This window comes from Haladaptatus sp. AB618 (genome assembly GCF_024136965.1).
In the GTDB taxonomy this organism is placed as follows: domain Archaea; phylum Halobacteriota; class Halobacteria; order Halobacteriales; family Haladaptataceae; genus Haladaptatus.
Genome location: NZ_JAMYJX010000016.1, coordinates 1 through 57,671 on the forward strand (window position 1 = coordinate 1; position 57,671 = coordinate 57,671).

Here is a 57,671-nt window from a genome sequence, read left to right on the forward strand (position 1 = left end):
CGGGTCGCGCTCGACCTCGGGTTCATCGAGGAGTTCGACTTCTACTGGAGTCCAGCTAGGCGCGAATCTTCCCGGAGCGTTTCGATGATGGTCTCTGGGTTTTCACCAAACGTGAACTCGAGGTAGCTGCCCGAGTGTGGGCCTTGGCTCTTCCGCTCTGTCTCGACCAACGAATACGTCGTGAGTTCCTTCATCTTATTCACGTACGTCTCCTGGTGATACTGATCCGAACCAAGAGTGCCCGTAAGATACTGATACACTCGGTACCCAATCGGGCTTTTCGCTGCACCAGTTCCAGTTTCACGTGCCACAGCTGCAGTTGCGAAGAGACAGAGCTTCTTCTGCGTGCTAATCCCACGAGTTACCTCTAATACGCGGTTCTGTTCAACCTTATCTTGGGCTTCTCGAACATGCTCTTCCAGGACTTTGTCCGCACCTGTTTTTTCTGCAATCGACCCCGCTGTTCGCATCAGATCGATCGCTTTCCGTGCGTCCCCATTGGTTTGTGCGGCGAATGCTGCTGCGAGCGGGATGGCGTCGTCACTGAGTACATCCTCATGAAAAGCATCTTCACGGGCCTGGAGGATTTCCCGGAGCTGATTGGCGTCGTAGTCGCTGAAATGGACATCCTCAGGGGTAAACGAACTGAGAGCACGACTACCGACATTCTCCATCATCTTCGTATCGTTAGTAATGGCGGTCACGGAAACCTGAGCGCTGATTTCATCGGTGCTTCCAGCACGAGAGAGCTGATAGAGAAGCCGGGAGAAGGCTGGCTCATCCTTATCGCGACGACCGACGAGCATATCGAGTTCATCGAGGATGACCACGACCGTATCGTAGTGTTCGTTGATAAGACGGTAGAGTTCGCGCCATTTTTTCTTGGTTGGAATGCCGTGTTCTGGAACGTCGACAGTCGTTCCGATGTTGTTTGCCACCTTTCGGGCAAGCTCATAAACGGCCGCACCGAGGGTCCCCACGTTCTGGCAGTTCATCTGGATGACACCGAACCGAATATCACGACTTTCGCAGAGTTCAACGATGTTCTGGCAGACGGCATTAATGATGAGTGATTTTCCGGTCCCAGACGGTCCATAGAGGAAGAGATTCGGTGGCCGCTCGTTACTAATCGCAACGCGAAGATGCTGAGTAATATCCGTGAGCTGGGTATCACGGCCGACGATCCGTTCTTCATCAACGATTTCGTTCGGTTCGAGGAGGGAACGGTTCTTGATGAGACTCGCAGCTTCCTCCTGCTCGAGGATGAGATCTTTGATAGAACCCGTAGACTTAGGGGTTTCCTCGGGACCAGGGTCTGTGGGCATACTTGACCCACTCTATCAGGATACTAAAAGTTTCTCCCGTCGATTTCTTTTCTTCCGGTATAGCGCTCAGAAACAGGATATCGGGAGGTTACATTACTGCCTTCCTTGACCTCCGACGATTTGTTAATAAGTCCTCGCCTGGATCGACTCACGATGAGTCCAGCACACCCTCTCACCCCTATCGATTTGTTCTAACCACAAAGGCGGAGAGGGTGGTCGAATCCTCAAATGTGGTCGTGGTCGCATCTACGCCACGATTAGCACAAAACTGAGAATCGTCTTTTTTCTTCTCTTCTTTTCTTTCTAGTACTAGTCTAGAGCTAGCTAGAAGAACACACCCCTATCGATTTGTTCTAATTACGTCCACTCTGCCTATTTCCCGACAAACGGCTACTTAAAAGAGAGACCAAAAGAATCGCAAGACAGAGAACAGAAGCGTGCCGCTATTTGTTGCTTCCTCTGTTTTCCAGATTCTACTCCTATCGTCTCACCCCTATCGATTTGTTCCATATGCCTGCAATCAGCCGAATACGGTACTATTTGGGTATATAAATTCCGAGATTCTCAAAGTGCGATTTCTGGTATGCTATCCTCTCGTGGATTCCCCGTAATTGACTACCTCTCTACGCTCTTTCCCGCTAGAACAAATCGATAGGGGTGTGAGTGTGGTCTTTAAATCACTGTCCAGATATATTCGTCGATCACGTCTAGAGAATCGCTATTCTCAATTTCGACATTTTCTCTTCATTGATTCTATATTATCCGTTCTGGATTTCTCTCCAATGAACAAATCGATAGAGGTGACTCTCCGTATGCGGAGGTTCGGTGAACAAGTCGATAGGGGTGCGTCTCTCCAGCTAGTGAACTACCCCGCCCTACGCGCTACGCGCGTTGAGGAGGGCTTCCTGCTTCTAAGACGTGCTTTGCAGACACCGAATCGGTGTCCGTAGGGAGCGCAGTCTCCACAGGCGTTAATTCGGAGCATCCCGCTCCTAATTTCTTCAGACCGCGAACGAGGATGTTGTACGCCGCGTTCCAGTCCCTGTCCGCCATGAATCCACACGACGGACATGAGTGCTCGCGTACCCAGAGAGGTTTATCCGACGATACGCCACAGACGGCACATTCTTTAGTTGTCCCTCGGGGATTCACCGGAACGTAGTGCGTGCCTTTTCGTTCACACTTGTATTCGAGCATCCGGAGAAAAGTCCACTGTACGGGCGACGAACGGCACAAATCGACCTTCAGCCATTCACGTTTGCCAAGGCAAATGAGATCATCGACTATCCGTTCGAAGAACGCATCCGCTCGTTCGCAGTGACTGGCGGCATGCCGATGTACCTCACGCTCTTTGACTACGACGAGTCACTCGAAGCGAATCTCCTCCAGAATCACCTCTCGAAAACGTCGATCCTCTACGATGAACCAGAGTTCTTACTTCGGACGGAACTACGCAATCCATCACGATACATGAGTATCCTCGAGGCCATTGCGAATGGATACACCACACCGAACGAGATCGCTGGACAGACGGACATCGGTTCTGGACCACTTTCGGGGTATCTCCAACGGCTCCGTCGATTGCGACTCGTGAAACGCAAGGTCCCCGTTACGGCGATCGAAAAGAAGTCAAAACGGTCGATCTACGGAATCAGCGATGAATTTCTTCGGTTCTGGTTTCGCTTTGTCGAGCCGAATCGATCGGGCATCGAACAGGCACCCGAGCTTGTGCTCGAAGACCGAATTATGCCAGAATTGGATCGGTTCGTTGCATCGACCTTCGAAGATATCTGCCAAGAGGCACTCTGGCACCTCACCAAAGCTGGCAAATTAAACGGCTCGTATGGAGCGATTGGTCGGTGGTGGTACGGTGAACATAAAATCGATCTCGTTGGGCTCGATGATCGGGCACCATTGTCAATTCGATTGACCGGCTGGATCCGTCTATCTGTTAGCATATTATACTAACCAAGAGCGGACGATTTTACACCTGCTCTCGACGAATCATCGCTATATCGGCTGCCACTCGTCCCGATTCTTCTGCTGCAATCACGAGTAGATTTGGCGCTGGTGTGCAGGGTGCTCGATCACCGACGTGAAATCCTGCATCTGCGGCACCTGGCAGTTGGACTTGATAGCCGTTCCCTGCAATCTGAAGTGAAGCGTTTGCAACTCGGTGGATCGAGACGGTGTCGAGCGCGGCTGATGTCGCGAGTTCGACGATATTCTCGTCGGTGATTCGGTCGAGGTCGACGACAAGAAGAAGGCCGTCAAATGCGAATACGCGGATGTCTGCGAGACGGGTCGGCTCGTCGTCGGCCTCTTCGACGAGCCCAGCGGCTCGGGCAGGCTTTGTGACTTGGAGAGCAAAGCCATCGCCGGACCGCTTGATCTTGTTTGGCATTGATGGTTAGTATAGCATACTAACCGAAGAAGATTCGCCTTGGCGAATGCGATCGAAGACGCATTCGACGCGATGGCGATCAATTCCGGGAGAGACGTACGCCGTTCGCTCAAGTGCGACAGCCGAAGACCTACCAGACGTGTCGTTCGCGGGACAACAGGGGAGGTTCCTCAACGTCCTGGGCGATGCAATCGTCGATCGAATGGGTATCGCGTTTGGTCGCTACCATACTTTCCATTCCGCGGAAAACAAACAGTTCTGTCGCAACATCGAACATGGGACCTCAGGCACCACGGAAAGCATGGCTTCGATGACCTCGCCTGGTCTCGAATTTATGCGGACTCGGTGGGGGGTAATCCATCGAAAAGAACAGGGAGTGGACCTGCAATACGAGAAGTCGATAGATGATGATAAGCTTGAGATTCAGATTAATTGCGGCTAAATTATGCGGACATGGTGGGAGGTGGGGGACCAAGCGACCAACCATTCGTTGGACCAAATTATGCGGACACGGTGGGGGGTGTCCCCTACCCTTCGAGACTCTTAACGAGTTCCGTTGCTTGAGTACAGTACTCTTGATGATTTGGAGAGCAAGACCACCACTAGAGCATTTGATCTTGTTGGGAATTGGCGGTTAGTATTATATACTAACCCATGGATATTCGCCTTGACAGTGTGCTCTCGGCTTGACGTTGTTGGTGCCGCGAATCTTCTCGTGTCTTCAGTTTCACTTCCACTCTGGTTGGCTGAAGTCTTTATCCGTCGGGTACCAAGCGTAGATTGCAGTCAGTGTACCCCAACAGACGACGTGGGTTCCTGTGCCCAGACCAACTCATCCTTCCACGTCGTTTGCTTATTCCCCTTGTTACAATGAGCGAGATAGTGTCACGAGGAAACTCTGTCCGAGGGTTTACCTATCGTGTCCTCTAATTTGGGAGTACGAATGGGTCCAAATGGGAAATCGCCGCTCACACCACTTGCCCAAGAAGCGCTTGATGCGCTCGCGAGTGCACTCCCGGATGAAGGAGAGCTCACGTACGAGCAAGCGTATGCGATTTTGAAGGAAGAAGAGGATCTTGGACGGCCTGCTGCCGATGATATCGTCGAACGGCTGCACAATAAGGGCCATCTTTACGAAGTCGAAGGGAAGCTCCGGCTCACTGATTACGGGGCTGAATAGCGAGGTTAGTCCGCGATTTCGAATGTGTCTCCCCACCGTGCCTGAATATCCGTGATAACCTCTCCAATTACATCAAAGAAGTCGTTGGGATACTGCCGATCTACTGCATCATCAGTGGTTGCTGCTGGAAACGGGTGGTAGTGATCGCGAGCGTTATGGGGATTTTCGTGACTATCCCAGCGACACTCTTTCCGGCCATCTTCCCACCTTTCCACATAGTGGATGTGGAAATTGCCATTGAACTGTAGCTCGATATCGACATACACACGTGAGATATGCTCCGGATACGCAGTTGCATCAAAGACGACCTCGACGGTCGCTGGTTTGTTTGGTGGAAACGTGTTGACCTGCGTAACGAGACTTATATTCCCAAGCTTCCGTGCAACTCTTCGCAGAATCTCCTTGTTCGGCGACTTCCCATCTATCTGATTAGGAGTGGTTTTCTGAACGTGTGTCTGCAGAAGAATTCAATTGGTTGGACTGCAGCTGCTGGAAGAACTGAACCATATCCGAAATTTTCACCGTCTCCGTTTGTGCGCTTGGTGTGCCATGTCCGAGTGCCTCGACGAGCCTATCGACTTCTTCACACGCTGCGTTCCACTGTCGAAGATCATCCATCGTCTCATCGAGCCTCTCGTAGCCGTGCTCCTGCGGGACGACTTCATCAGGCGTTTCGGCCTCATAGGTCTCTTGGAACGACGAGATAGTGTCACTGAGTTCCGATAGTCGATCGTTTAGCTCCTCGATGGTGTACTCTCGTTGCAGGCGATCGATATTCCGCCATTCGAGGTACGAGTCGTTCCGACCATACGTCACCGGCTCATTGCCGAGCTTCTTCGCGACTCCCATCTCTCCAAGGAACTCCAGATATTTCCGTGCGGTATCTGGCGCCACTCCTGCTCGGTCTGCGATCTCGGAGACCCGAAGTGGATCGTTCAACTGGAGGAGCACTTCGTAGACCTTCTCGACAGTCGTCCGACCCTCGAGTTCGGTTTCCCACTCCGATGCTAAGTCCCGTGGAGAGTCACTCATGATACTCACTACTCTATTAGTCTACTAGACCAAAAAGATTTGTTAACTCACTACTATAGTCGTCATACTACGAACCATATATGGTCCTCTTAGGCATCAAGTAGCAGAACGATGATTAGTATAATGTACTAACTCGGTCTCATTCGATGCCTTGTCTGTTGAGATTAATCAGCCAAGCATGAGTTTTTGCTGATCTCATGCTGCCCTCCAAGCAGGTTGCGAGTATTCATGCCGAAAACTAGACCGCAGGGATGCGCACTTAGTCAGCCGAGTTTGTCTGGGGAGTGGGAGCAACTGATGTCGATTCTGGAGAAATATCGACGGGGCCATTCACGAATAGTGCATGCCCGATGAGGAGGACGGAAACAGTTGCACCGACAGGAACTGCAGCTGTCATCGAAAGCCCAGCAGCACTGACTGCGCCGGTAACACCAATCAATGCGAGTGGGATCAAGCCGAGAATGAGATCATAATATTCTGTCACAATCTATTCTATTAAATGGGTCGTAGGTACATAAGAGTTCTGCATAGCTACTCTTGAGGTTCTCCATTATCACTATATAACCATTGAAAATAGAATCTATAACTTATAGAGTTCAGATGGTCATCTTTTGTTTCAAAATTGAGCAGTTGTCGGGACATGCAACCTGATACCAGCGACTGCGAATGTAAGTTACTACAATCTGCATTTGTGTTACCGGTACGCGTTTTATGCCTCCGTCCGATGGTCCAATTGCGCTCTCACACCTGGCCAACGCAACTTCCCGACGCCATCATGCGGCGCTGACGGTCTGGCTGGTTGTGAGAGCCCTGCCAACGGCTTTCCTTACCTTTCTCCCAATGAGCGTTGGTGGCAACTGAGGTTTCGGAAAATACAATCGGAAAGGATTCGATCGGGCTGCTGACGACCGGTCCTACTGGACTTTTTGAGGCTCATCCCGTAGAGAACGTTCTGGAGAGAGACGTACTGATTCGCTCCAAACTGACGGTAACAGAATATCAGATCTGGCTTCAGAGTGGTAGCCAGCATGAACAGTACTCACTCTGATTTCCTCTATTGGTATATTTGGAAGCGGCCCTGGCTTGCCTAAGGGACTCTCGGTAGTCGTGATTACCTGCAATGATGCAAAGCAGCCACATCGAGTCTAGATGGGATGCGTATCGCCGAGCACTTCGACCGACGGATCAGGAAGTATTCGATCGCCTCCTTGAGTATGCGTACTTGCATACTGATCCTAGCACGGTTCACAAGCCATTGTTCGTCGAGACGCCAATTCTCATCTCGATGTTGCTTGAACAGCAACTGCAAATCGACGATTTGGAGGAGCGACTCGATCACATAGAGGACGATTTGAACGATCAGGGATGAGGCGATGGTGTACAAAATCGACTACGTCGACGGCGACGTGCTCAGATGGTCGGTGACTGGGATGTGGGTGAGTTGTGAGCTTGATGAGTTGTAAAATAAATATGCTGCTGATTTGGAAGTCGGAGTGATCACCACTAATGGGCCGAGTTTTCACTCGATGCTTCCATTGCTTGAATCTTGAGAATTAGGATATTGTTGGTATCGTCCTTGTTGTCGAGTTGGCCTTCGATAACTAAATCCGAGAGTGGTGTCGGTCCAACACGTACTGTATCACCGGTATGGAAATCAGTTAGCAATCCCTGAATATGGATTTCGGCACGACAGAGTTCTGGGTGATGAACACTACTCAAGGAAATCTTTTCGACGGTCGTGTCCTCTACGGAGTCACCGTTGCGGAAGAGTGGCACTTCAGCGGCCTCGTCGAGGGTTTGTATGTCCAGGGCGTTATACGCCGTTGCAGTTGGCTTGTATCCACCTTTTGGACCCGGAACACCTTCGACGAGTTGGAGTGCTTTCAGCGATTGCATCTGGTTGCGAATCGTCCCTGCATTCCGATCAACTTCGTCTGCAATGTCTTCGCCCTTAATTGTGCCTTCACTCTCACCATGGAGGTTGACAAGTGCAGTCAGGATCGTTTTCTGACTTGAGGTTAGCTCTATTGATGACATAGTATGGTGTCCAGGTTGCTGGAGGATAAACCCGTCCTTTCTACAAATTGCTTTCAGATATCATTTTTTTTTTTGCTTCGGCTGTTTTCTACATACTTTGATCGAGTGGCATTTGTTCACTTCTTGTCTACGACAACTGGTGCCGAAATCGGCTTATCTTGGGGACGGGTGATCTATAGTATGTCTCAGGTTCAGTCTGTCCTATTTGATATGGATGGCGTCCTCGTCGATTCAGAATCGTTTTGGCAGCAGTTCTGGCGTAGCCAGATTTTTCCTCATACCAAAACTGGTAATCCTACTCTTGAAGACGTGAATGGTCGTAATTTCCGTGAGAGTCTCGAAGACCTTGCAGCCACCTATGGGCTTTCGGCTGCTCCCGGGCATTATGCACGACAGTTCGAACGAGCTGCCGAGACAGTGTATGGCGAACAAGTATCAATGACTCCTGGAATTCCAGAGTTCTTTGCGACGCTTCGTGACCGGGACGTTAACGTCGGAATCGTCTCGTCAGCACCAGCCGACTGGATCAAAACGGTTATCGAGCGCTTTGATTTGGCGCCAATCGATGTACTGGTGAGTGCTGAACATATCGATTTGCCTGGTAAGCCAGAACCCTTCATCTACGAGCATGCAGCTGCCGAGCTCGATGTCTCTCCCTCTACATGCCTTGTTATTGAAGACTCTGTCAATGGTGTTCGCGCCGCCGCCCAAGCTGGCAGCACTGTAATCCGGTTTTGCCATGGCGCTTCCGTTCAGGCGACTGACCACACTGACGTTGTTGCCAACTCACCAGCCGAGCTTCGGCGAACCATCTTCGACTTCCTTTCGTAGGACTATTTCAGCCTACGTCGTCAGTAACAACACCGTTGAATCTTATTTTATCGATGGATCTCTACATCAATCACTTGTCTTCGCAGTAGGGTGTGGAATCTAAAATACTCGGTTCGCGATGGCAAAACGTGGGTGAGTGGTGGGTGAATGGTCTCCTAATACCCACGCTTGTCGGGTCGTTTCTCTCCCAATCGCTTGTGAAATCACCACCCGACAATATTACTCACAATGTCCACTAAAATTAGTGTTTTGATCGGTGAGTTGTATGTTGTAGCGTAGCCTATTGTTCGATTTCGATAGAAAGCCAATCCCGTTTCCCATTCAAAGGGACTTCGGCTGGTTTTGGAGTCTCGTCGGTATTTTCGAGTCGTTGTGAGTACCGTATTCTTCTCGTCGTTTGCTCTGATGCTCGATTACTCATATTGGAATAAGCGTGAGTACGTCGGCCAGTGACTATCACAGACGTGACTTCAACCGTTACTCGTTCCTGGGGTTCCGTGTCGGGAACGATAATAATGTAGCCGCGTTCAACACTAGCGATTCCGTCCCCTTGTTCTCCTAGGTCGTTGATTTCAACACTCCGTCGCTCTCCTTCCTCGACGGCTGGTTCAAGCAAGCCGTCAGATTCGTCCGTGTTTGGGTCTGAGCTGTCTTCATCTGTTGACTGGGAGGTGAGTGAACCGCGAACCTTAATATCCCAACGCGGTCGGGAATCCTCGCCCTTCAGGGCGGGGGAGGATGTCAAAACGTAATTCCGGTTCCCGTGCTAGTCGTGGTTGTTGGGGGTGATGTGGTAGTTGTCGAAGATGGTGCTGTAGTGGTGGTTGTTGGGGGTGATGTGGTAGTTGTCGTGTTACTCGTAGTTGGAGGTGATGTGGTAGTTGTCGAGGACGGTGTTGAAGTCGTAGTCGTTGGTGATGATGTGGTAGTCGTCGTGCTACTCGTAGTTGTTGAGGATAGTGTTGTAGTCGTAGTTGTTGAAGATGATGTTGTAGTTGTTGTACTAGTCGTCGGTGTCGATGGTGATGTTGTAGCAGAAGCTGTTGGTGATGATGTTGAAGTCGTCGTGCTACTCGTACTCGATTTTTCCGTCAACGTCGCATTCGATTTCGTGGGTGTCGTACTCGCTGGTGGCTGCGTTGTATTCCGCGACTTTTCCGAAGGTGAACTGTCACCGAAATCGCCGAATCCCGAGTTGAGAAACGCAAACCCAATACCCGAGATGAACAGCAGTATTCCGGCGACGATCAACAATTTTTGTATCGAATCGGATCTCATTGTGTTACCTTGTATTTTCGTTTGAAACGTTTCGGCCTGTGAACCACTTCGGTTTCTGCAAAGCGCGTCTTGGAGGCAGGGATATCTCTCCCTCAACGAAGCCGTTAGACCGAGCAGGGCGGGATAGTTTATCGGGCAAGAGCGATCAGTCCACCGACTACACAGAGAATTCCGATTATCGCGATAATCGGTGAGTTTATGTCTGGCAACAGACCGAACCCGCGGGCATTCGCTCGGTCCGCTTTTTGCGATGCTTTCGTGTTTGGTTCGGACATTGTAGTGTGTGTATTCGATGAGCTAGTCACAGTGGCCCCTGAATCAGTGGAGTGGTCGGTCGGCGCGCTATTGTTACCGGTATCGTCGGGATTCGGTTGCGTAGCCGTCGTTCTATTCGGACCTGAATAACACTCGTTGGAAGTGCTCGTCTTGGTGGCGGTGCAATTGCCCGTCTTCGTACCGTTGGTTGGCGCACAGTCGGTGGCCAATCCCGTTTCAAGAGCGCTGAGTGTCCCACCATCGATCCGTTCCAGGTTCTTCGACTGGGTCCCAAGCCGTTGTTCGTCCTTCGTGGCGGCGGTTGCGACACTAGGAGCGACACACACGATCAAGAGAAGTTGCAAGACGATAACGAGGGCAGACATCCGATGTCGCTGCAAGAGGGGGTGGCGATTTCGATCGCCGTCGTTCTCGAGGCGGATGAACCGAATTATTGCTGTAATTTTCATTTGACTGCATCCCCTCGAGGAATTGTTGTTTCCTCGCTCTCAGTCAGGATAGTATCGGTCTCCGTCCATACTCGTTCACGAGCTTCCGGGATTTCGACCGATCGAGATGGATAGCTCACCTTCCCGTCCGCTACAATCTCCGATAATGTGCTCCTGGTTATGATCGCTCCGCACGTTTTGTTCGGTTTCATCAGGCATCGTTCCCCGTATGATCCACCATTCAGCTTTCTCTCATTAGTGTTGTTGCCAAACGTAGAATTGCATAAATTATTTGCTTCCTACACAAATAACACTCTAGTATATAAAATATCTACAAAACTAGATTGACAATCCGAACTCGCTTCCCGACCTACGGGATCCGCTAAACGACGGGACTGCGTGGCATTCGCCAACTCAGAGAACAGTAGCTAGGTATCTCTCATGTTCGCTTGTGAGCAGAAGCAACTGACACAGTCGTCAGAACCAATTCACGCATCACCGTCCTCTCTCCAACCGCAAACCAATCGCAAAACAAGACGCACTTCAGAGTAATCGATAGTTGCTTAGGTCAGTTTGTGTCGTAGTGTTTTGATTCGTGGTAGATTGGTACACCTCTCGGGATGGGTGTACTGACGGGGAGAGCTACGTTGTCATTGACGACGCTGTCATCTTCCGAAATGAGAAAAAACCTCGTTTGAGAATTGCCGGAGAATGTCCACCTGCTCGCGTTCGCGTTCAACGGCTGTAGAAAGACCCCACGTGATTATCCATACTGTGATCTTCTGTGGAACTGAACAACCATGGCTTCCATCCTCGTCTTACGGTACCGGTGAAGGACAAACCGTGAAGGTGGCTGACCGCATTGCCGACAGGCTCACCGGAACGGTCACGAGACGATGACGGTCGATGTGAAGGAGATCAGTCCCGATCTCGATATCGACGATGGGAGAGAAAGTCCATAGATTTTGACGTAAAAAATGGCTATGGATGTTCGGCGATGAGTATACGTATGGACCTCACGGAGACTGTCAAACATCGACTCGAAGTTCGTGAATTCGCTGATAAGCCCGTTTCAGACGACATCGAACGTGCTGTGCTAGAGGCTGCACGACTGGCTCCCTCAAGTCGAAACCGCCAGGACTGGCACTTTCTTCTGATCGATGGCGACACTCTCGACGATTTGGCTACGGTGAGCACCAGCGGGAAGTGGGTCGCGGATGCTGCCTTTGCTGTCGTTGTCCTCACTGACGATTACCCCTCCTCCGGCGTCGATGTCGGACGTGCAGTCAGCCACATGCAATTTGCAGCTTGGGATCACGGCGTCGGCTCTTGTATCTACACTGGCATTGAGGAGGTGGCCCTGAAGAGACAGTTTGGTATTCCACTTGAGCTCGTCAGCGGAGCTGTTGTCGGCTTTGGCTATCCCAAAGGGTCCGGGATGGGGACGAAACGACGGCGATCGATTGCAGAAGTCGTCTCGAAGAATCGGTTTGGAGAGTCGCTATAGGCTAGTCGATTTCGTCCCTGATCATACTGTCCTCAGGGAGTTGTTGGGTGGTGCGACAGCAGGTGTGGTGTCGCCGCTTGGGCAGAGAGAATCGGCTATCGACGAGAAGGTAGGACAGTATATCGAGTCAAGTTTGGCGTCATTCAGTTGAACCAGAGACAAATTTCTGCCATTTTTCAAGTTCTCCCCCGCGCATTTTCACGGGGTATTTCGAAATATCCCTGTTCTGGTACCCAGTACACGACCATTGGTTTCGGACCTATAATCTGAAAACTCGACGATCGGAACGTAAGATCATCGGGTTCCGCTCGCGATCGATGTTGCTGACCTGCTATGTCGATACCTCCATTGCTGCTTGAATACTATTGTCCCTTGATTGATTCTTTAACGATCTCGATGAACGTTCGGGACGATACTTATCATTGAATATTGTATGGACCGACCAACGATACTATCAGAGCATATTGACTCCGATATTGCTCAAATAGAAGACAAATACACAATCATGAACAATGAGCACGAGCGAGTTCTTCGACCATTCAAGGCACAACTTCAAACGCTTGCAGAGTCATTTGCTCCTTCTGATCGATGTGCGTACTGCGTAGAGGGAAACCCACTTGAAGGTAGCCGAGAACAAAATGATCCTCTTGTGACTCATCTCGAAAGCACTGTCGAAAATGCAAAAGACAATCTTCTAGTAGCTGACCTTAGGACGACAGAGACGAAACCGATACTCCGAGGTACGTTTCTAACTGCCTATTATGATGCCTGTGCACTACCAGAGGACTGTATTCGGTGTGAAAGGGCAGTATCAACAGATCACCAGTGTGGCCATCTCAAGGTTGGGACACCATTCCCATTCGACGAATGATTTCCCGGCAACTAACGTCGCGCCCCCATTCACGTACTTCCCGAAAACATCGATTTCCCCTGGTTCGCGGTTTCAAGTTCAAGAGTTTGTTCGAATACCTCCGCTAGAGGAACTTCTCGTGTACCAAAGAATTTTCGATTGAGTCGATTAATCATCCTCGACCACAGACGCGGTAGCTGGTACTGGCTCTCCCCCTTCCGCTGTCACGAGCTTGGTGTTCTGTTCCGAACGCTGAATCGTCTCGAAGAGTTGCCGACCTGCATTGGCTGCTTCCGCGGCGAGGTTCGGCGACTCGTCGTCAACACTCTCTTCGGTTTCGTGATCGCGCACGAGATTGATTATACGCGAGACCGACGCTCGGACCCGACCGTTCTTCTCCTCTGCGTCGGTGAGGTCGTCGATTACTCCCGCAAATTGAGTGAACTTCCCGTAGAATCACATCGCAACAGGGACAAAACCACAGTTGTATTTCCACGTGAATTCCTCAGACAATTCTAATATCGAATAATTACGTCTTATCCATAGTTAATGTCTGCATATAATTGGCCGAAACATATCTTACAGTCGGTACGCCATTGGCATATCCAGCAATGTCCAACACAAGTCGGTCCCGACGAGCGGTTCTGCTCTCCAGTGGTACCATCGCGATAACTGCCCTCGCAGGCTGTACGGGTGGATCGAAAGAGAAAAAGAACGAGGATTCGGGAAAGAATGGTGGCGATGGAAGTCAAAAAGAAATTCGACTTGGTGCGAAGAAAGTGGGCTGGATGGGTCGTGCACCAGATTCGATCAAGGATAAGAAGAACCCAACCCTCTCCCTGAAACCAGGTCAAAAGTATAAACTCACCTGGAAGAACCTTGACGGTTTTGAACACGAACTTCTACTCTTGGACAAAAACGGCGAAGAACTCGAAAAGAGTGATGAGGGCGAAGAGAAAGGCAAGACAGTCACGATGACGTTTACTGCGTCGGAAAAGATGACAAAATACAAGTGTGAATATCATCCGAAAACGATGCGCGGCCAGATCAAACTCACAAACAGCAAATAGCCGCCTGGAAATCTTTTGAATTCAGTAGATCTCTTTTCTACACGATCTAAACAGAAGCATTCGTTTCTTCCCACTAAGACCTCTCAGCGGTCATCAGAGCGGGAGATATATCGTTGCGGACTATCTACAGGGGGACGATGGAGAGCGTCCTCTGGTACCTGCTCGCAGGCACGCGAGGTGGGCCAAATCGAATCCGTATGTTACGGGCGCTCGAGAACCATCCGCAGAACGCGAACCAACTTGCAGACGATCTTGACCTTGATTACACGACTGTTCGGTATCACTTAGAGTTGTTACTAGACCATGGCCTCGTGGACAACAGCGGCGACAAATACGGATCGATATATCATCACTCGGAGAAAACCAAGCAAAACTGGGAGACGATTGAAACGGTCATCCAGCGAATCCTGGCCGAACAGGAGACAGATACAAGCGACCGTAATCCTAATCGGAGTGATAGCAAATGAGCATCTGGTTTGATGTAACACGTATTGTTACACTCCTCAACATTACCCTCCTTCTCGGTCTGCTCTATGTGTGGGTCCGAAACCATCTCTCGCTTCGGACACGACTCACGTTCGGCTTCCTAGTCTTTGGCACGTTCTTGCTCGTTGAGAATAGCTACGCGTTCTATATCTTCGTCATCGACCCGACGACAAGCGGGTGGTTTGCAGAAATCCCTGCTCGATATAATTTCGCACTGATGGTCTTAGCAATCCTCCAAGCGGGTGCGCTTGGGACGCTATCGTGGGTCACTCGAGCCTGATTGGTTTGTAGCGAGGGTTATTACCGATCTCAATCAACGTGCGATGAATACCTCATCGAACAGAGTTTGGAGAGAATTTGGAAAGAGTTCGGAAAATCGTTTTTGCTGCTATCTGAGTACGGTCGATGATGGTACATCGACGCACCTACCTCCGGACGATAGCCACAACGGGCGCCCTTGGAGCGATCGCTGGATGCACGTCAACGAATAATAATTCGGCGTCCAGTTCGACCACGTCAACGACCACTTCGGAGAGCAACACATCGACGACCAGTTCAGAAGAGAATACATCCACGACTACAACCACCACGAATGGAAGTGGTAACGCAACTGTCTCAGTTTCGAATCACGATGAGTATGGACAGTTGCTAGTGGGGCCGAACAAAATGACGTTGTACCTCTTCACGAATGACAAGAAGAGTATGAGCACGTGTTACGACTCCTGTGCACAAACGTGGCCACCGTTGACAGTGAAGGGAGACCCGTCCGCAGGCGATAGCGTGACAGCGTCGCTTGGCACGACAAAACGCAAAGACGGATCGGTGCAGGTGACCGCTGCTGGGTATCCGCTGTACTATTATGCTCCCGACAAAAAACCGGGAGACACGAAGGGACAGGAACTGGGTGGCGTCTGGTATGTCGTCGCGCCAGATGGCTCGAAAATTGAGGACGAAGGCAAGAAAAAGACTGAGAAGACAACAACGAGCACATACTAATGACATCTCGAGACCCTCAGATATCTATGAGAACAGTTGTCGGTATCGGGATTGCACTCATCCTCCTCTCGGGACTTATCCACTTGTGGTTAGTGCCGGAGCATTTCGAGGAAGCCACCTATCTGGGTGGGTTGTTTGTCGCTGAATTTGTCGGCACTGTCGTGGCTGCAGTAGGGATTTATCGCGATCAAGAATGGGGATGGCTCCTTGGTGCACTCATTGCAATCGGTGCGATTGTCGCGTACATCGTGCACGGGACAATCGGTTTGCCAATTGTTGGAACCGAAGAGCTATTCGAACCGATGGGTGTTCTAACCAAGGTCATTGAACTGCTATTCTTGGGGGTCGTTGTGTATTGGCTTGTTGCAATCAAAAGCGAAGCATCTGGAACTACACCTGAATAGTAGCAACCGATTCTACTGTAAAGGTAGAAAACGAGTGCTGGTTTCGCGCTATTGTTTGACCTTGCCCTTCATCGTCGTTGGATGGTATTTACAGCGGTATCGCTTCATTTCCGCCGTTGCGGTGAATGTGACCGATTTCGTCTCCCCTTGTTCTTCACCATCTTCTGTCTGTTCGAGGATCTTCCCATTGGTATCGAGAATCTGGAGCCGATGTTCGACTCCATCGAGATCGGTCCACGAAATCTTGTACGTTGTTCCCGGCTTGAGCGTTAGTGTGGGATTCTTCTCGCCGTGTATCGAACCAGGTGACTGTCCAACCCACCCGGAGACCTGCCCACCGAGGCGAATCTCCGTTTGCTTCTGTGCACTTGTTAGCCCTACTGTGCCGAGTCCAGCACTTACCCCACCAATAACCTTTAGGAACGTTCGCCGGGAACGTCGCATCGGGCCGCTATCGAGCTGTGTATACGGTTTTCTCATTAGTATTCCCCGACCTGCTGACGTCGCCTCCTTGCATAAACAGCGTGTATTGTTCAACTGATCTGCCACGCTAAGTGATTGTTAGCTTGGGTTAACCGAAGTTACCACTGCAATATAGCTAGTCAAACCGATTGGAGACTGAGTGGTATAACGGCTGTTACCGGCTCTTCTTTTTGCCACGTTCAGATCAGATCCAGAAGTGGGTTCTCAATAAAGTTCGAATACTCATACTGTCTGGATCGTACGGTATGATTAGAATGACACACTGGATGAGCGAATATAGTCAATACATACCGAAATTTCGATTACTCCCAAAACGGATGAGAACCGTTCAGTGGGTTGGCCTCGACCTAGTGATCCATATGTTGGACGCCCTCGTATATCGACGAGGCGCAGAAAGCGTTGATTCGAGCTGTCGATGTACGTGAGCCGGAGGTGGTTTGTGAGGAACTGCGGTCGTGGGTGGATCGGCTTGAGCGTGGGGCGGTTGATTCGACTGAGTTAGTGATCACGAACCGAGTATCGAAGAAGCGGGAGGACTACATGCAATCAACGCGGAGTGTGGCAGCACTGGAGCGGGCGGCTGATTTGGGGTTGGCGCGGTCGCCTGGGCAAAGTGTGTCGTATGTTGTGGTGGACGATTCGAAAAAATCGCGTGAGCGGGTGCTGTTGGCGAGTGAGGAGTTGAACGAGTATGATATCGGTTTTTATCGGGAGTTGTTGGTTCGTGCAGCAGCGAGTGTATTGTCACCGCTTGGGTGGCGTGAGAAACGCATTGAGCAATTCCTTTCGAGTCATGACGAACTCAGTCTCACATCGTTTCTCTGACGACCACAGGGTAGAGGCTGGATCAAGTTGCACACCGTCTCTTCTAACGAACCACAAATCACGGCTTCGCTGGAAACTCTCCATCGATAACCGATTTCGGCGGTCGTGCTGATCGCAGAACACGAATCAAGCCACGAGCGGACACAAGAAATGGGTAGGTCGTTCAGTACACAGAAAACAGATTTCATACCAATACTGAACAGGTGGCTAACCAGTTCTCACGCCATTATTGCTGGAATTTATGTTATCTTGGAGACAGGACTTTGTAGGAGTCTATCGTATGGAGTGCGAGTCGGATGGGGAAATGGTGTTGGACATCACTCGAGAGAAGGGAGGACATGAGCCATGGACAAAGACACACACGACAATACGACTGAAACGGAATTCAAACCGCTGCAGGCGACCCGCCGAAGTGCGCTTCAAGGAGCAGGGCTCGCCGGCTTACTCGCAGTGGGCGTCGGTAGTGCCAGTGCTAACCAAGACACGCCGAGTCAGACTACTGAGCAGGCCCAGCAACAGACGACGGACAATGCCAATGCAGTCCCGGTGACGTGGGCGAACTACCCACGCGCCAACTGTCATGCGTCATTCCAGGCAACCGTCGACAAGGGCGGGTTCGGACAGCTCCTTAATATCAGGAATATCGCCCCTATCGGGGAGCAGTTGGACGTCGAGACAAATCGTGACACGCTTTACTCATATGGGGTCTTTGATCTGACCGAGCCAGTTACCATCACGCTCCCAGACACTGGTGACCGCTACCAGTCAATGAATGTCCAGAATGAGTGCCAATATGGGAAGATGTGCGTCACTGACCCTGGCTCGTACACGATTACACAAGAGCTCACAGAGACTCGGTATGCCGGCGTCGCGATCCGAACGTTTGTTGACCCTAACGACCCGGACGATGTAAAGCAAGTCCAAAAACTCCAGGATGAGATCGGCGTCGAACAAGCATCGGCTGGGTCGTTCGAGATTCCCAACTGGGATCCACAATCATTCAAACAACTCGACGACGCGCTCACGACTGTCTTTACCACGCTCGAGAACTTCTCGGGCGCGTATGGTGATGTTGGCAAGGTCGACCCGGTGAAATTTTTTGTCGCCAGTCCGTCGGGGTGGACCGGCGTCCCGCAGCCGTCGGAGGCGCTCTTCCTCCAACGGATTCCCACCCAGAATGACGGCACAATGCCATACGAACTCACCGTCGGCGAAGATGTTCCCGTCGACGCGTTCTGGTCGGTTAGCGTCTACAACCGCGACCTGTACTTCGAGGAGAACGAGTACGACGCGTACACGATTAACAATCTGACCGCCGAGCGGAACGCTGACGGCAGTGTCACGATTCATTTCGGTGGTGATCCCGACCAGCCGAATTTCATCTACACGCCAGACGGATGGCACTATATCGTCCGGCTTTACCAACCCCGCACGCCAATCATCAACGGGAGCTATCAGTTCCCCGAAGCAGAGCCAGTTAAATGACACGCGCGGGCGGAGAGCATGCCATTCAGGACCAAATCGCTGCGATGTTGAATTTCGACTGTTTTCTCACCTCGTACTACCGGTTGTGCTGAACTTATCCTCTATATCTATCACTCCCTTCTAACAAACGACTGAAAGACGACACTAAATTTCGTTCTCCTCCTGCATGGGTGTCAGTGCAAAAGTCGCTTCAGTGATTTTCAGTCACCGGCGATATCCAATACAACCTTGCCAGTGAGTCCGCTTCCTTCGACCATCTCGTGTGCCTTCGCCACCTCCTCCAAGGGAAGAACTGAATCGATAACTGGTTCGAGCTGACCACGCTCAGCGAGCCGTCGTAATCCCTCGAGTGGCCGTCGACTACGCTCAAGGAACAGCATCTCAATTGAGAGGTTCTTCTGGTATGCATTCCCCCATTCACCCTCCGGTTCGAGAATGGTAACCAGTTGACCATGCGGCTTCGTAATGCCGGTGCTTTCGACCAGCGTATCACCCCCGACAGTGTCGAAGACGAGATCAACATGTTCATCGAACTCTGACTCAATTACGTCGGTAAATTCCTCGGATTTGTAGTCGATTGCGCGAGCCGCACCGAGATTTTCGGTCTGTTCAACCATCTCAGGGCTCGCTGTTGCGATGACCTGTGCTCCGGCAGCGTGCGCGATCTGTACTGCGTGGGCACCGACACCGCCGGTGCCGTGGATCAGTGCTGTCTCACCAGCCGCCACATTGCCCCGCGTGATGATTGCCTCCCATGCGGTTCCACCAGCGAGCGGGAGCGCCGCTGCTTCGGTGTGGGAAAGATTTGTAGGCTTCTGAGCGACGATTGACTCATCAGCGACGTGGTATTCGGCGTAACTCCCCTGGTTGCCGAAGATCTCCGGTGTGTAGAACACTTCGTCACCAGGTTCGAAGTCCATGACAGCTTCGCCCACAGCTTCGACAACCCCGGAGACATCGTACCCAATGACTGTTGGCGGGGAAATACCAGCCCATGATCCAGCTTGGCGAATCTTGTAGTCGACAGGATTGACTGACGACGCATGCACCCGAACCAAGACTTCGGTCGGTCCAGGAGATGGCTTTTCGACATCGCGGTCTTCGAATACGTCGGTACCACCGAAGTCTGTGATAACCATTGCGTCCATACCCAACAGTACCACCGCTACTGGAGTATAGATTGTGTCCACTGGGCTGGTACTGGGAAGCCCGAATTAAGTCGCAGGTTGTTTGGCGGGGAGGCGAACCGCAATAAATTGCATCAATCAGAAGTAGCTAATATTTCAATCAACAGTCGATGATAACGCGCTTGGACGAGTCATGTCTGTCCGAACAGAACCAGCACTGGTCTACCTGAATAGATTGGAAAGACCATGAGTACGAAACGCCTACGAAACTTGAAGCTGACGAGACGGCACAGAAACGCGCACAGGCCGAGCAATTCGCCTTCGACGTCGATGCCCCCGGAATAGTTGCTCTGATTTATCACAAAGTAAGCTGCGTACTACTATTCACTGATTTCCTCTATTCTTCTGGAATCCACCAGATAACCACCCGCGGACTCAATTTCCGCTGTTCCATCTCAACCGTATCCGTGACCCACCGAGCGATCACTGCCGGGAAATTTGACTCGTGTATCGCGGTCAGGATATCGTCGTCAGTTGTTTCCTCTGCAAATTGTCCACTAGTATCGCGTTCTCTCGTTTTTACGGGCGGTCAGGTGTATATAATGATTCTGACATTCCTTATCCGGCCGTTCCGATCAGTCTCCTGCCTCAGTTGAGATCAGTTCGATGCCGTCGGCCGGCACCGCGGCGGTCGATTCGAACCACTCCTCTACGTCGAGAGCAGCCATGCTGCCCATGCCGGCGGCCGTGACCGCTTGCTGGTAGTCGCGATCCATCACGTCACCCGCTGCGAAGACCCCGTCGGCAGCCGTTGCCGTCGTCGCCCACGCCTCGTCGTCAGCTGTCCGGACGTAACCATCCTCGTCGAGCTCAACCGGCGTGTCCCGCAGGAAATCGGTGTTCGGCTCGTGGCCGATGGCGTAGAACACGCCGCCGACGTCGACCTCCTCGATTTCGACATTCTCATCAGCCTCGTATTTCTCTCGGGGGTACCCGTCAGGATGGGAGACAAGCGTCACGCCGGTTACGCCTTCGTCACGCGAGCCGTCGATGGCCACGAGTTCCGTGTTCCAAGCAAACTCGACGGCCTCGTGGTTGCGGGCGCGCTCGACCATGATCTCCGAGGCCCGGAACTCGTCGCGGCGGTGAACGACCGTCACGGAGTCAGCGAACTTCGCGAGGAAAAGCGCCTCCTCCATCGCGCTGTCGCCCCCACCGACGACGAGCACGTCATCGCCGCGGTGAAACGCCCCGTCGCAGGTAGCACAGGTTGAAAGTCCGTAGCCCATCAACTCGTCCTCGCCGTCGGCGCCGACCCAACGAGCACTTGCGCCGGTCGCGACGATCAGTGCGCGCGTCCGGAGCGTCTCGCCGGTCGATAGCGACAGCTCGAGCGGTCGCCCGTCTAGGTCGGCGGATTCGATGCTACCGTGTTGAAACTCGGCGCCGAACTGCTCGGCCTGCCCTTTCCCGCGCTGGATCAGCTCCATCCCGCCGACACCGTCGGGGAATCCGAGGTAGTTTTCGACGTCGGTTGTTAGCGTGAGCTGGCCACCTGGTTCGTCACCCTCGAGCACGAGTGGGTCTAGGTCGGCGCGCGCGGCATAGACGGCCGCCGAAAGGCCGGCGACTCCCGATCCCGCGATCACGAGTTCGACTGTGTCGCCGCTCATCTACTCGGTATACCCCTCGATCAGCCCGCGCAGTTGGTCCTCGCCTCGGACCCCGACCACTTCCTCGACCTGGTCGCCGTCGGCGAACAGGACCAACGTCGGGACGCCCCGGACGCCGTACGCGCCGGCTAGTTGCTGGTTGGTATCGACGTCGACCTTCGCAACGACGGCCTCTGTCTCAGCAGCGATTGTTTCGACGACCGGCTCGAGCATCTGGCATGGCCCACACCAGTCGGCGTAGAAGTCCGTGAGCACGACATCATTGTCTGCGACAGTAGTCTCGAGATCTACCTGGCCGTCGATGTGAATCGGTTCGGTAGGCACCTTTGAACCTGCTTCAGTAGTCTCAGTTGTCATCACGCTCTAGTAGTGGCTACAGTAGTTTATAGTTTTGGGGATAGTATACAATACCGTCTGTTCGACCATTTTCGCGGGTTTCTCCTCGAACATGGCCCAGACGTCGATGTCAAGAAGATGCTGAACCTCTCACCCCCGAGAGCGTATATCGTTTGTTCGACCACGTCGTCGAATGCGCCGTCCTTCTGCTATTTCATCGTATATTCCCATAGGATAATAGCTTGTTATCGTTGCCGTGGCGTCGCCGCCAACTACGATGAACGTATCTTCCATGGGAATTGATAGAGCCGACCCGCATCAAAGTATTGCTTATGTCTCGCAAGATTGTGGGATAAGAGAAGGTTGATCGTACTTTCTGAAGCAGTGGGATTGCCTGCTAAGTTAGATAAGAACGATAACGATTGGGTCACAATCGGCTTGCGAAGACAAGCTTCCCATCATCAGTCTGGCTAAGCAATTCAGGGGCCCCTGCTCGTTGGGGGTAGTCTGTTGCAAACTCCTCCCAGACGTGTTCATGCTCGGCAGTATAGTACGCCCACGGATCGTCAACATCGGGCGGATACGTCTCGAACGGGATGATAACATCGCTTTTCCTGCGGACGCCAGTAGCGCCTAAAGATTGAAGAAACGAAAAGAGGGCTGCTTTCTGTCGAACCGTGAGAATCCGCTTTGAGTCACGAATGTACTCGTTTGCCCACGTTGCCCAGTCGTCTCCATGGTTCGTTTGGGGAACGTCCGAAAACGTCTGAAACGTCCGAGTGTACAATTCGAAAAATGCGATCGGTCTTTCAATCGAATCGTCCGAATTCTCTCGTCATCTCGCTTCGTGACGAACACTATCCCAGGAATGGTGATCTGTTATAACCCTCCTTGAAAAGGTATGTTATATCTGCATACCGAATCTGTATTCTGTATCCGTATACAATATACGAACAACCATATCCTCATGGCTGAAAACAACCTCAGATATATCTACTCTAACCCAATTTGGACGAGTAAGTGTTTGTCAACTTCCCGTCGATCAAATCGACTCACAGGCAATTCCGTCATCGTCAGCATCGAGCCGATACGGATCACTCGGATCTTGATCGAGGACGGCTTGTGCCTGCTCATGTGAGTCGAAATCACTGCAATCGTAATCTCCATCTGCTGGCGGTGGCGGAACGTTGACTCCGCTCGCACTTGCCGGTGTTCCAACCGTCGACGTCGGCGTTACAGTAGCTCCTTCAAATTTCCAGACTCCAACGTGGTTGCGTTGCGCTCGGGCTTCAGCACGCTCGAACGCACCCCTTTTCGAGAACGAACTGTCATACAACCGTGCGTAGCCATCCGTCAACAGCTGTCGATTGAAGTTCGTACCATCCACGTAGACATAAACCAAGAGTCGGCCGAAACTCCCTCGACGATCTGCCTGAGGATCCGTTTCGATGCGAACTGTCTTCCCGTCTAATTTATTAGTCGCAAATTGACTCGCACGCTCGCCCCACTCATAGAGGTGATCTCTACCAGCCGTCGAATCCGGAATTCCTTCGAATTTAGATGGGTTTACTCGACTAAGGGTCGTCTCGGGTGTATCAACTCCCAAAAGGCGTATCGTATCCGTTTCACCGTTCGGGAACTGGACCTCCATCGTATCTCCATCGATTACTCTCGTGACAGAAACTGTCCACTTGGTTCCGCTCGCTGGCCCATGGGCGGATCGCGTACGAGCAGGTCGTGGTGATGATTGAGCGGCAGTCGTTGTCATCACACTCGATGTTGTGGCTATCGTTTGAGTGTTCGTCATCTGCTCCGTTGCTGTCGTTACCTGTGTTGTTGCTGGCGATGTCGTGGTTGTTTCCATTGACGTTGTTGCAACCCCCTGGTCACTCATCTTCCCTTGTTGTGGTCCCGTTGATTCGGCTTCTGGGAGCATAGCACCTGAAACGATTACCCCACTGAGCACGATGCCGATCACAACGAGAGTGGAAAACTCTCGCCCTGTGAACGAGCTGACTTTCCATCGAACGGGCGGGATTGCAAACAGTCCGACGGCAATCATGAGAATTCCACTACTAACCGATCGGAGTACATCCGACTCAGGAACGAGAGTCAAGCCTAGTCCACTGAGAATGAATAGAATTCCAAACGTCCAGGGGATCACTGTGAGGTACCGTTTCCAGCGTCTCCTTTGACTGCCACTCATAGCTGGTAGCTACACTAGTTAGATACTAAACATAATAAACTAGATGGGTGGTCATCTCTCCCCTGAAATACCCGAAAAGCTCGTAATCGCTACTAAGGTACCCATTGTTGCTTGTTCTCTGAGATCCACCAGATAACCACCCGTGGACTCAATTACCCACGTTCTAGCTCACCAAGCCGCTGATGCACTACCCGCCTCATTGAAACCGTATCTACGCCCCACCGAGCGGTGACAGTAGGAGACGTTGCTAGTACATCAAGAATATCGCTGCCGTGTCATTCGACAACATGGGACTTATTATATTGCACCTTTTGTAATGTACAAACAACAAAATTCTAAGTATAGATGAGTCGTAATTATTCCCGATGAATCAATGATACGATCTGGAGTAGATATCGGTGGTACGTTCACAGACGTTATCATCTTTAACGACGAGACTGGAGAGATTGAAATAGCGAAAACCCCATCAACACCTGCAAATCCAGCAGAGGGAGTCATAGATGGCTTGACAAAGGTTGAAACAGGTATTGGAGAATTGGAATTTTTCTCCCATGGTTCAACGGTCGGTACCAATGCTCTCATCGAACGTGAACTCCCTCGAATCGGGTTGATCACGACTGAAGGTTTTCGTGACGTGCACGAGATTCGTGATGCGACGAAGGACGAACTGTGGGATGCGTATAAGGACGTTGCTGATCCATATGTTCAGCGACGCGATCGGCTCGAGGTTTCCGAACGGATTGATACAGACGGAAACGTCGTTACTCCACTTGATGAAGAGACAGTTCGCGAAGTAACTCGTATCTTCAAGAAACGTGGTATCGACACTATCGCTGTATCGTTGATCAACGCCTACGTCAACGGTGAACACGAAAAACGGGTCGCTGAGATCGTCGAACAGGAATATCCCAGCGCGTTCGTCTGTACCTCCCATGAAATCCTTCCGGAGATGTTCGAACACGAACGAACCAGCACAACAATCATCAATGCAGCGTTGGTTCCGGTCGTCCGTGAGTACTTGATCGATCTCTCGAAGAAACTCAGCGAGCGAGATTACAACGGTGACGTTCTTGCTATGCACTCTGGCGGAGGGGTAATGACAACAGAGGCGATCGCCTACTATGCTGCACGTATCGCCAATTCAGGGCCGACTGCAGGCGCGATTGCGAGTCAGTACATTGCCGAACAATGTGGTTTCGAGAACGCAATCGGCTTCGACATGGGTGGAACCAGCGCTGACGTCTCGCTCACTTTTCAGGGCAATATCGAGATGACCGATGAATGGTCTGTCGAATATGGTTATCCGATCATGTTCCCGTCGACAGATATCGAAACTATCGGCGCTGGTGGTGGCTCGATCGCCTGGATTGACGATGGTGGTTCCTTACGCGTGGGACCGAAGAGCCAAGGGGCAGATCCCGGCCCTGCATGCTATCTCCGAGGTGGGGATAAGCCCACTACGACCGATGCCAACGTCGTTCTGGGTTGGGTCAATCCAGACAAATTCCTTGGTGGAGATATGGATGCCACTGCTGATCCGGCTCGTGAGGTAATCGAACGTGACATCGCCGAACCGCTAGGGCTGGATCTCATCGAAGCTGCCTCCTCTATTGAGCAAATCGCTGTCGCCAATATGTGTAACGCCGTTCGTCTGGTTTCAACGAGCAAGGGATACGATCCTCGTGATTTCGCCTTGGTTGCCTTCGGCGGTGCTGGTCCAATGCATGCCGCCCACGTTGCGAAGGAAATGAGCATTCCGAAGGTCATTGTGCCTCCCTATCCGGGAATTAACTCAGCACTCGGCTGTCTGCTAGTCGATGTTGAACACGACCTCTCACAAACGTTCATCGCCAACGCGTCAGGGGGCGTCGTAGATGATATTGAGGATACCTTTGCAGAGATGGAGAGCGAGATTCACGGGCGTCTTGCAAAGGAAGGTATCGACGATGAGCAAATGCGAATGGAATACGAGGTAAAGATGCGGTATGTCGGTCAGTGGCGTTCGTTGGAAGTGACCTGCTCACGACCAATCGATAGCATCGAATCAATCAGAGAACGGTTCCATCGCCAGCACGAACAGACCTACGCCTACTCCGATGAAGATCAACCCGTCGAGATATATGGCCTCCACGTCACTGGCAAAGGTGTCGTCGAGAAACCTTCGTTCCCAGAAATCGATCGAGGTGATTCTACTAATGCCCTTCAGAACACTCGTGAAGCGCACTTCACAGAAATCGGAGAATATGTAGATACGGCCGTCTATGACCGCACAGCGCTTGGTTCAGGTGCTACCTTCGATGGACCCGCGATTGTCGAACAGATGGACTCGACCGTCGTGATTCCACCTCAGATGACAGCCGAAGTCGACGAAACTGGAAACATCATCATTACCGTCTAACCATGTCCGATACACAACCACAACAGGATATAGACCTCGATCCAGTTACGTTCGAGGTACTCCGTAGCTCGTTCACGAACCTCGTTGACCGAATGGCCGAACAAATACAGCGAACCTGCTATTCGTTCGTCATTTACAACCGCGACTTCAGCAATTGCTTGAACGATGCAGAGGGCAATACAGTGATGCAAGGCTCACAAGACATCGCTGTTCACGTTGGTACCCTTCATTACACCTGCAAGGAAACCCTCGAGTACTTCGAGGGGGACATCAATCCCGGCGACGTCTACATTGTCAACGATCCGTATCTCGGTGGAACCCATATCAATGACGTCCGCATTATGCGCCCCGTGTTCCACGACGGTGAACTCATCGCCGTTACCCAATCGAATGGTCACTGGGCTGACGTTGGTGGGCCGGCTCCCGGTTCGTTCAACATTAGTGCAAACGACCATTTTGCTGAAGGGCTGCGCATTCCACCATTGAAAATTTGGGACCGTGGAGAATTCCGAGACGATGTCGCGAACCTCCTCACGACCAATATGCGTCTTTCAGAGGATCGAATGGGCGATATGCGGGCACAAGCCGAAGCGACACGAATCGCTGAAGAACGCCTCCTCGAACTTGTTGAGAAGTATGGTGTCGATACGGTGATGACTGCATTTGATGAGTCGAAAGACTACGTTGAGCGCATGATGCGCAAGCAGATTGATGACTTACCCGATGGCACTTGGCACACTCAAGACTACATCGATGCTGACCCCAACAAAGGAGAGGGATTCGTCACTGTTGACGTCAAAATGACTATCGACGGAGACGAAGTCCATTACGATCTTTCGGGGTCGGACGAATACATTGGTAACTTCCTGAATTCGACGTTTGGAACCTCCTTTTCGGCAGTCATCGCTGGAACGAAGATGTTTTTCCCAGACGTGCCACTGAACTCGGGAATGTATCGAGTCGTCAGTGCTGAACTCCCGGAAGGAACAGTGGTAAATGCACCAGAGCCAGTTCCCGTCACAGGATCAGTCGCTGGTGCTTATGAGAAAGTAATGAATGCCATCTTCGAGTTGTGGTCAGAGGTCTTGCCTGAGCGAGCAATGGCTTGTGCATTCAACCTCGAGTATCTCCTTGCAGGTGGGCAAGATCAACGGCCGGGTCGAGACGGTAAAGAGTTCGCTTGGTACGATTGGATGGCCGGTGGGTGGGGAGGTCGTGATGGTAAAGACGGCGCTACTGCTACAGCGCCAGTGTTTGGTGCTGGCCTTGCCGTCCAATCTTTGGAGGGTCAAGAGCGCGACACACCGCTTTTGACGAGTGAACATTCCATTGTAACTGATTCTGCTGGGCCAGGGGAGTACCGCGGTGGGTTCGGTGTTCGAAAAGGTGGCGATATCTTAGAATGTGAAAATAGTGTTATATCGTACTGCTCGGATCGTGCCCGGTCTATCACCTGGGGAATCAACGGTGGTCTTCCAGGAATCCCTCACGGTGTTACTCTCACAAAAGATGGGGAGTCCGAGGAGATGGGTACGGTCTTCTCTAGTGTTCCCATCGAAGAAGGCAACGAATTTGTCCGTCCCTCCTCAGGGGGTGGTGGATTTGGCGACCCCCTCGACCGAAACCCCCAGGATGTGTTGGTAGACGTCGAGGATGACTACGTGTCAGTCGAGCGTGCAGCCAAGGACTATGGTGTCGTCATTGAGGAGATAGACCCTGATTTGTGTGAATACGAAGTCGACCAAGAAGCAACGGAACAAAAGCGCGATTATATCCGCGAAAATCGGAGAGAGTGGTTAGGCGAGGACCCCGAGATAGTTGCTAAGCGCTACAATGAGGGAGAACTTGATACGCTAGATCTTATCCGACGCTACGGCGTCATCCTCGATTGGTCCAGCGGTGAACTGCTAGAGCAAACGACTGAGGATTTCCGAGAGATGCTTAGTGAACGCGCTGTTAGCGAGTGGTCGTAGCTTCCAGCCTGCGGCTCACCTACTGTTCTATAGAATTAGTGTCACGGCTCGATTCTCTTTATAAATCCAACCCGGCTCAATAGACACAGAGAAAATCAGATCACTCGAGGTGCCGGGAGTGTTTTTCAAAAATAATATGAAAAATTGAGAACAGTATCGAGTATTGGATGACTATGGTCTTCAATCCGGTGCGTTAGTCACGAATGCCGCTGTCGAGTCGCACGATGACTACGCTGCAGCAATCGAAATGAGTGTACTCCACTTATTGGACGATTCCTGTGTGCCAAAGACTTAAAGCTTGTATCTAAGAGATCTCTACTGAGTGACCCGTAGCGTTTTGTGCCACCTCTTCGAGTGTCTGAATAGTATCCATGCCGACTACCAACGATCGCGTCGTCGTGGTCGGAGCTGGTGTCTCGGGGCTTGCTATCGCCCGAGAACTCGCACCGGACCATGACGTTATCGTCCTCGATAAAAGCGGTATCGCAGCAGACACATCCTCTCGAGCGTCCGGGATGATTTCGCTTTCGCTTGAACCGTTTCCCGATGAATGGGCAACGTTCGCCTTGTCACAATTTCGCGACTTGGACGGTCAAGGCGTCTTCTCGTTCACAGAACGCGAGACGGTTCGTCTCGTTCCTGGGGCGAACGCCGACCTATACACCGACCAAGCACCTAGTGGTGGGGAGTTTCTCACCCGAGATGCACTGGAGCGCAGATTCCCAGAATCGTTCGGTGACCTCTCTGCGTATGGAGGTGGTCTTCTCTATGATGGTACCGGTTACCTCAACGCACTCAACTATGCAATGACGTTGAAGTGGGCCGCAGAACAGAACGGAGCGGGCATCTTCCGCGACCACGAAGTCACGGATATTCGAGTCGTAGACGGCACGGTGACTGGTGTTGAGACAGAGTACGGCATTATCGACGCTGACCATGTCATCTACGCAACTGGATGGAAGACGCGTGACCTCCTCGCTGATCATGTCGAACTCCCAGTGAGACCGCTCCGGTGGAACGCGGTCGTCATCGAACCGGACAACCCACTTCCGGACGACTGTCCTATGGGTTCTGAACCGACGATGCGGATATACTGGCGGACGACCAATCACGGTAACGTTCTCGTTGGCGGAAACGAACACCTCCTTGACGACCCGGAAGGCACACCGATGGGCGTTCAAGAATCGTTCCGTAAAGGTGTGGTTGAGGACGTCGCACCGCTACTCAATGGGGTTGCTGGAGGAACAATCCGCCGAGAGGATTGCTGTCCGACTGCGGACTGTGCCTCACCTGACGGACTTCCTATCATTGACACCCCCCGAGAAGCGCCGGACGGGCTTGCGGTCGTGACCGGTCTTCACGGCCGAGGCGTTATGCTTTCGCCTGTAACTGGGCGCGCTGTTCGGTCGCTGGTCACCGGAGAGAAACCACCCTTCCCGATGGCGCAGTTTCGACTCGATCGGTTCGACGACCGATCCGCTAATTTTGACTATCGAAGCCATTGGGGGACAGGGGAAGACGATTGAATGCCGTAGTAAATGTAGGACATCGAACTCAGGAGAACGGTCACCGGTTCAACCGAGTGGATTAAACCGAATGAGTCGAGTCCATTCGCTAATTGCCTCCTCTGTCGATCGCTTACCGAGAGTCCCCTTGTCGATACGTCTAGCAGATAACCAACTGTCTCCGTTATCGAAGGGGAGAGTCATCAGTGAGCTACTGCCCAGCCATTGCTCTCAAATAGTGAAGTTAGAACCCCGTAGAGCCGTCGAGGAGATGATCTTCGACCACATTCTCGTCGAGTTCGATGCCGAGGCCGGGGGCTTCCGGGACCTCGATGTAGCCGTCCTGGATGAGGGGTTCATCGCGGACGAGTAGGTCGTCCCACCACTCCACCTCCAAGGCGTGGTATTCCAAGACATCGAAGTTCGGAGTGGCAGCGCCTAGGTGGACGCACGCCATCGTCCCGACGGGGCTACAAACGTTGTGCGGGGACATCGGAATATAGTTCTCTTCCGCGCGGTCTGCAACCCGCATCGTCTCTGCGAGCCCGCCGACTGTTGTCGGGTCGGGGGTAACGACGTCCACTCCGTGTTCGTAGATGAGGTCGGTGAGTTCGAACACCCGGAAGCGGTTCTCTCCGGTCGCAACCGGGGTACGGGTAGCACGAGTCACTTCAATCTGGGCGTCCATGTTCTCCGGAGGGACAAGGTCTTCGAGCCACATGAGGTCGTACTCTTCCAGTTCGTACGCGAGGCGTTTCGCGCTCTCGACCGAGTAGTCCCAGTGACAGTCGAACGCAAGGTCGATGTCGTAGCCGATCTCGTTGCGGACGGCCTCGACGATCTCGCGTTTCTCCCGGATGGCGGTGTTAGTGAGGCGGCCGTTGTAGGGATCGGGATCGTTATCCGCTGGCAAATCGAGGTCGAACTTCAGCGCGCTGAATCCCATGTCGACGACGCGGCGAGCTTCGTTGGCATACGCCTCCGGCGAGTATGCGTCAGCTCCGGCGTAGGCGGTCGCGCCATCCTCAACGGCGTACGCTTCGCCGGCGTGGCAGTCGCAGTAGATGCGAACCTCATCGCGGTACTTCGACCCGAGGAGTTGGTAGACGGGGAGGTCGAGAAGCTTCCCGGCGACGTCCCAGAGTGCAACCTCGATGCCGGAGGCAGCCGTGACGACCTTTCCAGTGGTGCCCCCATGTCCACTCATCTCCTGGAAGATGTAGCGGACGAGACGCTCGACGTCAAGAGGGTTCTCTCCGATGAGGAATCGTTTGGTATACGAAACGAGTTCGGAGATTCCGCCACCCCGGTAGGACTCGCCGATGCCGGTGACGCCAGCGTCCGTCTCGATCTTGATGAGGTTCCACTCGAAGTTGCCTTCGACGACTGCGGTCGTGATGTCGGTAATCTGTACGTCGCGGGCTTCGCCGCGGTTGGTCGTGTGGTTGGAGAAATCTCTCATGCGTTGAACTCGTGGGGGGTGTCTTCGTAGGGGAAAACATTGTGGGCGGCAAAGTGCGCGATTTTCACGGCATCCTCGCGGCCGTTCGTCGTATGGACGTGGTTGATGGCTTGGTCTCGGTAGCTGAGAGTCCGGTTGGAAAACGACACCGGTGAGTCAAGAGGTATTTCGATCGGGTACGACTCCACGTCGGTGGCTTCCATGCTGAAGCGCTAGTGTCCAAAAATAAAAATAACCGTATATAGGCAACCCTTTCCGGAGAGCGCGGGTTACTGATTCCCGGCGCGATGCGCTACACATGGAGTTCCCCGACCGCACGGATATCGAACGTCTCCTCGACCCGGTGTCGCTTCCCTCATTCGCCCGCGTCCGCTACGACCCCGAAACGGAGGCCGTCAGCGACGTGACGGCGACGACCCAAGACGAACTGGCCGACCTCGACCTTTCGGACCTCGATCGAGAGGCGACCGTCGCGGTTGGCCTTGGGAGTCGCGGTATCCACGCAATTGAAGACGTCGCTGCCGCGACGGTCGAGTTTCTCGACGGTGCCGGGTTCAACCCGGTCATCATTCCTGCGATGGGGAGTCATGGCGGCGCGACCGCGGAAGGGCAACACGAAGTGTTGAGAGCACTCGGCATCACCGAAGAACGAGTAGGTGCACCCGTCGACGCCCGGATGGACGCCGAGCAGGTTGGGGAGGTTACCGTCGGCGGGACGACGACGCCAGTCTACATCTCAACGGCGGCATTGGAGGCTGACGGCGTGCTCGTAGTGAATCGTGTGAAGCCGCACACGAACTTCACAGGCCGCATCGAGAGCGGGCTCTCCAAGATGGCGGTCGTAGGACTCGGGAAGCAACGTGGCGCAAACGCGTTCCACTCCACCGCCATCGCGGAAGGGTACGTGACAACGCTGGAGTCAGTGCTCGACGTCATCCGCGCCAACATGTCGCTCCTCGGCGGAATCGCGCTCGTGGAAAACTTCCACGAAGAGACCTCCCACATCGAATTCATCCCCGTGGACGCGTTCGAGGATCGAGAACCTACGCTCTTGGAGCGGGCGCACGCTGAAATGGCGATGCTCCCCACTGATGACATTGACCTGCTCGTCGTGGACGAAGTCGGGAAAGAAATCTCGGGTGCGGGGATGGATACGAACGTCATCGGACGGTACCGCGTGTTGAATGCCGACGACCCCGTAAATCCCGATATCAGTCTCATCTACGTGCGGGGATTGACGGACCGGACAAAGGGTAACGGGAACGGCATCGGCCTCGCGGATGTCACCCGAACAGCGGCCGTCGACCAACTCGACCTGCGGAAGACGTATGCAAACGCGATGACGAGCGGGTCGCTGGAGAAATCGAAACTCCCCGTGGTGGCACCGGACGACGAACTAGCGTTCCGCGTCGCCTTATCCGCACTTGGCGGCTACGACCCGGCAGACGCGCGTATCATCCGCATCGAGAGTACACAGAACCTCACGGAACTGTACGTCTCAGAGGCGGTGGTAGACGACCTCCCAGCGGGCACGGAAGTCGTAGAGCGCGGTGCGTTCACCTTCCCTGCTGGCGAACTGTCGTTTGACGTCTAGTAACCGAAATCGTGAGGGGATTGCCTCTACGAAAACGTTTTCACTCACACCGACTCGTGAATAAACCATGGATTTACAGATAGATGGTAACACGGCACTCGTTACCGCGTCATCTAGTGGTCTCGGAAAAGCATCTGCGAAAGCACTCGCCCGCGAAGGCGTCAATGTCGTCATCAACGCCCGCGACTCCGAGAAACTCGACGCGGCAAAAGCCGAAATCGAGGCGGTTGCGACCGGCGACGTCATCGCACAACCCGGTGATCTCACCGATGAAGACGACATGAAAGAGCTCGTTCAGACGACCGTAAACGAGCTCGGTGGCCTCGACCACCTCGTGACGAGCGCGGGCGGTCCTCCGTCTGGCTCGTTCCTCGACACCGACGACGAGGACTGGTATGAGGCGTACGACCTGCTTGTGATGAGTGTCGTCCGTCTCGCCCGCGAGGCCCACCCCTACCTCCGCGAGAGCGACCACGGAACTATCGTCAACATAACGTCCCGGAGCGTGAAGGAATCTCTCGACAACCTCGTGTTGTCGAACTCCGTCCGGATGTCCGTCATCGGCCTGGAAAAGACGTTGTCGAAGGAATTCGCACCCGAGGTACGCGCGAACGCCGTACTCCCCGGCCCCCATGAGACTGAACGCATAGAAAACATCGTGAACGCTGCCGTCGACCGCGGCGACTACGACTCCTATGAGGAAGGTCTCGACGACTGGGCGGGTAACCCGCTCGAACGCATCGGCGACCCGATGGAGCTTGGGAACACAGTCGCATTCCTTTCTTCGCCGCAGTCCGGCTACATAAACGGCACCGCCATTCCCATCGACGGCGGCTCTACCGGGTCGAACCTATGAGACCTGTCAACTTCGACGATGCAGAATCGTACGAACCCGACGAGGGGTGGCGGCGCGTCTCGATGGCGGGAAGCGACAGGTTCAGTTTCGAGTGGTTCGAGAAGCCGCCCGGCCACTCGTCACCAATGCATGACCACGAGAACGAGCAGGTCTGCATCTGCCTGCAGGGTGAGTTGACGGTGGCAACTGAGGACGACTCGGTGACACTCGGGCAGTACGACTCCGTACATCTTGAGTCGGACGAACCACACCGCGTCGAGAACACGGGTGAGGAACTCGCAGTCGGCTTCGACGTGTTCGCGCCGGGTCGGTCGTTCGACTTCTGGACGGACCGGGAGGACGAATGAAGTACCTTGCGCGAACCGACACCGGTGAACCTCTGCTCGGGGACGACGACGGATTCGTCCCGCTCGGCAGCGTCCATCCCGAACTCGACAGCATCCGAGAGGCACTCTCGCCGGCGACTCACGGGAAGCTCCGTGACGTCGCGACCGCGACGGCGAAGCCGGTTCCCGCCGAGCACATCTCGTTCGGCCTGCCGCTCGCGTCGTTCGGGAAACTCTGGGGAATCGGGTTGAACTACGAGGAGCACGCGGGTGACTTGGACGAGGAACGCCCGGAGGAACCGGCGAGCTTCATGAAACCTAACTCGGTGCTGACCGGTGCGGGTGGTCCTATCCGACTGCCACCGCGGGAGCAGAGCGACCGAGTTACCGCAGAGGCTGAGCTCGCAGTCGTCATAGGGCGCACGTGCAATGGCGTGAGTGAAGCGGAGGCAGACGACGTCATTGCTGGGTTCCTCCCGGTCATCGACATGACCGCAGAGGACGTTCTCCAGCGGAACCCCCGGTTTCTCACGCGGGCGAAAAGTTACGACACGTTCCTCGTCGTCGGGGACGTTATCTCCGTCCCCGAGGAAGGGTTCGACCTGACGGAGTTGACGGTGACGACCGAGGTGAACGGCGAGGTAGCAGCGAAAAACGTCGTGGACAACATGCTGTTCCCGCCGCAGAAGATCGTCTCCTTCCATTCCAAAGTGATGTCGCTGTCGCCGGGCGATTTATTCAGTACGGGGACGCCGGGTGCGGAACCTATCGAGCCGGGTGACGAAGTTCGTGCGACAGTGGAATCTATCGGCTCCGTGAACTCGTTAGTCAAAAGATAGGTTCTGACGACGCTAAACTTACAGGGCATCATATTTTATAAATACTTTGGAATGGAGAATTTTTACCGGTAAAATTTGAGATATTATTACACATATTTAATAATTTTACAGGATTAAACAGGTAGTTTGTTATAGGGTGACATTGAACAAATGGGTGATCATGTCACGAAACGACATTCGACGACGTACATTCTTGTCTGGGGCAGCGACTGCTGGTTTAGTCGGTCTCGCTGGCTGCAGTGGTGGTGGTGGTAACAGCGACGGTGGAAACGGTGGTGGTAGCGGAAACGGTGGGAACTCCAGCATGTCCCTCCGCGTGGGAACGTCCGCGGGCGGCACCAAGGACGTTGGTCTCGCAGTCGAACGCGCCGTCAGCCAGAAGAGCGACAAACTCGACTACTCGACGGTCGAGAGTCCGGGCTATATCGGTACCATCTACCGGATGGCGCAGAACCAGTTCAACGCCGGTATCACCGACAACAACTCCCTGACGAAAGCGCTCGACGACCGTGGCCAATTCTCGAAGCATGGCGTCGACAGCGTCCCCCAGTACGGATTCTACGCATTCCCGTACAGCATCTACGTCATCGCCCGCGACGGCACGGGTATCAAAACGTTCGACGACCTCGCCGGGAAGAACGTCTACCCCGCGGAACCTGGCTATTCGACCCGCGCAACGACGCTCGATGTCTGGTCACAGAAGCCAACGAAGAACGTCTACGACAAGATGAACATCAAGAACATGGGCGTCGACTCCGCGCCCGGTGCGATGGAGGAGGGCAACATCGATGCCGCCATCGCCTACGGTACCCCCGGTGTCCGCTACACCGGATTCGTCCGCGAAATCGCCTCCCGTGTCGACGTTCACTATGTCAAACCCACGAAGGCGCTCAAAAAATCTGCTGAGTCCTACTCTGGCGCCGGCACCGGCACCACGAAGTACAGCGACTGGAGCATCGGTACCGACATCGGGACTGACGAGGTGTTTCACTGGAACCTCGAAGTCAACTACACGTTCAACCCGAGCGCGAGCACGGACGCCGTGTACGAACTCTGTCGCGTCGTCGACAAAAATAATGACGTCGTGAACGAGGGTGAAGAGCAGTTCAACGACTTCAAGTCGACGAGCGACATGCTCGCCTCCGCTCGCAAACGTATCCCCGTTCACCCCGGCGCCGTCAAGTACTACAAGGAGAACAACGCTTGGGACAGCAACCTCAAGGAGGGCAAATAAGTCTCTGGTGGACGACGCGCGTCGTCTTTGAACTATACACGATAGATCATATGTTATCATGAATACACAGACAGAACAGAACCCGACCGAATCCGGACTGGTCCGCGGACTCGACGTGCTAGTTACGACCATCGCTTTCGCCTTCTGGGTGTTCGTCCTCTGGTTCGCGAACACGCAAGAGTGGTCGACAGTCAAATACGGCGTCGTCTTCGTCGGCGGCATCATGACCGTCTACGCCCTCAATGAGACGCGAGTAGCGTTGGCGGAAGGCGATTGGATCGATAGCGCGGTGCTGATACCCGCGTCGCTCGTCCTCATCTCCGCGTCCGCGTACTTTGCGCTGAACTTCCAACAAGTGTATATCTTCCGACAGGGGTTCGCACTCGAACACGAGTATATGCTTGCCCGCCTCATCATCATCTCCCTACTGTACCTGACGTGGCGGGAGTTCGGGAACTTGTTTTTCTTCCTCGTCGTCGGCGTGCTGCTGTACGCCATCTATGGGAACTACGTTCCCGGCATCCTCGGACACGCGGGCATGACCGAACTGACGCTCCTACAGGCGACGGTCACTGACCTGTACGGGTTCTACGGGAACCTCACCCAGATTACCGCGTCGAAGATCGCACCGTTCCTCCTCTACGCAGGCCTGTTGTTCGCGTACGGGGCGTTTGACCTCATCCTTCGGGTCGCTATCGTCGCCGCGAAGTACGTCCGCTCCGGTGTCGCCCAAACCGCTGTGCTCTCGTCCGCCGTTATCGGCTCCATCAACGGGTCGTACACCGCGAACGCCGCGATGACCGGGTCATTCACTATCCCGACGATGAAAGATTCCGGGATGGCCCCCCACCGCGCCGCCGCCATCGAGTCGGTCGCGTCGACGTCCGGTCAGGTGCTCCCGCCGGTCATGGGCGCATCCGCGTTCGTGATGGCCTCCTACCTTCAGGTCTCGTACTTCCAGATAGTCGCCGCGGGTCTCGTCCCGGCGGCTATCCTCGTCGCTTCAATCGCCATCGCTGTCCACTACACGGCGCTCAGCGACACCAGCGATCAGGACCTCGACTTCGACGCGTTCTTCGAGGACAAACTCACGACTTCCCAGAAATGGTTCCAGGCGGTTCGGTTCGGCGTTCCGTTCGCCCTCCTCGTCTACCTGCTCGGGGTCGTCCAGTACACCGTGATGACGTCCGCGCTCTACACGGTCGTTGCTATGATCATTACCGGCATCGCAATGCCAGTCGTCCACCGCGCCGTCACCGGATCATTCGCCGACGCTGGCCGCGAATTCCGCGACCAGTTATTGGCCACCGTCCACGGGTTCCGCCGTGGTGCCATTATTCTCGCACCGATTGCAATCATCCTCGTCGTTATCAGCGGCGTCGTTAACCTCTTCGGAACGACCGGTATCCCCTCGAAGATCGCGCTGATGCTCATCAACATCTCCGGTGGTATCCTGCTGTTCGCCGTCCTGCTCGGGATGGGCGTAGCTATCCTGATGGGGATTGGGCTGCCGACAGTTGCCTCCTACGTCATCGTCGCCATCCTCATCGTCCCGACGTTCGTCGCCGACTTCGGCGTCCCCAAACTCGCCGCCCATTACACGGTGTTCTACGCCGCAATCCTCGCGGGTATCACTCCGCCGGTTGCCACCGCGGCAGTCGTAGCGGCCGGGATCGCCGAGGCGAACTTCTGGCGGACCTGCGGTGCGGCGATCAAGATTGCCGCCCCCCTGTTCGTGCTCCCGGTCGTGTTCGTCTACAACACCGAACTTGTGTCGTTCACGCTCGGCACAAACACGCTCGCCGTCGGGACGCTCGTCCTGCTCGGCGCTATCGCGATGATCTACGGATTGAACTATCCGTTTAAACTGAAGCCCGGTCGCCGGATCCTGATACGCACCGTTCTCACCGTATTGGGCGTGGTCGTGATGGTGTATCCTGGGTGGCTCGTGAAGGGCGCTGGGATCGTTGTGTTTGCCGGCGTCTTCATCGGTGAGAAGGTGATGTTCCACGATCTCGAACTTCCGTTACTAACGGAGGTGAAACAATGAGCGAAAACGACGATCGAGGAGCGGCGATTGAATCGGACGACCCGACGGCGAACGCCGGTGATCTTGGCGAACTTATTCCCGAATCGTTGCTACCGGTGTGGCGACGTATCGAAGCGATCCAGGCGTTCCGCGAGACATACGGTGACCGGTATACTGGCGTTCTCGAGATACTGACCGCGTTCGTCCTCACCGCCGGCTACCTTTATTGGCTGTTCCTCTTGCTGACCGCGTAGCGGTCCGACTGCCCCGATTTCATCGACACGTCAAACGAGGGTGAGTGGTGCACTACTGTTGCCACTCGGCCGCGCGGTTCACATCGTGCGGGATGTGGCTGTCCTGCGTTTTCACGTTCTCGAGGTATGCACGAAGATCCGTCCGATAATCAGGGTGTGCGCAGTTCTCGACGATGCGTTCGGCGCGTTCGACTGGGGAGAGCCCTCGGACGTCGGCGACACCTTGTTCGGTGACAAACACGTCGATGTCGTGTTCAGTGTGGTCGACGTGGAACGTCATTGGAACTACGCGGGAGACGTCCTTCCCGGTGAGGCGAGCGGGGAGCGCGCAAACGGAGACGAGCGAGTTCCGGTTGAAGTCTGCAGAGCCGCCGACACCGTTGATCATACGTTTCCCGCCGACATGTGTAGAGTTGACGTTCCCGTAGAGGTCGAATTCGATCGCGCTGTTCACGCCGACGACGCCAAAACGGTCGATGAGTCCAGGATGGTTGGAAACGTCGGCAGGGCGGAGGACGACGTCCTCGGCGTATCGTTCGACGTCCGCAAACAAACGGTCCTGACCGCCGCTAGTGAGGGCCAGGGAGGTGGCGCTTGCGCTCTTGAGACGACCACCGTCCAGCATGTCGAGCAGACCGTCCTGAATGAGTTCGCCAAAATAGACCACATCCCGGCCACCGAAGTCGAGTTCCTTCAATTCGCCCATCAGTGCGTTGCCGAGGCTTCCAACGCCGAACTGGAGATGGACGGCATCCTCGAAGACGGGCGTTCTGTCGACCTCTTTGGTGAGGAATGCACCGAGATTTTCGGCGATAGCGAGGTCGTCGCTAGTAGGGTCACGGAACGTGTACGTCGAATCCGCGCGGTCGGTCTCAACGACGGCGATTAGTTTCTCTGGGTCGAACGAAACATAGGGTTTACCGATGCGGTCGCCGGGATCGTCAAGCGGTATCTCGCCGCGGTTCGGGGGTGCGTCCGGCCGGTAGATGTCGTGTAACGCTTGCAGTTCCCGAGGCTGGGCGTAGTTCAGTTCGACGATAAGTTCGTCGGCGGCGGCGACAAACGCCGGAACCTGGCCGAGCGACGTCGACGGTACGAACCAGTCTTCACCCACGGCAACGGCTTCGACAATCGCGACATCCGGGTTGACGAGGGCGCCGTACCGGACCTCGTCACCAATGGCGGAGGCGTTCCGGTCGCTGAACGCGACCTCGCGTCGATTCGTCATCGCGCGGGCGACCCGGGAAGACTGGTAGGAGAACCGGCGGGCGACAGCACCAGATTCAACGAGGTCGACATCGATTTCGTCGCCGACGTTCCCGCTGCTGACGAGGGCGATCGCAAGGTCGCGGTCGTCATCGGCGAGTGCGAGCGGCACGAGTTTTGGGTAGCCGACGCTCCCGAACCCGCTGGTGAGCACAGTGGCGTCCGGCGTGATCGTCGCGGCGGCGGTCGCGGCGTCCACGAGCGGGAGATCACCGTACCGGCGATCGATGACAATGCCCGCGTCCGGGGGACGTTCGTTGGTCATCGTTGATGAGCTGGAGCTGGTGTCGGTCGTATCCGTACCACCGATCCTCGGCGGTTCGTCGATGTCGGGACAGTATTACATTTTGATTGCATAGTGCACGAAGTACGGCTGATGACTGAAAGTGCCCGCGGCGACTATTAAATGTACGTTCCCTCCGAAATCTGTGCGGGGTATCAGTGGTCGCGAAGCCGTCACGATGGGTCGTCATAGCGCTCGAACGCATCACAAGCAGCAACAAACACACCCTCTCCAACGGGAAGAATACTGAAACTCTTCGACCACCGGATCGTCTGAAGCGGATCCATTCCTGTCTTATGATTCACTCAATCGCCTGGACTGAAGCACACGCCAGAGAATAGGGGTATCGGGGTCGTAATGATGCCATATATTCTCGGTGATCGGGAGCGCGGTCGATTCATCGCTGAACTCGGAACAACCGTGCCAAAAAGTGGACTCTACTGTGTGTTGGGAGACGCACGACACGATAACGCGAACATCTATGGGCTCACTCCCCAAATACTTCAGTCCCGTTTTGACGCTGCTTGGGTATACTCTTGGCGAACTCTAATTCATATATTAGAACCGTAGTAATCGTTGATTATTATTTAGAATGGAGCGCATAACAATACAAATAGTTCCTGTATAGAATTTATGGACTACTGGGAAACTGAATCCGAGCGGGAGATGATTCTTGATTGTTGCTGGTCAGCGAATGATAAACGCACAGGATCGTCACCAGATAAACAAGCCAAGGAATTCTGGAAGGGCTTGGTTGTCGCAGGTTCATTTGCATCTCTCCTTTGGCTTGTTTTCATCCTGTCATTAGTAATCCATCACGTACTAATATAATTATTAGTAATATCAAATATTCGTGACTCGAACCAACTCGGTTTCGCCGAGCGCGATCAACTCGACGCAGACTCACCAACAAGGTGGTGCTGGACATCACAGGTGAGTGAGAGAGATTGGGGAACGGAGAGATAGGTATCTCAAAGTCGCGCTCGCTACCGCCTACACGGTGAGCGTCTCGAGTTGGTCGTCACTGATAGTCTGATCGAGGATAATCTGTCCCGTTCCGCGCATCGCAGTGCTCACGAATTCCGTCACGTCGACGTCCTCTTCGTCAAACTCCTCCCGGAACTCCATGTACTGAGCGACCGTATAGAGGGTAACGCCGGTCTTGTACACCCGTTTCACGTACTCCTTTCCCGCGTCCGTCAACGTGTGGTTCGTCAAGAACTGCTGAAGTGGCGCAGCGTCCATATTGATGTAGACGTCCATCTCCTCGGTGGAGTCCATCACCTGCACAACTGTGTCCTCGTCGAACCCACGGTCGTAGGCGTCCCAATCCTCTTCGTGGACGGAATGCGTGGTTGGTAAGATCATCTCGTCCTCGCTAGACCCGTTCGTGTTCCGCGTTCGGTCGTCAATACGCGGCTCTAGATATTCGAGCGTAAACGATCGTTCGAGGGTCATTTTGCCGTCCCCACCAGCGGGACCGACCTTGACGTGAATCGGGAGGCGCTGTCCGGGCGACGCGTTCTCGATTGGTTTCAGTGTGATCGCGAGGATACCGTTCAACACCCGCACGGATTTGACCACGTCACTCGGAGTGACGTCGATCGACCCCGGATCGCCGCTTCGCGTCAGATAATCGTTCGGGGCATCGAGGACAAATCGCTGCCAAGCATACGCATTCGGAGGCATCTCCTTTCCATATTCTAGAGCTGCGTCCGTCTCGACGTTGCTCTCGTCCACCGTGTCAGTGGTGGACGTGCTCCGATCTGGATTCCAGATGTTGTAGTCATCCGGACCGTGGTACGTCTCGATGAGTTCGAGCCTGCACGGATACCGATCGTGTGAATCGACGTCCGAGTTCGCACCGTGCACGGTCGGTCGTTCCAACCGCTCGCCAGTGGCGAAGTAGCGTTGTAACGCCGGGTTCCGTTCGAGAATCGCCATCAGTACATCCTCGACAATCTCGTCGGGGTCGTCCGTCGGTAGTTGTTGGCGACGACGCCGTTCTTCGTCGACGAGGATGTCGTTCGTCCCGAGAAGCGATTCGAGTTCGCGCTTCAGCGTGCGTGCACTCTGACTGTTCCGGAGTCGGTCGCGTGACGCGGGAAAGAGATCGACTACGCTCGAATCGTCGAGGGTGGAGAAGTCGACGAATACGAGTACGTCGCGGGCAACGTGCGGGAGACTGCACCGATTCCGAATGAACGTCCGCCCCTGGTCGCCGTGCGTTTGTCCGTTGATGACGAAAAAGATGGCTTGACCGCGGTGTTTCTCGCCACCGACGAAGTGTTTGTTCTTCGCCGTGATGGGGTCGTACCCGCGTTCGTGGGTAAAGCTATCGTCGGCTTCGAGCGTCGCGTCGTCCTCGAAGAGGATTATGCGGACATCCCGGGTGTCGAGCGTAGCATCCTCGAAGTTGTAGGCGATGGTCTGATCCGATGCGACCAACTCGTTGTACTGGTCGAGAGTGGCGAACAACCCGTTCGTCGTCGTCACATCCGGTTGCCTGTCGCCTCGCGTGTCCGCGAGTGTGATCGGGATGGGCGTGTCGAGAAGATACCGTTCGAGTCGGTAGCGAAACGATGTCGTGAACCGCGTTTTCGCCTCAACGGTGAAGTCGAACAGTTTGACGATCGAACCAGCGATCTGACCGTTTACCGTCCCCGGGAACGTCGGTACGTCGCCATCGAGCGTGAGATACTCGTAGCGATCCTTCGTCCTGTTCTTTCGAATGAGCGTCCAACTCCACTCCTTGGGGCGGTCGACGCCCGCAGAGAGGACAAGTTTGTAGCCCCGCTCGCCGCAGAACGGTAATACGCCGGAGCTTCCCATTCCATACTTGCCCTGAAGGAATCCGTATTGCTGTTTGGTCTTTCCCGGTTGGAGGAATCCGAGGAAGGTCTCTTCGAATCGTTTCAGCGACTGGCCACAGCCGGTATCGGAGAGCGTCAACGACAGCGACTTCCCTCCCGTACCATCGGCAGTGAGGCGTATCTCTTCGTCGTTGGGATCGATGAGCGTGTCGGCGGCCGCATCGAGTGTCTCAAATTCGTCACCGGTGTACTCGTTACCAACGTATTCGTGATAATTTTTCAGCAGAATGGCGTCGATACTATTGACGATGAGTTCCGTCAACGCAGCCATCGGATCGGCCTGCTGGTTCTCGACGATGCCGTAGTTGTTCTCGATACCGCCGAGCGGTTTCCACACGACAGCTTCGAGACGACCGTCGGAGAGCGAAGCCGTAACGTCGGCCTCCGTTTTTGCCGTTAGGAACTGTGCAGCGTCCTCTTGTGTGGTGTTGAACTGAATTGACATGGTCTGGTGCAGCAGGTGTCTTTCGTGATGCTGCAGGTGTGTTGCTTGAGTCGCATCTGGTGAATGTGCGGAATGGCTCGTGTCCACTGACTATCGCTTTGCCCCCTATCACGTCCGCAGATTCCTCGTTCTATATATACGATTGCCATCATACCTGATTGGCCAAATCTCACGATATTGTTTCCCCCCGGTGATGTCTCGTCGGCAGTGTGCGAACCTCGTTGCTCCGTTTTGTCGCCCTGTGAGCGGTAGTACGATGGGGCTATTTGACTATTAACTCGTCTCTGTTCCTGAGGGATGTTCGACAAGGACAATTCCATTCCCGTAGAGATCGATTGCGACAGCTTCGATTCCGTACGGCTGTTCTGTCGGCTCAGATGTGAATTCAACGCCGCGTTCACGCAGCGTTTCATATGTGGATTGGCAATTATCCACAGTAAAGGCGAGTGCCGGTTGCTCCCCGATCATTTCAGAGCGACGCTCTGCTTCCTCGCCTTCGAACCAGTCAAGCGGTTCGAGGACGATTTCCACGGTGTCATCCTTTTCAGCTGCGACAGTAACCCAACGCTGATCATCGGGTCCAAACGTCTCGTCTGCTTTCTTTTTTAAGCCGAGCTTCTCGGTGTAAAAGTCCAGTGCTTCGTCTTGGTCGATAACAATGCGGGTCGTGAGGCGAAGCTTTTCAATCATAGTTTCCTCCGTCTCTATAGATGCCGTTCAGGAGGAAATACTCTCGCCTAGTGGACTGAAAGTGACCGTCTGTACCTTGCCATCGACGTCAAGTCCCCGGACTCATCAAAGTCACTATTAGCCACAAGACCCCCGCAGCCCACCAGTATACTGTCTCTATCGACGACGTGACCGAGGACCTGATGGCGTGTACCTGCCCACATCACGTCCACCGCAACGCCTTCTGCAAACACATGGCCGCAGTCGAAACCGCAACCAACGACGGGACACTCGAGACATTCCCGTCCGAGGACATCGAAGACGATGCCGAACCGGACGACTGTGATTGTAAGAGACTTGGTGGTTCCTGCGCTGGCCGAGCATACGAACGGGACGTAAGGAACTGCCGAACTAACCACCGCTTCAGTCTTTTTTATTCTCAGCTGTGCAGTATTCACGAACTCTTCGGGTTGCTGCAAGCATGAGGCTCACGTATGTCCCCGAGAATACCTATCGACATCGGCCAAATGTGGCTACATCGTTGCGACCACGATGAGGACAACGCCGAAAGCACCGGCGAGGATGCTGACCGCCTTCGTCAGTCGCTCACCCCACGCGACCATTCGTTCGAGAGAAAGGACGACCGTAATGACGGCCATCCACAGGATGTTCATCGAGCCGACGACCACCATTACGGCGAACAATGGCCAGCAACACCCCACACAGAAGGCGCTAAATCTGAAACTCATCCGTGCCGCCCCACGAATCCCGGAACGATGGTACTCCATCAAGAATCCGAGTGGCGTCCGGCAGTATTTCAGACACCGATGCTTGTACGGGGAGAGCTGATACATCGAGAGCAGTATCAGCGTTCCGCCGAACAGCAGCGTACCGTTCCGGTCAGCGAGGGTGGTAATCGGCATCATTGCGTTTATGGCTAGCGGAACAATTCCTGTAAGTGCCCACACGAGTGCGTACGTTCCCATGAACGCGCTCGTACGCGCCGCTTTTCCGGCTCTTGTCGCGCCGTCAATCGTCTTATAGTACATTCGGAAGAGCGGCACCGACGACGGGAACATCATCGCGATCATCATCACACTCCACATGAACAGGTACAGGAGGATTCCCGAGAGGCCATTCGAGAGGGCCATCGCTTCCGGGACTCCGGGTGCGGACATGGACATCCCGCTCCCAGCGCCCGGCATCGGGAGCCAGCGCTCCACGAGCGCAACCCAGGCGAGCAACGCGATCACGTACGTGACAAGCGCGACGACCGGGAGGCGTTGCAATCCGAACCGACTTCGATACGAATCTCGTTCCATCTGAACACCACGAGTGGAAATCGTACTCTCAGGTATTCGCCAGTTCGAAGTCTCCGAGGTAGGCGTTGTTCCCCGAGACGTCCCACTCGAACCGATCGTCGTACGACACAGTAGCCGTCGTCGACTTTCCGGTTCCCATCCGGAGATTTTTCGTGAGCGGATGAGGCATTATGGTGCCGAGTTCTTCGTTGAACCCGACCGTACCGCTCGCGTCCATGGCCATGACCTCCCCGATCTCGACCGAGAAGTCATCACCGTCGCGCGAGAAGTCGATCGGTGCGGTTACGACCTCTGCGGATTCGACGTGCGCGTCGGCCACGGCTGCCCAGATGCCGCCCGCCCGTCCGAAGTAGATGTCTTCGAGCGCATCGTACTGGTCGTCGTCGGCTGCTTCGTCGATCAGCAGTACGACGTCCCAGCCGGTGTCGGGACCGAACATAACGCCCTCCTCGGTGGAAATGAGCATACCGACCGAGAGCCCACCTAGATACACGTCCCCATAGTTGCCCTCCCGAATTCGCCATGCCAACGAGACCGTACAGACGTCGTCATCAGGTGGTTCCAGCCAGATACACTGGCACGCGACATCGCAGTTGCAGGCTTCGACGTAATCCCCCTCGATGGTCCATTCCTGTGTCATTCGGAAACACCATGTCTCGTGTCAACACAGATCACGATAAATCTACCTCTACTTAGTAACTCTTTGTTACGGCTTCTGATCAGCCACCGGTCAGTACGCAATGATATCGAATAGTGGTTCCCAATACCGTTCACAAACTGATCTACCGTGTTTCAGGTGCCCTTCAGCCGGCAGAAACAGCGCCCACCCGAACGTCAAACACACCATCTTTCAAGTGAATTTCAGCAGTGCAAACAGTCTCCAGCAACCAGTTTGGCAGTCCACTACTCCCACACTATATTTCCGGAGTAACTCCGCTGTCCACTACTGGGAGACGCCTTCTCCTGTCACAATCACTCTCGCTCTCACAGTCACAGACAGTCCCAGTGAACCAGTCCACTTCACAACTCGCCGCAGCACGCTGGATCCCTTCAGTCATCACCGGATATAACCATCACCTACTGTTACTAGAATGACTGTCTCACGAGCAGAAGAGCGAACATTTAAAACATTCTACTGAGAAATATTGTGACATGCCATCAAATGACAGGCATGATCAGAGAGACCGCAGTACAGCCACGAGTCGGCGGCGACAGTTTCTGAAGACGACCGGTGCGGCGGGTATTGTTGGTCTTGCAGGATGTTCGAGCGGTGGCAACAATGACAACAACGGAAGCAAGAGTGGGTCGTCCGGTTCGAGTGGGAAGACGCTCACGCTCGGTGCCGCCATCTCGAAGACGGGGGAACTCTCCAAGGAAGGGAAACTGTACCTCGACTCCTACAAGATGACGATCAAGGATATCAACGACAAGGGGGGAGTCAAGGTCGGAGGTGACTCGTACAAACTCGATCTGAAAACGTACGACGACCAGAGCGACCCGACGAAGTCCCGACAGTTGTTTCAGAAGCTCATTCAGGAGGACGGGGTCAAGTATCTGCTCGGTCCGTATTCGAGCGGGGTGACCCTCGCCGCACAGCCGGTCGTCCAGAAGAACAAACTCCCCATGGTCGAAGGCGGCGGCTCCTCGACGGAGATCTTCTCCGACAGCAACAAGTACGTCTTCGGCCTGCTCGCCACCGCACCCCACTACGCAGACGGTGCGTTGAGTCTTGCGAAGGGTCTAAAGAATCCGAAAGTATCTAAGATCGCCATCGCCTACGAGAACGACATCTTTAGCAAGGGATCGGCCAACGGCGTCCGTAAGATCGCCAAACAGAACGGCTGGAACATCGCCGTCGACGAGTCGTTCCCGTCGGGGGCCGACGACCTCTCGTCGATCCTGAACAAAGTCAAGAAGAAATCGCCGCAGGTGTTCGTCGTCGCCGGTCACTACAAACACGCCGTCCTCGCGGAGAAACAGATGAAGCAATACGATGTCGACGTTCCTATGACCGTCGAGACGGTCGGTGCGACGACGAGCGACTTCATCGACGAACTGGGCGACACCGGCAACTACGTCTACGGGACGAGCCAGTGGGCAAGCGGGGCGAAGTACAAAGGCTTCTTTTACGGGTCAGCTCCCGACTACGTGAAACACTTCAAGAAGAGCCACGACTACAACCCGGACTACCACAACGCAGCCGGAAGCGCGTGCATCCTGTCGTATCTCCGTGCGTTCAAGAAGGCGGGATCGACAGATCCCAAGAAAGTCAAGGACCAACTCGCCAAGATGGACGTCGAGACGTTCTTCGGGAAAGTCAAGTTCGGCTCGAACGGGGCAAACGTCGGGAAGAAGACCGTCGCGTACCAGTGGCAAAACAAGAAGAAGAAACTCGTCGCACCGGAGAGTGTCGCCAAATCCGACGCCAAGTATCCGGCACCCAAGTGGTCCAAGCGCTAACGCTACGTTTCACAGATACAATGATCACTGTACTTACCAATTTGTGGAACTCGATCACAGACCCGAGCGTCGTCATCAACGGGTTGCTCATCGGCGGGGTCTACGCCGCGATGGCCATCGGCTTCACGATGATTTGGGGCGTCGTCGGCGTCATCAACCTCGCACAGGGCGACCTGCTGATGCTCGGTGCGTTCACGACGTGGACGACGGTCGGCACGATCAGCGCGACCAACCACCCGAGCTTCGGGCTGTTCGTCGTCGGCCTCCTTGTATCGATGGTTGCGGTCGGCGTGCTTGGCTACTTCATCCAGCGGCTGCTCGTCAACCAGGTAATGCGGACGAGCAAGTTCCTGACGCTGTTGTTGACCTTCGGGCTGGGGATCATCATTCAGCAGTCGGCGCTGCTCTACTGGGGGGCGACTCCCCGGTCTATCAACCCCTCTGTCCCTGGGCCGTCGAACTACCAGTTCCTCGGTGCGACGATTCCGGCCGAACGACTGCTCATCTTCGTCGTCGCGGTCCTGCTCACGGGAATCTTCTACGTGTTCCTGAAGCGGACGCGGACGGGACGGGCGATCCGCGCCGCCAGCCAGAACGAACAGGCGGCGCAACTGGTCGGCCTCGACATCGACCACATCTACAGCGTGACGTTTGCCATCTCGGCCGCGGTCGTCGCCGTCACCGGCGGCCTGATCGGGATGGCTTTCTCGTTCCAGCCGGGAATGGGGAACGCCTATACGCTCAAGAGCTTCGTGGTCGTCGTCATGGGCGGACTCGGCAGCATCATCGGCGCGCTCGTCGGCGGTCTCCTGCTCGGTCTCATCGAGCACCTCGGATCGAATATCTGGAGTGCTAGCATCGCCGACGCCATCGGGTTCACCGCGCTCGTCGTCTTCCTGTTGGTCAGACCGAACGGCCTCTTCGGCGAGGCGGATGACTGATGGTCGACGCTGATGAACTCGACGTCGACAACCCGAAGCGAGCCCTCAGCGGCGTCTCACGGCGCTCGAGGCGGACGCTCCGCCGGTCGGTCCCGGAGCGATACCGAACCGTCTACGGCCGAACGACCAGCGCGATTGGCAACGTGCTCGGAATCATCGTCCTCATCGTCGCGGTATACGTCCTCCTCCGGGCCGCGTTCTACCTCGTCGCACCGTACGTCGGGGTCGGAATCAAGACGAGTCAGTACACCGTGATGAGTCGCATCCTCCAGTTCGTCGTACTGGCGCTGGCATGGGATCTCATCGGCGGCCAGACGGGCTATGCCTCGTTCGGCAACATCACCTTCTTCGGCATCGGTGTGTACACGGTCGTCGTGCTGATGAAGGGAACGCTCGTCGGGACGTACGGCTTCCCGGTCGCGTTCGTCGCTGCCGGGATCGTCGCACTCGTCTACGCCCTCATCCTCGGTTACCCGTTGCTCAGGCTACGGGGCCACTACTTCGCCGTCGCGACACTGGGCGTCCTCGTGGCGACCCAGCAGTACGTCGCTAACCTGAAACAGACCGGGGGCGGCAGCGGACAAACGCTTCCGCTGCCGGGCTTTGCACAGGTCGATCGAACCTTTTTCCTGCTGTTCGTCGGCCTCGCCGTGGTGACCGTGATCGTCTACTGGTACCTGATGAACACGCGGTTCGGGTACGGCCTGAACGCGATTCGGGACGACGAAGCCAAAGCGCGCGCGATGGGAATCGACACCACGAAGTACAAGATCGTCGCGTGGGGGGTGAGCGCACTCCTGACCGGCTTCGCGGGCGCGCTCTTCGCCTACCAGAACTCCTACGTCAGCCCGGGAACGGCGTTCAACATCGATTGGACGGTGCTGATGATCCTCATGGCGCTGGTCGGCGGAATGGGCCGTCTCTGGGGGCCTGTCCTCGGGGCGGCGTTCCTCTGGGAACTGCGCAACACGCTCTGGAGCGGCGGCCCGATGGTCGACGCTGTTGGAACGATCACCGGTGTGTCGATGCGCAACGCGTACCTCGTCGTGTTCGGGATCATCCTCGTCGCAATCGTGATCGGTGCGCCCAACGGAATCCTCGGCTATTTGGAGGGGAAGGACGTCTTCGGAGTCACTAGACGGCGGGTGGACAAATTGCGAAATCGTGGCACGGCGGGAGGTGAGGAGTGAATGACCGAACTGATCGGTCGAGACGTTACCAAAACCTTCGGCGGATTGACCGCCGTCGACCACGTCGACATCGAAGTCGGCGACGGTGACATCGTCGGCCTTATCGGATCGAACGGGGCGGGCAAATCGACGCTGTTCAACTGCATCACGGGCGCGCTCCAGGTCGACGAGGGAACCATCGAGTTCAACGGCACCGACATCACGGGGACAAAAGAAAACGTGATCGCCCAGCGCGGTATCGTCCGCGTGTTTCAGGAGGTTCGGGTGTACGAGGGCATGACCGCCCGCGAGAACCTGCTGGCAAGTGTCGACCACGGGTCGGAGTCGACGTTCGACCTCTTCCGTCCGTACCCCGACGCCGTTACCGAGCGAGCCGACGAGTTGCTCGATCGGGTCGGGATTCCGTCGGAAGGCGACACACTCGCCGCCGACCTCAACTACGGACACCGAAAGCTCCTCGAACTCGCGATGGCGCTGATGACCGACGCCGAGTTACTCCTGCTAGACGAACCGGCCGCCGGACTGAACCCGACGACCAGAACAGAACTTCGGACGCTGCTCGGGGAGATAAACGAGGAGAAGACGCTCCTCGTCGTCGAACACAACATGGACTTCGTGATGAACATCTGTGACCGGATCTACGTACTGAACAACGGCGAACTCCTCGCGGAAGGACAGCCAGAAGCGATCCAGAACGACGAACGCGTCCAACAGGCGTACCTCGGCGGAGGTGACGAGTAGATGGCCACCGACGATCCGACAGGATCCGACGAGCGGTCGGCGTCCGATGGAATGGCCGTAGCCGAGGAGACGACTGCTGCCGATCGACGCGGAGTCTCCGACGACGCGATGCTGGTCATCGACAGTGTCACCGCCGGATACGGCGACACGGAAGTCATCACGGACGTCAGCGTCGACGTCATCGAAGGTGAAGTTGTCACGCTCCTCGGACCGAACGGAGCGGGCAAGACGACGCTGATGAACAGCATCTACGGCTTCGCCGACGTCGACTCCGGATCGATTTCGCTCCGCGGGCGCGACGTGACCGACGCCGACCCGGTCGATCTGCTGCGTGGCGGCGTCGGCTACGTGATGCAGAACCCCTCGATCTTCCCGAAGATGACCGTCGACGAGAACCTGATGATGGGTGGGTTCATTCTCAACGACGACGACGTCGTCCGCGAGCGGGTTGAGGAGTTGTACGACGACTTCGATCGACTCGCCGACCGCCGTAACCAGCAAGCCAGCACGATGAGCGGCGGCGAGCGGCGATTGCTCGAGATCGCCCGTGCGCTCTTGCTCGACCCCAATCTTGTGTTGTTCGACGAACCGAGCATCGGCCTCGAACCGACGTACGTCGACATGGTGTTCGACCGGATCGAAGCGTTGAACGACCGCGGGAAGACCGTCCTGCTGGTCGAACAGAACGCCGAGAAGGGGTTGTCGGCGAGCGACCGTGGCTACGTCGTCGCCGACGGTGAGGTGCAGTACCAGGGGTCATCCGACGAGATGCTCGAAAACGAAGACATCGCACGGCTCTACCTCGGCGCGTAGCACGATTCGAGTTCTCGATCTTCCTTTTTTAGCGATCCGAACCGACGAGAGGAGCCAACACGTCCGAGAGTCGCCGCGAAGGCAGCGACTGCAACGCTTCGAAAGCACGGTGGGCGGCGCTCTCGGTGATTGCCCGCGTCGCCGTCTCGACGAACTTCGTCTCCAACTCGTCGGTCGTCGGCGGATGTTCGTGGGTCCACGGCGGATGCTCACGGACCGTCTGGTGACTCCCGTCGGCAGTTTCGATAGTCACCCTCGCCGCGTGAGAGTCGTAGGACATCGACTCGTCGACCTCAAAGTCGATCCGGGGATAAAGTTGCGTGAACCGGTCGTCCGTGGCGGCTTCGTCAGTGAATTCACCGAGACTAACCCGGTCGCTCGCGATGGCGACTGCGACCGCGTGTTGCATCGAGAACTTCGACTGGAGCGCGTCCGTCGGCCGCTCGTAGGTGAGCGCGTCGCCGGCACCGCCCGCTGCCTCGACAACCACGCGTTCGACGTCGGTCGGTACGATCCCGTGTTCGTCGGCCAGCGACCGCGTCGCCGCAATCGAGGAGTGGGTGAAGTAGCACGCGGGGTAACGTTTGATGTGAATCCCGCGGCGTTCGAGCAGCCAGCCGTCGCTCGTCGGTGCGGTCGGGACCTCCACGTCGTCTTCCGTTTCCGGACCGTACAGCCGCCAGAACCCGCGAGAGCCGTTTAGAGTGCCATCCCCCGCTGTGAATCCGTCCGCGGCGAGGAGCGCCGCCGTCACGCCCGACCGGGCCGCCAGTCCCGCGTGGATCGGTTTCGTCATCGATCCGAAGTTCTCTTTCGTCCCGGCGGGCGTCGAGGCCGCGACGTGGAGTGCGCAGGCCGTCGTCTCCATGTCCAGATCGAGCAACGACGCCGCGACGGCGGTCGCGCCGAACGCGCCGAACGTCGACGTGGCGTGCCACCCCGCTTCGTAGTGGGACGGACTAATTGGGGCGGCGACGTAGCACGCCGTCTCGAATCCAGCCGCGTAGGCGGTGACGACTTCTTCGCCGGTCGGATCGACCCGGTCGGTGAGCGCGAGGATCGGTGGGAGCAGTACTACACTCGGATGGCCGTCCATCGCCCACGAGAGGTCGTCGTAGTCGAGTGCGTGACTCGCAGTGCCGTAGGCGAGCGCGAGTTCGGCGATGTCAGCGTCCGTCTCGGCGGCAGATGGGTCGGGAAATCCGTCGCCGCTGGAGTGGCCGGTGGTGAATTCGGTGACGATTTCGGAACTCCCGGCTCGCGTCCCCGCCAACGTGACGCCGACGGTGTCCGTGATCGCTCGAACGACCGTCTCGTGTGCGGCGTCCGGGACGTCGTCGTACGTACACTCGCTGATGAAATCTGCGAGTACGTCAACCGGTGATTCCTCTTGCCCGTGCGTCGAATTTTGTGCCATGCAATCACACGGTCGAGAAGCGGTATAAAGATTGGCGTCGTGTGAGTGGCGACCAAGCGCCGAGTCACTCGTCGAACCAGTCGAACGCGACGTCGAAGTCGTGTGGGAGGTGACCGCGCTGTCGCTCGGCGCGGTCGACGTACTCGCGGAGACGAGGGCGAAAGTCGGGATCGGCGCAGTCGTCGATCACGGTCTCGGCCCGTTCGACGGGACTCAGCCCTCGAAGGTCGGCCACGCCGTGTTCGGTGACGATGACCGAGACGTCGTGTTCGGTGTGGTCGACGTGCGGGACCATCGGGACGATGCGCGAGATGTCCCCCCGACCGGCCGTCGACGGGAGCGCCGTGATCGATAGCAGGCCGTTCCGGTTGAAGTCGCCGCTGCCGCCGAGGCCGTTTATCAGCCGCGTACCGCCGACGTGCGTGGAGTTCGCGTTGCCGTAGATGTCAACTTCGAGCGCACTGTTAACCCCGACGACGCCGAATCGGTCGATCAGTTCGGCGCGGTTCGAGACATCTGCGGGACGGAGTACGAGTCGTTCGGTGTAGCCTTCGATGTCGTCGAACAGTTGCTGCTGACCGTCTTCCGAGAGCGCCAGCGACGTCGCGCTGGCGGCGTCGAACGTCCCGTCCCGAACGAGATCGAGGAGGCCATCTTGAAACACCTCGCCGAAGTAGTCGAGTCGCCGGTTCCCGGCGTCGAAGGACTCGAGCGCGCCCATCAGCGCGTTCCCCATGCTCCCGACGCCGAACTGGAGGCGAATCGCCTCTTCGAGTGCGGGATTACGGTCGAGTTCCGCGGTGAGGAAGTCGACGAGGTTCACGGCGATGGCCTCGTCTTCGTCGGTCGGGTCGCGGAAACTGTAGGGCGTGTCCGGGTCGTCGGTTTCGACGACAGCGACGAGTTTCGATGGGTCGAAACGGATTCTCGAATCGCCGATACGGTCACCGGGACCATCGAGAGGAATCGGACCGCGGGGCGGGAGGCCAGGGCGGTAGACGTCGTGGAGCGCCGCGAGCGCCGTCGGCTGTGCCCGATTTACCTCCACGACGAGTCGATCAGCGGCGTCGACGTACGCGGGCGTGTGGCCGATAGACGTCGACGGGACGAGCCAGTCCTCGCCGACGGCGACGGCTTCGACGACCGCGACGTCGGGGTTCCCGAACTCGCCAAGTGCCGCTTGGTCGCCGAGTCGCGAAATGTGCGTGTCGTGGAACGCGATTCGCCGATCGTTGACCGCCCGGCGTGCCTCGGGACGGGCCTGATACGGAATCCGCCGCGCGATGGCGTCAGCTTCCACCATGTCAGTGTCGATCTGATCGCCGGTGGAGCCGCCGCTGACGACTGTCAGTGCCAAATCGCGGTCACTCGCCGCCAATGCCTCGGGGACCGCCTTCGGGTTACCGACGCTGCCGAACCCGCTCACGAGCATCGTGTCGTCGTCTTCGATCTCCCCTGCTGCAGCCGTCGCGGACCGAGTCGGAAGATCGCCGAGGAGGCGTTCGTCGTCGTCGAACGCCCTGGTCATAGGTCCTCAGGTTGGGTGCCGACACCCTCGGGCCACCCGGTCGGCTGTGCCGCCGACGGCTGGGCGTATTCGCGTTTGAGCACCATCGGTGTACGTTCGAGCGAGAGCACGAGATCGTCGTTCTGATTGTACGCTCGGAGTTCGGTCGTGACGATGCCGACGTGGTCGCGGGAACTGCTCTCGCGTTTATCGAGTACTTCGGATTCGGCGAAGAGTGTGTCGCCGTGGAACACCGGGCCGTGGTGGCGGATGTCGTCGTACCCGAGGTTCGCCGTCGCGTTCATCGATACGTCGACGACGCTCATCCCGACCGCCAGCGCGATGACGAACGTCCCGTCAACGAGTCGCTCACCGAACTCCGTCGCGGCGGCGTAGGGCTCGTTGAAGTGCATTGGGTTCGCGTTCATCGTTAGGTTCGTGAACCAGACGTTGTCGGTCTCGGTCACTGTCCGCCCGTAGGGGTGTTTATAGACGTCGCCGACCTCGAAGTCCTCGTAGTAGCGGCCTTCCCAGCCGCCGACGAGTTGACGGTCGGTGGTCGGTTCGTCGTCGTTCGATTCGTCATTGCCGTCAGTCGGATTCGTGTCGTCGGTCATGTGTGGTATGTTCGTGTGGTATGTGTGTTCTGTCTGGGTGAATTACGGTAACCTTTCGCGTCGTTCGAGGCGTTTTCCGATGTTCGATCGCCGTCGTGCGTACTGGTGTCGAGTCGTTCCCCCGGCATCGATCAGTACGACCGCGGAAGCCCGAGGACGTTGCTCCCGATGTAGTTCAGCGCCAGTTGCTGCGAGATGGGAACGATACGGGTCAACCGTGCTTCGCGGAAGTACCGCTCAACGTCGTACTCGCGGGCGACACCGAACCCGCCGTGCGTCTGGACGGCGATGTCGGCCGCGTCGAAGGCCGCCTCGGCCGCGAGGTACTTCGCGGTGTTCGCCTGCGCTCCCGCCTCGGTCCGGTCGAGGTCGTCCAGCGCCGAGGCAGCGTCGTAGGTCAACTGTTTCGCCGCCCGCAGGTGGGCGTACGCCTCGGCAATCGGATGCTGAAGCCCCTGATTCTGTCCGATTGGTCGGTCGAAAACCTCGCGTTCGCTCGCGTAGTCGACGGCCGCTTCCAGTGCGACTTCGCCGAGTCCGATGCACTCGGCGGCGATGACGAGTCGTTCCTCGTTGAGGCCATCGAGCAGTTGGTAGAAGCCGCGTCCCTTCTCGCCGATGAGATTCGAGACGGGGACCCGGAGGTCCGAGAACCACATCTCGAAGGAGTGGACGGCGGTGCTCGCCGTTTTCGGGATCTGCCGGATTTCGAGCGCGTCTTGCTCGAAGGCGTCGTCCAGATCCACGAGGAACATCGAGATACCTTCGGTCCGTTTGTCGGCTTCGGCCTTCGGCGTCGTCCGGGCCATGAGAATCGCGTAGTCCGAGTGGTCGACACGCGAGATCCAAATCTTCTGGCCATTGACGACGTACTCGTCACCGTCTTTTTCCGCTTTCGTCTCCATCGACGTCGAGTCCGACCCGGCGTTGGGTTCGGTGAGACAGAGCGACTGGACGGCGACGTCGCCCCTCGCGACGCCCGGCAGTATTCGTTCTTTCAGTTCCTCGTCGGCGTAGCGTACCAGTGGAACGGAGTTGTATATGCCGCCGTGAATCGACTGCGGGGCGCTGAATCCGCCGCCACAGGCCGCCAGTTCTTCCATCATCACGGCAACCTCGGGGGTCCCCATTCCGACACCGCCGTACTCCTCCGGGACGAGAATTCCGAGCCATCCCCCCTCCGCAAGCGCGTTAACGAAGTCAGTCGGGTACGACTCGGTTCGATCGCGGTCGCGCCAGTACGCCGGGCCGAACTCCTCGCAGAGTTCGCGGACGCTGTCGCGGACGAGGCGCTGTTGCTCGGTGAGACCTATCTGGTCCCGCCACTTGCTAACCATGCGCTTGAAATTCTGCGCACGAACTCATAAACTATGGGGATCACGCCAGTTGAGGCGAGGTCGATAGGTGAGAAGGAATGCATCAGCACAAAGACGGGAGCACGACAGACGACGGTCAGCATCGTTCGATGATCGCGAACATTTGTCGACAGAGACATCGTTCTATTACAACGATGCGGGCGTAACACCGCTGTGTAATCCCGTGAAATCGCCGTACGGTTCCCTGCCAGCGGACGAGCGATAGATTCGCGAGCGTCGTACAGTTAGGAGTACGCGATCTTGAGTTCAAGTTCGTTCGTGACGCCGAGTAGGAGCTCCGGGACCTGTGTTTCGAGCCGTTCGCCTTCCAGGCGATGTGCCGGTGCAGAGACGCTGAAAGCGCCGATAACGGTACCGTCCGATCGTTTGACGGGAACACCGACCGCGTTGAGGGATTCTATGTTCTCTCCTCGATTGAACGCGTAGCCGCGTTCACGGATCGTTTCGATCTCGGTCCAGAGACGTTTCTTGTCCGTGATCGTCGCCGACGTCCGCGCCGGGAGGCCCCAACGGTCAACGATCTCGTGAATCCGTTCATCGGGGAACAACGCGAGGATCGCTTTCCCCGCTGCGGTCGAATGAAGCAGGATCTCCTTGCCGACGCCCGAATCGGTTCGGACGGCCCGTTCGCCAGTCTCGCGGTAAAGATAGATGCCTTTGCCGTGTTCTTCGGCGATGAACTGCGCTCGTTCGTCGGTCTCCTCGGCGAGTTCCACGACGAGCGACTCGGCGAGCCGATACGCTTCCTTCCGAGTGCGAGCGTACTCGCTGAGACCGAGGAATCGCAGGCCCACATAATAGACATCACCCTCCTGAACCACGTAACGGGCCGCTTTCAACGTCGAGAGGTGTACGTGGACGGTACTCTTCGCCAACCCGAGCCGGTCGGCGAGTTCGGTTACGGACGCACCGTCGGACTCGCGAAGTGATTCGAGCACCCGAAAGAGTGTTGTTCCCGATTTTAGTGTTCGGCTTCCCTCACTCATAGGTTATCAACTAACGTGGTAGTACTTAACGTTCGTGAACCACGAACACAGAAATA

Annotated in this window: 48 protein-coding genes and 5 pseudogenes; 28 read left to right on the plus strand and 25 right to left on the minus strand. The window is 55.5% G+C overall.

What is annotated here, in order from left to right; genetic code table 11:
- Nucleotides 1–41: 41 nt before the first annotated feature.
- On the minus strand, nt 42–1,325 hold the full coding sequence (locus tag NKF26_RS23465; protein WP_253234997.1) for an orc1/cdc6 family replication initiation protein: 1,284 nt from the start codon (nt 1,323–1,325) through the stop codon (nt 42–44).
- An 882-nt stretch (nt 1,326–2,207) separates the two neighbouring features.
- A pseudogene (locus NKF26_RS23470) lies at nt 2,208–2,534 on the minus strand (RNA-guided endonuclease InsQ/TnpB family protein); the annotation flags it as partial.
- Between NKF26_RS23470 and NKF26_RS23475 the strand changes: the two are divergent.
- Nucleotides 2,529–3,233: pseudogene (locus tag NKF26_RS23475) on the plus strand (ATP-binding protein); the annotation flags it as partial. The pseudogenes NKF26_RS23470 and NKF26_RS23475 overlap by 6 nt on opposite strands.
- Nucleotides 3,234–3,309: 76 nt before the next feature.
- Here NKF26_RS23475 and NKF26_RS23480 read toward each other — a convergent pair.
- A complete protein-coding gene (locus tag NKF26_RS23480; RefSeq protein ID WP_253234998.1) occupies nt 3,310–3,729 on the minus strand; it encodes a hypothetical protein in 420 nt (139 codons plus the stop codon).
- Between the two features lie 88 nt (nt 3,730–3,817).
- On the opposite strand from NKF26_RS23480, the pseudogene NKF26_RS23485 reads away from it, so the two are divergent.
- Both NKF26_RS23485 and NKF26_RS23490 read left to right on the plus strand, forming a co-directional pair.
- Nucleotides 3,818–3,934 (plus strand): annotated as a pseudogene (locus NKF26_RS23485) (PEP/pyruvate-binding domain-containing protein); the annotation flags it as partial.
- Between the two features lie 738 nt (nt 3,935–4,672).
- A complete protein-coding gene (locus NKF26_RS23490) occupies nt 4,673–4,909 on the plus strand; it encodes a hypothetical protein (protein WP_253227391.1) in 237 nt (78 codons plus the stop codon).
- 429 nt (nt 4,910–5,338) lie between these two features.
- On the opposite strand, the gene NKF26_RS23495 is transcribed toward NKF26_RS23490, so the two are convergent.
- The 3 genes from NKF26_RS23495 to NKF26_RS23505 all read right to left on the minus strand — a co-directional run bounded on the left by NKF26_RS23495 (nt 5,339) and on the right by NKF26_RS23505 (nt 7,978).
- Nucleotides 5,339–5,941: an ArsR family transcriptional regulator gene (locus tag NKF26_RS23495; protein WP_253227392.1), complete on the minus strand. Its 603-nt coding sequence runs from the start codon at nt 5,939–5,941 to the stop codon at nt 5,339–5,341.
- Between the two features lie 259 nt (nt 5,942–6,200).
- Nucleotides 6,201–6,425: a hypothetical protein gene (locus NKF26_RS24555; protein WP_253227393.1), complete on the minus strand. Its 225-nt coding sequence runs from the start codon at nt 6,423–6,425 to the stop codon at nt 6,201–6,203.
- A 1,019-nt stretch (nt 6,426–7,444) separates the two neighbouring features.
- A complete protein-coding gene (locus NKF26_RS23505) occupies nt 7,445–7,978 on the minus strand; it encodes an HTH domain-containing protein (RefSeq protein ID WP_253227395.1) in 534 nt (177 codons plus the stop codon).
- A 180-nt stretch (nt 7,979–8,158) separates the two neighbouring features.
- Between NKF26_RS23505 and NKF26_RS23510 the strand changes: the two genes are divergently transcribed.
- Nucleotides 8,159–8,809 (plus strand): HAD family phosphatase, encoded by a 651-nt coding sequence (locus NKF26_RS23510; protein WP_253227396.1) that lies wholly within the window; start codon nt 8,159–8,161, stop codon nt 8,807–8,809.
- 457 nt (nt 8,810–9,266) lie between these two features.
- Here the strand turns inward: NKF26_RS23510 and NKF26_RS23515 are convergent.
- Nucleotides 9,267–9,536: pseudogene (locus tag NKF26_RS23515) on the minus strand (TRAM domain-containing protein); the annotation flags it as partial.
- Between the two features lie 63 nt (nt 9,537–9,599).
- Here NKF26_RS23515 and NKF26_RS23520 point away from each other — a divergent pair.
- From NKF26_RS23520 to NKF26_RS23550, 7 genes are all read left to right on the plus strand, one after another.
- Nucleotides 9,600–10,112: a hypothetical protein gene (locus NKF26_RS23520; protein ID WP_253234999.1), complete on the plus strand. Its 513-nt coding sequence runs from the start codon at nt 9,600–9,602 to the stop codon at nt 10,110–10,112.
- A gap of 1,688 nt (nt 10,113–11,800) precedes the next feature.
- A complete protein-coding gene (locus NKF26_RS23525; protein ID WP_253235000.1) occupies nt 11,801–12,298 on the plus strand; it encodes a nitroreductase family protein in 498 nt (165 codons plus the stop codon).
- Nucleotides 12,299–13,759: 1,461 nt separating this feature from the next.
- Nucleotides 13,760–14,218, plus strand: a complete 459-nt coding sequence (locus tag NKF26_RS23530) for a plastocyanin/azurin family copper-binding protein (protein WP_253235001.1) — start codon at nt 13,760–13,762, stop codon at nt 14,216–14,218.
- A gap of 137 nt (nt 14,219–14,355) precedes the next feature.
- Nucleotides 14,356–14,685: a winged helix-turn-helix domain-containing protein gene (locus NKF26_RS23535; protein ID WP_253235002.1), complete on the plus strand. Its 330-nt coding sequence runs from the start codon at nt 14,356–14,358 to the stop codon at nt 14,683–14,685.
- Nucleotides 14,682–14,984, plus strand: coding sequence for a hypothetical protein (locus tag NKF26_RS23540; RefSeq protein WP_253235003.1), 303 nt, complete (start codon nt 14,682–14,684; stop codon nt 14,982–14,984). Before NKF26_RS23535 ends, NKF26_RS23540 begins: the two co-directional genes overlap by 4 nt.
- 128 nt (nt 14,985–15,112) lie before the next feature.
- A complete protein-coding gene (locus NKF26_RS24255; RefSeq protein WP_256487824.1) occupies nt 15,113–15,700 on the plus strand; it encodes a hypothetical protein in 588 nt (195 codons plus the stop codon).
- A 26-nt stretch (nt 15,701–15,726) separates the two neighbouring features.
- Nucleotides 15,727–16,104, plus strand: a complete 378-nt coding sequence (locus NKF26_RS23550) for a hypothetical protein (RefSeq protein WP_253235005.1) — start codon at nt 15,727–15,729, stop codon at nt 16,102–16,104.
- A 48-nt stretch (nt 16,105–16,152) separates the two neighbouring features.
- Here NKF26_RS23550 and NKF26_RS23555 read toward each other — a convergent pair whose 3' ends face one another.
- Complete coding sequence (locus NKF26_RS23555; protein ID WP_253235006.1) at nt 16,153–16,584, minus strand: hypothetical protein; 432 nt, start codon at nt 16,582–16,584, stop codon at nt 16,153–16,155.
- Between the two features lie 543 nt (nt 16,585–17,127).
- On the opposite strand from NKF26_RS23555, the gene NKF26_RS23560 reads away from it, so the two are divergent.
- Together NKF26_RS23560 and NKF26_RS23565 are read left to right on the plus strand one after the other, a co-directional pair.
- Nucleotides 17,128–17,412, plus strand: a complete 285-nt coding sequence (locus NKF26_RS23560) for a hypothetical protein (RefSeq protein WP_253235007.1) — start codon at nt 17,128–17,130, stop codon at nt 17,410–17,412.
- A gap of 345 nt (nt 17,413–17,757) precedes the next feature.
- A complete protein-coding gene (locus tag NKF26_RS23565) occupies nt 17,758–18,897 on the plus strand; it encodes a DUF1214 domain-containing protein (RefSeq protein ID WP_253235008.1) in 1,140 nt (379 codons plus the stop codon).
- A gap of 200 nt (nt 18,898–19,097) precedes the next feature.
- On the opposite strand, the gene NKF26_RS23570 is transcribed toward NKF26_RS23565, so the two are convergent.
- The 4 genes from NKF26_RS23570 to NKF26_RS23585 all read right to left on the minus strand — a co-directional run bounded on the left by NKF26_RS23570 (nt 19,098) and on the right by NKF26_RS23585 (nt 23,684).
- A complete protein-coding gene (locus tag NKF26_RS23570; RefSeq protein ID WP_253227463.1) occupies nt 19,098–20,045 on the minus strand; it encodes a zinc-binding dehydrogenase in 948 nt (315 codons plus the stop codon).
- A 614-nt stretch (nt 20,046–20,659) separates the two neighbouring features.
- Nucleotides 20,660–21,697 (minus strand): NAD(P)/FAD-dependent oxidoreductase, encoded by a 1,038-nt coding sequence (locus NKF26_RS23575; protein WP_253227464.1) that lies wholly within the window; start codon nt 21,695–21,697, stop codon nt 20,660–20,662.
- Nucleotides 21,698–22,054 (minus strand): thioredoxin, encoded by a 357-nt coding sequence (gene trxA / locus NKF26_RS23580; RefSeq protein ID WP_253227465.1) that lies wholly within the window; start codon nt 22,052–22,054, stop codon nt 21,698–21,700.
- Between the two features lie 1,021 nt (nt 22,055–23,075).
- Complete coding sequence (locus NKF26_RS23585; protein ID WP_253227466.1) at nt 23,076–23,684, minus strand: thermonuclease family protein; 609 nt, start codon at nt 23,682–23,684, stop codon at nt 23,076–23,078.
- A 928-nt stretch (nt 23,685–24,612) separates the two neighbouring features.
- Here NKF26_RS23585 and NKF26_RS23590 point away from each other — a divergent pair.
- The 3 genes from NKF26_RS23590 to NKF26_RS23600 all read left to right on the plus strand — a co-directional run bounded on the left by NKF26_RS23590 (nt 24,613) and on the right by NKF26_RS23600 (nt 30,136).
- A complete protein-coding gene (locus NKF26_RS23590; RefSeq protein ID WP_253235009.1) occupies nt 24,613–26,637 on the plus strand; it encodes a hydantoinase/oxoprolinase family protein in 2,025 nt (674 codons plus the stop codon).
- 2 nt (nt 26,638–26,639) lie between these two features.
- Complete coding sequence (locus NKF26_RS23595; protein WP_256487825.1) at nt 26,640–28,610, plus strand: hydantoinase B/oxoprolinase family protein; 1,971 nt, start codon at nt 26,640–26,642, stop codon at nt 28,608–28,610.
- A 371-nt stretch (nt 28,611–28,981) separates the two neighbouring features.
- Entirely contained in the window at nt 28,982–30,136 is a 1,155-nt protein-coding gene (locus tag NKF26_RS23600) for an FAD-binding oxidoreductase (protein ID WP_253235011.1), read from the plus strand.
- A 223-nt stretch (nt 30,137–30,359) separates the two neighbouring features.
- Here NKF26_RS23600 and NKF26_RS23605 read toward each other — a convergent pair whose 3' ends face one another.
- Nucleotides 30,360–31,577, minus strand: coding sequence for a mandelate racemase/muconate lactonizing enzyme family protein (locus NKF26_RS23605; protein WP_253227470.1), 1,218 nt, complete (start codon nt 31,575–31,577; stop codon nt 30,360–30,362).
- Nucleotides 31,578–31,651: 74 nt separating this feature from the next.
- A pseudogene (locus NKF26_RS24560) lies at nt 31,652–31,780 on the minus strand (mandelate racemase/muconate lactonizing enzyme family protein); the annotation flags it as partial.
- A gap of 95 nt (nt 31,781–31,875) precedes the next feature.
- Between NKF26_RS24560 and NKF26_RS23615 the strand changes: the two are divergent.
- The 7 genes from NKF26_RS23615 (at nt 31,876) to NKF26_RS23645 (ending at nt 38,709) form a co-directional block, all read left to right on the plus strand.
- Nucleotides 31,876–33,171 (plus strand): DUF362 domain-containing protein, encoded by a 1,296-nt coding sequence (locus tag NKF26_RS23615; RefSeq protein ID WP_253227472.1) that lies wholly within the window; start codon nt 31,876–31,878, stop codon nt 33,169–33,171.
- Between the two features lie 67 nt (nt 33,172–33,238).
- Nucleotides 33,239–34,027: an SDR family oxidoreductase gene (locus tag NKF26_RS23620; RefSeq protein WP_253227473.1), complete on the plus strand. Its 789-nt coding sequence runs from the start codon at nt 33,239–33,241 to the stop codon at nt 34,025–34,027.
- On the plus strand, nt 34,024–34,374 hold the full coding sequence (locus tag NKF26_RS23625) for a cupin domain-containing protein (protein ID WP_253227474.1): 351 nt from the start codon (nt 34,024–34,026) through the stop codon (nt 34,372–34,374). The genes NKF26_RS23620 and NKF26_RS23625 overlap by 4 nt, the downstream gene beginning before the upstream one ends.
- Complete coding sequence (locus NKF26_RS23630) at nt 34,371–35,192, plus strand: fumarylacetoacetate hydrolase family protein (protein WP_253235012.1); 822 nt, start codon at nt 34,371–34,373, stop codon at nt 35,190–35,192. Before NKF26_RS23625 ends, NKF26_RS23630 begins: the two co-directional genes overlap by 4 nt.
- A gap of 160 nt (nt 35,193–35,352) precedes the next feature.
- Complete coding sequence (locus NKF26_RS23635; RefSeq protein WP_256487826.1) at nt 35,353–36,426, plus strand: TAXI family TRAP transporter solute-binding subunit; 1,074 nt, start codon at nt 35,353–35,355, stop codon at nt 36,424–36,426.
- A gap of 58 nt (nt 36,427–36,484) precedes the next feature.
- Nucleotides 36,485–38,476 carry a TRAP transporter fused permease subunit gene (locus tag NKF26_RS23640; protein ID WP_253227477.1) on the plus strand — a complete coding sequence of 664 codons (1,992 nt, stop codon included), beginning with the start codon at nt 36,485–36,487 and terminating at the stop codon, nt 38,474–38,476.
- A complete protein-coding gene (locus NKF26_RS23645; RefSeq protein ID WP_253235014.1) occupies nt 38,473–38,709 on the plus strand; it encodes a hypothetical protein in 237 nt (78 codons plus the stop codon). Before NKF26_RS23640 ends, NKF26_RS23645 begins: the two co-directional genes overlap by 4 nt.
- Before the next feature lie 52 nt (nt 38,710–38,761).
- Here NKF26_RS23645 and NKF26_RS23650 read toward each other — a convergent pair whose 3' ends face one another.
- From NKF26_RS23650 to NKF26_RS23675, 6 genes are all read right to left on the minus strand, one after another.
- Nucleotides 38,762–40,240 carry an acetyl-CoA hydrolase/transferase C-terminal domain-containing protein gene (locus NKF26_RS23650; protein ID WP_253235015.1) on the minus strand — a complete coding sequence of 493 codons (1,479 nt, stop codon included), beginning with the start codon at nt 40,238–40,240 and terminating at the stop codon, nt 38,762–38,764.
- Nucleotides 40,241–41,251: 1,011 nt separating this feature from the next.
- Complete coding sequence (locus NKF26_RS23655; RefSeq protein ID WP_253227480.1) at nt 41,252–43,576, minus strand: hypothetical protein; 2,325 nt, start codon at nt 43,574–43,576, stop codon at nt 41,252–41,254.
- Nucleotides 43,577–43,849: 273 nt separating this feature from the next.
- Complete coding sequence (locus tag NKF26_RS23660; protein WP_253235016.1) at nt 43,850–44,266, minus strand: VOC family protein; 417 nt, start codon at nt 44,264–44,266, stop codon at nt 43,850–43,852.
- A gap of 47 nt (nt 44,267–44,313) precedes the next feature.
- Complete coding sequence (locus NKF26_RS23665; RefSeq protein ID WP_253227482.1) at nt 44,314–44,724, minus strand: hypothetical protein; 411 nt, start codon at nt 44,722–44,724, stop codon at nt 44,314–44,316.
- A 54-nt stretch (nt 44,725–44,778) separates the two neighbouring features.
- Entirely contained in the window at nt 44,779–45,567 is a 789-nt protein-coding gene (locus NKF26_RS23670) for a DUF2182 domain-containing protein (protein ID WP_253227483.1), read from the minus strand.
- A 28-nt stretch (nt 45,568–45,595) separates the two neighbouring features.
- Nucleotides 45,596–46,207 carry a DUF1326 domain-containing protein gene (locus tag NKF26_RS23675; RefSeq protein ID WP_253227484.1) on the minus strand — a complete coding sequence of 204 codons (612 nt, stop codon included), beginning with the start codon at nt 46,205–46,207 and terminating at the stop codon, nt 45,596–45,598.
- A 512-nt stretch (nt 46,208–46,719) separates the two neighbouring features.
- On the opposite strand from NKF26_RS23675, the gene NKF26_RS23680 reads away from it, so the two are divergent.
- From NKF26_RS23680 to NKF26_RS23700, 5 genes are read left to right on the plus strand one after another with little or no spacing between them, the layout of a single operon-like run.
- Nucleotides 46,720–48,027, plus strand: a complete 1,308-nt coding sequence (locus NKF26_RS23680; RefSeq protein WP_253227485.1) for an ABC transporter substrate-binding protein — start codon at nt 46,720–46,722, stop codon at nt 48,025–48,027.
- Nucleotides 48,028–48,068: 41 nt separating this feature from the next.
- Nucleotides 48,069–48,968, plus strand: coding sequence for a branched-chain amino acid ABC transporter permease (locus tag NKF26_RS23685; protein WP_253235017.1), 900 nt, complete (start codon nt 48,069–48,071; stop codon nt 48,966–48,968).
- Complete coding sequence (locus NKF26_RS23690) at nt 48,968–50,158, plus strand: branched-chain amino acid ABC transporter permease (protein ID WP_253227487.1); 1,191 nt, start codon at nt 48,968–48,970, stop codon at nt 50,156–50,158. The genes NKF26_RS23685 and NKF26_RS23690 overlap by 1 nt, the downstream gene beginning before the upstream one ends.
- Nucleotides 50,159–50,899: an ABC transporter ATP-binding protein gene (locus NKF26_RS23695; protein WP_253235018.1), complete on the plus strand. Its 741-nt coding sequence runs from the start codon at nt 50,159–50,161 to the stop codon at nt 50,897–50,899.
- Entirely contained in the window at nt 50,900–51,712 is an 813-nt protein-coding gene (locus NKF26_RS23700) for an ABC transporter ATP-binding protein (protein ID WP_253235019.1), read from the plus strand. It begins immediately after the preceding gene.
- A 28-nt stretch (nt 51,713–51,740) separates the two neighbouring features.
- Here NKF26_RS23700 and NKF26_RS23705 read toward each other — a convergent pair whose 3' ends face one another.
- From NKF26_RS23705 to NKF26_RS23725, 5 genes are all read right to left on the minus strand, one after another.
- On the minus strand, nt 51,741–53,129 hold the full coding sequence (locus NKF26_RS23705; RefSeq protein WP_253235020.1) for an MmgE/PrpD family protein: 1,389 nt from the start codon (nt 53,127–53,129) through the stop codon (nt 51,741–51,743).
- 64 nt (nt 53,130–53,193) lie between these two features.
- Entirely contained in the window at nt 53,194–54,657 is a 1,464-nt protein-coding gene (locus NKF26_RS23710) for an acetyl-CoA hydrolase/transferase C-terminal domain-containing protein (protein ID WP_253235021.1), read from the minus strand.
- Nucleotides 54,654–55,253: a MaoC family dehydratase gene (locus tag NKF26_RS23715; protein WP_253227492.1), complete on the minus strand. Its 600-nt coding sequence runs from the start codon at nt 55,251–55,253 to the stop codon at nt 54,654–54,656. The genes NKF26_RS23710 and NKF26_RS23715 overlap by 4 nt, the downstream gene beginning before the upstream one ends.
- 131 nt (nt 55,254–55,384) lie before the next feature.
- Nucleotides 55,385–56,590 (minus strand): acyl-CoA dehydrogenase family protein, encoded by a 1,206-nt coding sequence (locus NKF26_RS23720; RefSeq protein ID WP_253227493.1) that lies wholly within the window; start codon nt 56,588–56,590, stop codon nt 55,385–55,387.
- Between the two features lie 263 nt (nt 56,591–56,853).
- The gene (locus NKF26_RS23725) at nt 56,854–57,615 is read right to left on the minus strand and encodes an IclR family transcriptional regulator (protein ID WP_253235022.1); all 762 of its coding nucleotides are present in this window, start codon (nt 57,613–57,615) and stop codon (nt 56,854–56,856) included.
- Nucleotides 57,616–57,671 lie beyond the last annotated feature (56 nt).

Coding starts and splice junctions, on each gene's coding strand:
- NKF26_RS23465 (WP_253234997.1), bottom strand. CDS start 1,325: ATGCCCACAGACCCTGGTCCCGAGGAAACCCCTAAGTCTACGGGTTCT.
- NKF26_RS23480 (WP_253234998.1), bottom strand. CDS start 3,729: ATGCCAAACAAGATCAAGCGGTCCGGCGATGGCTTTGCTCTCCAAGTC.
- NKF26_RS23490 (WP_253227391.1), top strand. CDS start 4,673: ATGGGTCCAAATGGGAAATCGCCGCTCACACCACTTGCCCAAGAAGCG.
- NKF26_RS23495 (WP_253227392.1), bottom strand. CDS start 5,941: ATGAGTGACTCTCCACGGGACTTAGCATCGGAGTGGGAAACCGAACTC.
- NKF26_RS23505 (WP_253227395.1), bottom strand. CDS start 7,978: ATGTCATCAATAGAGCTAACCTCAAGTCAGAAAACGATCCTGACTGCA.
- NKF26_RS23510 (WP_253227396.1), top strand. CDS start 8,159: ATGTCTCAGGTTCAGTCTGTCCTATTTGATATGGATGGCGTCCTCGTC.
- NKF26_RS23525 (WP_253235000.1), top strand. CDS start 11,801: ATGGACCTCACGGAGACTGTCAAACATCGACTCGAAGTTCGTGAATTC.
- NKF26_RS23530 (WP_253235001.1), top strand. CDS start 13,760: ATGTCCAACACAAGTCGGTCCCGACGAGCGGTTCTGCTCTCCAGTGGT.
- NKF26_RS23535 (WP_253235002.1), top strand. CDS start 14,356: ATGGAGAGCGTCCTCTGGTACCTGCTCGCAGGCACGCGAGGTGGGCCA.
- NKF26_RS23540 (WP_253235003.1), top strand. CDS start 14,682: ATGAGCATCTGGTTTGATGTAACACGTATTGTTACACTCCTCAACATT.
- NKF26_RS24255 (WP_256487824.1), top strand. CDS start 15,113: ATGGTACATCGACGCACCTACCTCCGGACGATAGCCACAACGGGCGCC.
- NKF26_RS23550 (WP_253235005.1), top strand. CDS start 15,727: ATGAGAACAGTTGTCGGTATCGGGATTGCACTCATCCTCCTCTCGGGA.
- NKF26_RS23555 (WP_253235006.1), bottom strand. CDS start 16,584: ATGAGAAAACCGTATACACAGCTCGATAGCGGCCCGATGCGACGTTCC.
- NKF26_RS23560 (WP_253235007.1), top strand. CDS start 17,128: ATGCAATCAACGCGGAGTGTGGCAGCACTGGAGCGGGCGGCTGATTTG.
- NKF26_RS23565 (WP_253235008.1), top strand. CDS start 17,758: ATGGACAAAGACACACACGACAATACGACTGAAACGGAATTCAAACCG.
- NKF26_RS23570 (WP_253227463.1), bottom strand. CDS start 20,045: ATGGACGCAATGGTTATCACAGACTTCGGTGGTACCGACGTATTCGAA.
- NKF26_RS23575 (WP_253227464.1), bottom strand. CDS start 21,697: ATGAGCGGCGACACAGTCGAACTCGTGATCGCGGGATCGGGAGTCGCC.
- trxA (WP_253227465.1), bottom strand. CDS start 22,054: ATGACAACTGAGACTACTGAAGCAGGTTCAAAGGTGCCTACCGAACCG.
- NKF26_RS23585 (WP_253227466.1), bottom strand. CDS start 23,684: ATGGAGGTCCAGTTCCCGAACGGTGAAACGGATACGATACGCCTTTTG.
- NKF26_RS23590 (WP_253235009.1), top strand. CDS start 24,613: ATGATACGATCTGGAGTAGATATCGGTGGTACGTTCACAGACGTTATC.
- NKF26_RS23595 (WP_256487825.1), top strand. CDS start 26,640: ATGTCCGATACACAACCACAACAGGATATAGACCTCGATCCAGTTACG.
- NKF26_RS23600 (WP_253235011.1), top strand. CDS start 28,982: ATGCCGACTACCAACGATCGCGTCGTCGTGGTCGGAGCTGGTGTCTCG.
- NKF26_RS23605 (WP_253227470.1), bottom strand. CDS start 31,577: ATGAGAGATTTCTCCAACCACACGACCAACCGCGGCGAAGCCCGCGAC.
- NKF26_RS23615 (WP_253227472.1), top strand. CDS start 31,876: ATGGAGTTCCCCGACCGCACGGATATCGAACGTCTCCTCGACCCGGTG.
- NKF26_RS23620 (WP_253227473.1), top strand. CDS start 33,239: ATGGATTTACAGATAGATGGTAACACGGCACTCGTTACCGCGTCATCT.
- NKF26_RS23625 (WP_253227474.1), top strand. CDS start 34,024: ATGAGACCTGTCAACTTCGACGATGCAGAATCGTACGAACCCGACGAG.
- NKF26_RS23630 (WP_253235012.1), top strand. CDS start 34,371: ATGAAGTACCTTGCGCGAACCGACACCGGTGAACCTCTGCTCGGGGAC.
- NKF26_RS23635 (WP_256487826.1), top strand. CDS start 35,353: ATGTCACGAAACGACATTCGACGACGTACATTCTTGTCTGGGGCAGCG.
- NKF26_RS23640 (WP_253227477.1), top strand. CDS start 36,485: ATGAATACACAGACAGAACAGAACCCGACCGAATCCGGACTGGTCCGC.
- NKF26_RS23645 (WP_253235014.1), top strand. CDS start 38,473: ATGAGCGAAAACGACGATCGAGGAGCGGCGATTGAATCGGACGACCCG.
- NKF26_RS23650 (WP_253235015.1), bottom strand. CDS start 40,240: ATGACCAACGAACGTCCCCCGGACGCGGGCATTGTCATCGATCGCCGG.
- NKF26_RS23655 (WP_253227480.1), bottom strand. CDS start 43,576: ATGTCAATTCAGTTCAACACCACACAAGAGGACGCTGCACAGTTCCTA.
- NKF26_RS23660 (WP_253235016.1), bottom strand. CDS start 44,266: ATGATTGAAAAGCTTCGCCTCACGACCCGCATTGTTATCGACCAAGAC.
- NKF26_RS23670 (WP_253227483.1), bottom strand. CDS start 45,567: ATGGAACGAGATTCGTATCGAAGTCGGTTCGGATTGCAACGCCTCCCG.
- NKF26_RS23675 (WP_253227484.1), bottom strand. CDS start 46,207: ATGACACAGGAATGGACCATCGAGGGGGATTACGTCGAAGCCTGCAAC.
- NKF26_RS23680 (WP_253227485.1), top strand. CDS start 46,720: ATGCCATCAAATGACAGGCATGATCAGAGAGACCGCAGTACAGCCACG.
- NKF26_RS23690 (WP_253227487.1), top strand. CDS start 48,968: ATGGTCGACGCTGATGAACTCGACGTCGACAACCCGAAGCGAGCCCTC.
- NKF26_RS23695 (WP_253235018.1), top strand. CDS start 50,159: ATGACCGAACTGATCGGTCGAGACGTTACCAAAACCTTCGGCGGATTG.
- NKF26_RS23700 (WP_253235019.1), top strand. CDS start 50,900: ATGGCCACCGACGATCCGACAGGATCCGACGAGCGGTCGGCGTCCGAT.
- NKF26_RS23705 (WP_253235020.1), bottom strand. CDS start 53,129: ATGGCACAAAATTCGACGCACGGGCAAGAGGAATCACCGGTTGACGTA.
- NKF26_RS23710 (WP_253235021.1), bottom strand. CDS start 54,657: ATGACCAGGGCGTTCGACGACGACGAACGCCTCCTCGGCGATCTTCCG.
- NKF26_RS23715 (WP_253227492.1), bottom strand. CDS start 55,253: ATGACCGACGACACGAATCCGACTGACGGCAATGACGAATCGAACGAC.
- NKF26_RS23720 (WP_253227493.1), bottom strand. CDS start 56,590: ATGGTTAGCAAGTGGCGGGACCAGATAGGTCTCACCGAGCAACAGCGC.
- NKF26_RS23725 (WP_253235022.1), bottom strand. CDS start 57,615: ATGAGTGAGGGAAGCCGAACACTAAAATCGGGAACAACACTCTTTCGG.